This is a genomic window from Oerskovia rustica (assembly GCF_014836555.1).
Classification (GTDB): domain Bacteria; phylum Actinomycetota; class Actinomycetes; order Actinomycetales; family Cellulomonadaceae; genus Oerskovia; species Oerskovia rustica.
This window is the reverse complement of sequence record NZ_JACSQQ010000011.1, coordinates 1-45,854: the sequence shown is the minus strand read 5'-3', so window position 1 is coordinate 45,854 and position 45,854 is coordinate 1. Positions and strand designations below refer to the sequence as shown.

Below are 45,854 nucleotides of genomic sequence, written 5' to 3'. Positions count from 1 at the left end.
GTTGCCGGACGCCGCTCGGGTCCGGCCGCCGCTCGTCAGGCCGGCTCGGGCGCTGCGTCCTTGGACGGCCCGACGCCGTCGCTCGCGTCCCCCGCCTCGGCCGCCTCGTTCGCGGGGCTCGTCGCGAGGACCACGCAGCCCGCGAGCGCGACGAGCGCCGCGACGGCGACGGCCGGGTCCCAGCCCGAGCGGATCGTGTCCCCGAGCACCGCGATGCCCACGGCCCCCGGGACGACGACCTCGACGACCGACAGGATCGCGGCGTTCGTCCCGACCTTGCCGTGCTCGAGCGACCGCAGGTAGGCGAGCGCGCCCACGACCCCGAACACGACGATCGCGATCGCGAGCGGCTGGAAGATCGTGTCCCAGATGTCCCCCGAGGCGTGCGCACCGCGCGCCGCGACGGCCGCGCCCGAGTACCCGAGGGCCCCGATCACGGCGAGAAGCACGGGGCTCCCGGCCTTGTAGAACACCAGCGCGAGGACCGCGAGCCCCACGGCCACCCCGATGAGCACGGGTGCGAACCAGTCCGGCGGGACGGGAGCGGGTTGCTCGCCGCCCGCGATCCCGAGCACCACGAGCGCCGCCACGATCGCCGTCATGGCCGCGACGTCGATCCGCCGCATGGGCACCGACAGGAACACCCTGGCGAGCAGGACCGTCACGACGAGCGAGCTCGCGAGCACGGCCTGGACCACGAACAGCGGCAGGTGGTCGAGCGCGACGAGCGAGAACAGCCACGCGACGAGGTCCACCGTGAACGCGAGGATCACCAGTGGTTGCCGCACCACCGCGAGCCCCTGGGCGCGGCGGGCCGCGACGGCCTGCATGACGGTGCTGACGCCGTAGCCGATCGCGGCGGCGACGGCAGCGAGCAGGCTGAGGAACACGGGACCTCCTGAGGGTGCGCGTCTCGGGACGCGGGGAGCCCCCAGTCTTCCCGGCGCGGGCGTGCGTCGCGCGGCGACCCGTCCGCACGGTCGCCCCGCGTCGTCGGGCCCCGTCTGTGCCGACCGGTCGGACACAGGGGCGGCCCCTGCCGTTCACGGGGGCGAAACGCACCGTGGTTACCGTGACGGCCATGCGCATCGAACCCCTCACCTTCCCCGCGCCCGGTGGCGGCGCGCTCGTCTCCCCGCCCTCCCGCGGCGGGTCCGCGGTCCGGCCCGGCCGGCCGGGAGGATCCGGCAGGCCCGGCCAGGACGGCCGACCTACGCCGGGCCGCCCCGGTCCGAGCGCCCCTGCCGGGCTCTCGCTGCTCGACAGCCTCGCCGCCAGGACTGCCGACCTGTCGCACCTCGCGGACGTGCTGATCGACTGCGTCCAGGGCGGTGCGAGCGTCGGCTGGGTCAAGGCGCCGACCAAGGAGGCCGCGACGGCCTGGTGGTCCGCGTTCCTCGCGGACCCGGAGCACCGCACGTGGGTCGGTCGCGACGACTCGGGGAGGATCGTCGCGACCGCCTCGCTCGCCCTGACCTCGAAGGACAACGGCGTGCACCGCGCCGAGGTCGTCAAGCTCCTGGTCCACCGTCAGGCTCGCGGGCACCGCTTCGCGCCGGGGCTCATGGCGACGATCGAACGTTTCGCACGCACCGAGGGGCTGTCGCTGCTGACGCTCGACACCGAGACGGGCAGCCTGGCCGAGTCCCTGTACCGCCGGTGGGGGTGGACCGAGGTCGGCGCCGTCCCCGGGTTCGCCAGGGTCGCGGGCGGCGCGCTCGTGTCGACGACGATCTTCTACAAGCAGCTCGGCGCACGCTGACGGCGCGCGCTACCCCTCGGCGAGGAGCTCGAGGATCGCCGCGCCGTAGCGCTCCCGCTTGGCCGCGCCGATCCCGCTGACGTCGGACAGGTCGTCGATCGAGACGGGGTTGCGCTGCGCGAGCGCCCGCAGGGTCGCGTCGTGGAAGACGACGTAGGCCGGCACCCCGCTCTCCTTCGCGGTCGCACCCCGCCAGGCGCGCAGCTTCTCCATGCGTGCTGCGGCGTCGGGGGTCAGCTCCGCGTCGGCCGCCGCGGCTGCGGGCTTGCGGGTCCGGGACGTCTTGGTCCGCACGTCCCGGCGCAGCCGGACCTCCTGCTTGCCGCCGAGCACCGGGTCGGCGGCCTCGGTCAGGCTCAGGGTCCCGTAGCCCTCGCTGTCGACGCCGAGCAGGCCTTGCGCGAGGATCTGCCGGACGACCGTGCGCCACTCGGTGGCGCTGAGGTCCGCGCCGACACCGAAGACCGGCAGCTGGTCGTGCCCGAGCGAGGTGATCCGGGGCGTCGGCTTCCCGGTGAGGATGTCGACGACGTGCCCGGCGCCGTAGCGCTGCCCCTGACGTTCCAGGCGCAGGACGGTCGAGAGGACCTTCTGCGCGGCGACGGTCCCGTCCCAGGACTCGGGCGGGGCGAGGCACGTGTCGCAGTTCCCGCACGCGGGCCCGTCCTGGCCGAAGTACGCGAGGAGCTGGACCCTGCGGCACGTGATGGTCTCGCACAGGGCGAGCATCGCGTCGAGGTTCGCGCCCATGCGCCGTTTGTGCGCTGCGTCGCCCTCGGACGTGTCGATCATGCGGCGCTGCTGGACGACGTCCTGGAGCCCGTACGCGAGCCACGCGGTCGACGGCAGCCCGTCGCGCCCTGCGCGGCCCGTCTCCTGGTAGTACCCCTCGACCGACTTGGGCAGGTCGAGGTGCGCGACGAACCGCACGTCGGGCTTGTCGATGCCCATGCCGAACGCGATGGTCGCGACCATGACGATGCCGTCCTCGCGCAGGAAGCGCGACTGGTTCGCTGCGCGCAGGGGTGCGGGCATGCCCGCGTGGTAGGCCAGCGCCGGGATCCCGTGCGCGTTCAGGTGCTCGGCGGTGGTCTCGACCGAGGCGCGCGAGAGGCAGTAGACGATGCCCGCGTCCCCGGTGTGCTCGGCCCGGATCAGGTCGACGAGCTGGGTGCGCGGGGAGTCCTTGGGCGCGATGCGGTAGGTGATGTTGGGGCGGTCGAAGCTCGAGACGAACGTGCGGGCGTCGTGCAGCTCGAGCCGTCGGACGATCTCGTCGGCCGTCTGCCGGGTCGCGGTCGCGGTGAGCGCGATCCTCGGGACGTCCGGCCACGTCTCGGCGAGCACGGTCAGCCGCAGGTAGTCGGGTCGGAAGTCGTGGCCCCAGGCCGAGACGCAGTGGGCCTCGTCGATCGCGAACAGGGACACCTTCCCCGCCTGCAGGAGGCGCACGGTCTCGGGCACCCCGAGGCGCTCGGGGGCCAGGTACAGCAGGTCGAGCTCTCCGGCCAGGAAGGCGTCCTCGACCGCGCGGCGCTCGGGCACCGACTGGGTCGAGTTGAGGAACCCGGCCCGTGCCCCGAGGGCGGACAGCGCGTCCACCTGGTCCTGCATGAGGGCGATCAGGGGCGAGATGACCACACCCGTCCCGGGCCGCAGCAGCGCGGGGATCTGGTAGCACAGCGACTTGCCGCCGCCCGTGGGCATGAGGACGAGCGCGTCCTGCCCGCGGAGCACGGTGTCGATGATCTCCGCCTGGTCGCCCCGGAAGTGGTCGTACCCGAAGACGGTCGTCAGGACGTCGAGCGCGGTGCGGGTCTCGGGCAGGGCGGATGCTGTCACGGGGTGGGTGCTTCCTTCACGATCGGGTCGGCCGGCGTCCGGGGGATCGCGGCCCATCCTTCCTCAGGAGCCTGCTCGCGACCAGCACGAGGTATGCCACGAGCAGGGCCGCGGCGCCCCAGGAGAGCGCCGAGTACGACGAGACCGCGATGACGATCCCGGCGAGCACCCCGCCGACGGCTCCGCCGAGGTTCATCGCGAAGTCGGAGAGCCCCTGGACCTGGGTCCGGTCGGTCGCGGGCGTCGCGTCGATGAGCAGCGCGGAACCGGCCACGAGCCCGCACGACCAGCCCACGCCGAGCAGCACGAGCCCGACGGTCAGTCGTGCCGAGTCGTCGCTCGGCGCCCCGGCGACGATCACGGCCGAGGCGAGCAGGATCGCTCCGCCCACCACGAGCACGCGGGAGTGGCCGACCCTGTCCGCGGCCCACCCGATCACGGGGCTGAGCACGTACATGCCCGCGATGTGCGCGCTGATGACGATCCCGATGATCTGCAGGCTCGCGCCGCCGTGCCCCATGTGCACGGGGGTCATGGACATGAGCCCGACCATCACGAGGTGGCTCACGACGATCGCCGCGAGCGCGAGCTGCGCGGTCGCGGACGCGCGGATCACGGCCCACCCGGCGGCGAGCCCGGCGCGGAAGCCGGGGCGCGGCGGCGCCGGGGTGCGGGTGGTGCCGGGGGCATCCACGAGGCCCGACGGCGCTGCGTCCTCGGGTGCGTGGGCGGGGGTCCGGTTCGTCCCCGCCACCGCGCGCGCCGCGGCCACGTGGAGCGGGTCGGGGCGCAGGAGCAGCCAGACGGAGGCTGCGGCCGCGGCGAACGCGAGGGAGGCGACGAGCAGCGGTGCGGCGGACGTGCCGTGCGCACCGTGCTCCCCGGCCGGGCCGGGCAGGAGGCCGAGCTTCTCGGTCGCCCCGGCAAGGTTCGGCCCGAGGACCGACCCGATGGTCGTCGCCCAGATCACGACCGAGAGGTCGGTGGCCCGGCGTTCGGGGCGGGCGAGGTCGGTCGCGGTGAAGCGCGACGCGAGGCCGGTCGCGGAGCCGGCCCCGAAGAGGAGCATCCCGGCGAGCAGCAGGGGCCAGGTCTGGAGGAAGGTCGCGGTCGCCGCGAGGAGCGCGCCCAGGAACGCGACGACGTACCCGGTGGTGAGGGACCGGCGTCGGCCGTGGCGTTCGGCGAGGCGCGAGAGCGGCAGGGCGACGATCGCGGCGCCGACGACGGCCGTGGTCTGGGCGAGTCCCGCGATCGCGTCGGAGCCCGAGAGCTCGGACGCGATGAGCGAGCTCACCGAGATACCGGTCGCGACCCCGATCCCGCCGAAGACCTGGCTCGCGGCGAGGACCGAGACGGTCCGCCGCTGGACGCGGTCGACGGGCGGGTCGACCGTTCGGTCGGCAGGCTCGGGCAGGGGTTCGGGGGTCACCTCGGCAGCCTAGTGGCGGGCGCCGTCACGGAGCTGTCAGAAGGAGCGCGCCCCGGAGCCCTCGCGGGTTCTGCCCCCTCCGCGTCCAGGACCCGCAGCACGGCCCGCACCGCCTCCCTCCCGGCCCGGTTCGCCCCGATCGTCGACGCGCTCGGCCCGTACCCGACGAGCTGGACGCGCGGGTCGGCGACCACGGTCGGCCCGTACATGACGATCCCACCTCCGGGCCCGCGCAGCCCGAGCGGTCCGAGGTGGTCGAGCGCCGCCCGGAATCCCGTGGCCCACAGGATCACGTCGGCGCCCTGGTGCGTCACGCCGTCGGGACGGGCGCCGGGGTCCCATGCGACGCCGTCGGGCACGACGTGCGAGAACATCGGCAGGCGGTGCAGGACGCCCGAGGCGATGCCCGCCTCGTACGCGGGCGTGAGCGGGAGGCCCGTGACCGACACGACGCTCTCCGGGGCCAGGCCTGCGCGCGTGCGCTCGTCGACGAGGGCCACCGCGTCGCGGCCCCGGTTCTCGTCGAACGGGCCGCCGACCCACACGGGCTCACGGCGCGTGACCCACGTGGTCGAGGCCGCGTGCGGGGCGATCTGGAGCAGGAACTGCGTCGCGGACGCGCCGCCGCCCACGACGACCACGCGCTTGCCCGCGAAGTCCTCGGCGGCACCGAAGTCGTGCGTGTGGAGCTGCGTGCCCGCGAACGTCTCGCGGCCCGGGTACCAGGGCCAGAACGGCTTGGTCCACGTCCCGGTCGCGTTGACGAGCGTCCGCGCACGCCAGGCCACCGGCCCGTCGGGCGTGGTCGCCTCGACGAGGAGCGCACCGGACGGGTCGTCGCGCACCTCGCGCACCGCGACGGGCCGCAGCACCCGCAGGTCGTTGACCTGCTCGTACGCACCGAAGTACCGCCCGACGGCGGTGCTCGCGCTCTCGTGCGGGTCGCCCGCGTCGAGGGCCAGGCCGGGCAGGTCGTGCACCGCGTGCGTCTGGGCCATCGTGAGCGACGGCCAGCGGAACTGCCACGCGCCACCCGGGGCGGGCGCCGCGTCGAGCACCACGAAGGTGCGCAGGGCACCCGAGGACGCTCCGCCGTCGGGCCTGCTCGACGGGAGGCCGTCGCTCCCGAGCGGGACCAAGCCCCGCCGCCGCAGGTGGAACGCGGCCGAGAGCCCGGCCTGTCCGGCGCCCACCACGAGGACGTCGACGTCGAGGGGCTGGGCGGGTCCGGGCGAGGTGCTCACTCCCGTACCAACCCCGCGCGCGCCGGGACCCATCCGGGACCGCCCGTGACGCGCCGCACAGCAGGGCGGGCACGGTGGGGAAACCCCGTGAACGTCCCGTGGACCTTGGCGGCCTCCTGGGTGTCCGCCCGGTGCGACCTGTGCGCGGCGGGCACCCTGGAGGGGTGACCTCGTTCGACGCCCTTGCCGGCGGGCCCATGCCGGGCGCCTCGCTGCTGTCCGCGACCGTGCCGCTCCCCGAGCCCGAGACCGCCGCGACCCTGCCGCCCGCGGTGCTGCGCGAGCTCGCGGGACGCGGCGACTGGATGTCCTCGTGGTGGACGGTCGTCCTGCTCGCGGCCGCCGCGGTCGGGGTCGCGGTCCTCGTCGCGTGGGACCGGCGACGTCGTGCGGCGGCCCGCCGGGCGGACGACGGCGAGAACGACGGCAGGGGCCGCCGGACCGGGGCCTGGCGCGCCTGGGTCGGGACGATCGCGTCGGGGCTCCTCGTGATCCTGTCCGTCACGGTCGCGGTCAACGCGTACGCGGGCTACGTGCCCAACACCGCGGCCCTGCGCACCACGATGGCCGGGTGGGGGCTCGTCGACCCGCCGCCCAGCCACCGGGACGAGCCGTCGGAGCGCGACGGGTCCTCCGCGGCGGGGTCGGTGACCTCGACGCCCGTCACGGCCCCGGACCTGCGCATGGCCGACGGCACGACCTGGGTCTACACGCCGCCCGGCTTCGACCCTGCGGCGCCCACGCGCTACCCCGTCGTCTACCTCTTCCACGGCAGCCCCGGCCAGCCGAGCGACTGGTTCGCCGCGGCCGACAGTGCGAACGTCATGGACACGCTGCTCGAAGCCCACCTCGTCGAGCCCATGATCCTCGTCGCGGTCGACGTCAACGGGCAGGGCCCCTCGGCGCGCGACACCGAGTGCCTCGACTCGACCACGGGCGGCGCCCAGGTCGAGACGTACGTGACGGACGTCGTGATCCCGTGGGTCGACAAGAACTTCCCGACCGTGCCCGACCGCGAGCACCGTGCGATCGGCGGGATGTCCTCGGGCGGCTTCTGCGCGCTCAACCTGGGACTGCGCCACCTCGACACGTTCGGCGCGATCATGGCGCTCGAGCCGTACGGCGACCCGGGAGACGGCGGCCGCAGGATGCTCGCGACGAAGGAGGAGTTCGACGCCAACTCCCCCAGCCGCTACCTCCCGACCATGGACTTCCCCGAGCCCGTCGCGGTGTTCCTCGACGGCGGCACCGAGTCGCCGCACAAGGACCGCGAGGCCAACCGCCGGCTCGCCGCGGTGCTCACCGAGCGCGGCCAGACCGTCGAGCTGCGCGAGGAGAAGGGCCAGGGGCACACGTGGGCCATGGTCCACGTGGGCCTGCCGTACGGGCTGATGTTCCTCTCCGAGCACCTGGCGCAGCCCTGAGCCGGGCGCTCGACGACCCGCCGACAGCTCGGTGACCGCGCACCCGACGTGATGGGATGGAGCCATGCGCTCCCCCCTCGAGATCGGCCCGCTCGACCCGGCCACAGCGGACGAGGTCCGTGCCCTGGCCGCGGCCGCCCAGGAGTCCGACGGCGTCGCCCCCCTCTCCGAGCAGCCCCTCCTGCGCCTGGGCGTCGACGACGAGGACCTCACGCACGTCGTCGCGTACGACGACGAGGGAACGGTCACCGGGTACGCCCAGATCGACCGCGGCGGCGACGTCGCGAGCGCCGAGCTCGTGGTGCACCCGGCCGCGCGCCGCCGTCGGACCGGCCGCATGCTGCTGCGCACCGCGCAGCGCGACGCGACCCTGCCCGCGCGCTCGGGCGAGCCCGGCCAGCACGGCGGCGTCCTGCACGTGTGGGCGCACGGCGACCTCCCCGCGGCGCGGGCGTTCGCGGCCGACGCGGGGCTCGTCGTCGTGCGCGAGCTGTGGAGGATGGGGCTCGACCTGCGGTCCGGGACGTGGGAGCGTCCCGAGGTCCCCGCGGGCCTGCGCCTGCGCACGTTCCGCCCCGGGCCCGACGACGCCGCCTGGCTCCTCGTCAACGCGCGCGCCTTCGCGCACCACCCCGAGCAGGGCCGCCTCGGCCAGGCCGACCTCGACGCACGCGTCGCCGAGGACTGGTTCGACCCCGAGGGCTTCTTCCTCCTCGAGCGCGAGGACGGCTCGCTCGCCGGTTCCTTGTGGACCAAGGTGCCCACCGACCAGACCGGAGACGTACGCGAGGGCGAGATCTACGTCGTCGGCGTCGACCCCGACGCCCAGGGCCAGGGGCTCGGGAAGGTGCTGACCGCCGTCGGGCTCGCGCACCTCGCCGCACGCGGGCTCGACCGCGCGGTCCTCTACGTCGACGGCGACAACGCCGCCGCGACCCGCACCTACCTCGGGGCCGGCTTCGGCAAGGACACGGTCGACGTCCAGTACGGGCCGCCGGCAGTGAACCCCGTCACCCAAAGTTCACCGAGTGATGCCACCATGAAGTCATGACCGACTCCACCGTCCGTCCCGGCGTCCGGACCTCCGCGCGCCCGGACCAGCAGCCGGAGGCCGTGCGCGCGTCCAGCCCGCGAGCCGTCCTCGACCCCGAGCTCGCAGCGCACATCGCCGAGCACATCGCCGAGGAGGAACCGGTCACCGGCACGATCGACGTGGAGGTGCTCGACGCCGAGCCCTTGCCCGCCGACCGCTTCGCCGACCGCGAGCTGAGCTGGCTCTCGTTCAACCAGCGCGTGCTCGAGCTCGCCGAGGACGAGACGCAGCCCTTGCTGGAGCGCGTGCGCTACCTCGCGATCTTCGCGTCGAACCTCGACGAGTTCTTCATGGTCCGCGTCGCAGGACTCAAGCGACGCATCGCGACGGGCCTCGCGGTCACGGCCGCGTCCGGGCTGACGCCGCGCCAGGTCCTCGACGCGATCAGCGAGCGCGCGCACGAGCTCATGGCCCGCCACGCCGCGGTGTTCTCCGACCAGGTGCAGCCCGCGCTCGCGACCGAGGGCATCTCCCTGCTGCGCTGGGAAGAGCTCGACACACGCGAGCAGGAGCGCCTGCACAAGTTCTTCCGCAAGCAGATCTTCCCCGTCCTCACGCCGCTCGCGGTGGACCCGGCGCACCCCTTCCCGTACATCTCGGGGCTCTCGCTCAACCTCGCGGTCGTCGTGGTCAACCCGACGACGGGCAAGGAGCACTTCGCGCGCGTCAAGGTGCCGCCGCTGCTGCCGCGCTTCATCGCGGTCGACTCGCGCGGGCGCCCGTCCGCACCCAGCTCGCAGGCCGCCGACCCGGACAAGGGCCCGACGTCGTTCGTGCCGCTCGAGGACGTCATCTCGCAGCACCTCGACCACCTGTTCCCCGGCATGGAGGTGCGCGAGCACCACACGTTCCGCGTGACGCGCAACGAGGACGTCGAGGTCGAGGAGGACGACGCCGAGAACCTGCTCCAGGCCATGGAGAAGGAGCTCCTGCGCCGCCGGTTCGGCCCGCCCGTGCGCCTCGAGATCGCCGACGGGATCAGTCCTCGCATCCGCCAGCTCCTCGTGCGAGAGCTCGACGTGGCCGACGACGAGGTCTTCAAGCTGACCGCGCCGCTCGACCTCACGGGGCTCAACCTCATCGCGGACCTCGACCGCGCGGACCTGCACTACCCGCGCTTCGTGCCGACGACCCACCGCTTCCTCGCGGAGGTCGAGAGCGCGAGCCCGACCGACGTGTTCGCCGCGATCCGCGACCGCGACATCCTGCTGCACCACCCGTACGACTCGTTCTCGACCTCGGTCCAGACGTTCCTGCAGCAGGCCGCGGCCGACCCGAACGTGCTCGCGATCAAGCAGACGCTGTACCGGACGTCGGGTGACTCCCCCATCGTGGACGCACTGATCGACGCGGCCGAGGCTGGCAAGCAGGTCCTCGCGCTCGTCGAGATCAAGGCCCGCTTCGACGAGCAGGCCAACATCTCCTGGGCCCGCAAGCTCGAGCAGGCGGGCGTGCACGTGGTGTACGGGATCGTGGGGCTCAAGACCCACTGCAAGCTCTCGCTCGTGGTCCGCCAGGAGCCCGAGGGCCTCGTGCGCTACTGCCACGTCGGCACGGGCAACTACAACCCCAAGACCGCACGCCTGTACACGGACCTCGGGCTGCTCACCGCGGACCCCGAGGTCGGCCAGGACCTCACGCGGCTGTTCAACCAGCTGTCCGGCTACGCACCCCAGTCCCGGTTCCACCGGCTCCTCGTCGCGCCCCGCTCGGTGCGCTCGGGGCTCGTCGAGCGGATCGAGCGCGAGGCCGTCGCCGCCCGCGAGGGGCGCGAGGCGTGGGTCAAGTTCAAGGTCAACTCGGTCGTCGACGAGACCATCATCGACGCCCTGTACCGGGCCTCGCAGGCCGGTGTGAAGGTCGACCTCGTGGTCCGCGGGATCTGCGCGATCCGCCCGGGGGTGCCGGGGCTCAGCGAGAACATCCGGGTGCGGTCCATCCTGGGCCGGTTCCTGGAGCACTCGCGCATCTTCGCGTTCGCCAACTCGGGCGGCCCGGCGATCGCCGACGGCCCCGAGTCCGGGCCCGAGGTCTTCATCGGGTCGGCCGACCTCATGCACCGTAACCTCGACCGCCGCGTCGAGACCCTGGTGCGGCTCGTGGACCCCCAGCAGGTCTCGGACCTGATCGACCTCATCGACGTCTCGATGGACGACGGCACGGCCTCGTGGCACCTGCAGAGCGACGGGTCGTGGGAACGGCACGCGACCGGCCCCGACGGTCCGCTCATGGACATCCAGTCGACCCTCATCACCCGACAACGCCGGCGGCTGGGCATGGGTCGATGAGCTCGTCCTCGTTCGCCCCGCTCGTGGACACGCTCGGCCCCACGCACGTCCCCCACGCCCCCGTGATCGAGTCCGCGGGCGGGCTCGTGTGGCGGGTGCGTGACGGTGAGCTCCAGGTCAAGCTGGTGCACCGGCCGCGCTACGACGACTGGTCCTGGCCCAAGGGCAAGCTCGACCCGGGCGAGGCCTTCCAGACGGCCGCCGTGCGCGAGGTCGCCGAGGAGACGGGCAGGCCCGTGGTCCTCGGCGTACCGCTGCCGGGGCTCCAGTACCTCACGCCCGAGGGCCGTGTGAAGCGCGTGCACTACTGGGCTGCACGGCAGGCCAAGCGGGTCCGCGACGCGGGACCGCTCGCCGCGCGGGCGCCCGTGCCCCCGGTGTCGGTCAACGAGATCGACGACGCGGTGTGGCTCGGCGTCGAGGACGCGGCTCGGCGCGTGACCCGCAAGGCGGACCGCGGGCCGCTCACGGCGCTGGCCGAGGAGTTCACCCAGGAACGCCTCGCGACCCGCGTGGTCGTGATCGCCCGCCACGGCAAGGCGGTGACCCGCGCGGCGTGGCACGGCGCCGAGGAGGACCGGCCCCTCACGCCCGCGGGTCACGCACAGTCGGTCGCGCTCGTGCCCGTGCTCGCGGCGTACGGCGTCAATGCCGTGGTCACGAGCCGGTGGAACCGCTGCGAGCAGACCATCTCGCCGTACGCCGAGGCCGCGCGGCTGGACCGGATCTCGATCGACCACCTGTCCGAGGCACAGCACGAGCGGTCGCCCTCGCGCGTCGCCCGCACGGTGCGCGAGCTCCTCGAGTCCGAGCGGTCGACCGTGCTGTGCACGCACCGCCCCGTCCTGCCCACGGTGCTCGACGTCCTGGGCCAGCACTCGCGACGCCCCGTCGCGAACGCCCTGCCGAGCAAGGACCCGTTCCTGGAGCCGGGCGAGATGCTCGTGGCGCACGTCGCGGACACGTCCCGGGGGCCGAGGGTGCTCGCTGCGGAGAAGGTCGCACCGCCGCTGCACTGAGGCGGTGCTGTCAGGACGAGCGTGACCCTGGGTGCACACGGACTCTGGCACCCCTGTGGTCGGCACCAGGTCGTGAGAACAGGCCGAGCGTGGCCTCCGGGCCACGCTCGTCCTGACAAGAACTTGAGAGGGGACCGTCCTCAGAGCAGGATCGGCGACAGGATCCAGTACATGATCGCGGCCACGAGCGCGGCGGCGGGGATCGTCAGGACCCACGCGATGCCGATGTTCTTCGCGACGCCCCAGCGCACGGCCGACAGGCGCTTGGTCGCGCCGACGCCCATGATCGCGGACGTGATGGTGTGCGTCGTGGAGACCGGCGCGTGCAGCGCGAACGCGTTGACGTAGAGCACGATCGCGGACACGGACTCGGCGACGAAGCCGCGCGCCGGGTCGAGCTCGATGATCTTGCGTCCGAGGGTCCGCATGATGCGCCAGCCGCCCGAGTAGGTCCCGGCGGAGATCGCGGCGGCCGCGGCGAGCTTGACCCACAGGGGGATGCCCTCGTCGGGGCTTGCCCAGCCGACCGTGAGGAGCGCCATGAAGATGACACCCATGGTCTTCTGCGCGTCCTGCAGGCCGTGGCCCAGGGCCATGGCCGCTGCGGACACGGTCTGCGCGAGGCGGAAACGGCGCGTGGTCTTGGAGGGGGCCGCGCGGCGGAACGCCCACAGCAGGCCCACCATGACGATGAACGCCAGGCCGAAGCCGACGAGCGGGGAGAAGATCATCGGCAGGACGACCTTGTCGACGATCGAGGCGCCGTAGATCGCGAGCCCGCCGGCGAGCCCGGCACCCACGAGGCCACCGATCAGCGCGTGCGTCGAGGACGACGGGAGCCCGAACCACCACGTGATGAGGTTCCACACGATCGCGCCGACCAGGGCGCACAGCACCACGACGAGTGCCGTGTGCGGTGGTACGTCCTCGAGGTCGACGATCGAGGTCGCGATGGTCTCGGCGACCTCGGTCCCGAGGAGCGCGCCGGCGAAGTTCATGACCGCTGCCATGATGAGCGCGGCACGCGGCGTGAGGGCCCTCGTCGAGACGGATGTGGCGATCGCGTTGGCCGCGTCGTGGAATCCGTTCGTGTAGTCGAAGCTCAGCGCGAGCGCGACGACGAGGACGACCAGAGCGAATTCCACGGGGCTCAGGACTCCTTGAGCGCGATGGTCTCGACCATGTTCGCGACCTTCTCGAACGCGTCGGCGGCCTGCTCGAGGATCTCGATGACCTCCTTGAGCTTGATGAGGAGGATCGGGTCGGAGACGTTGTCGAAGAGCTCGGCGAGGAGCTTGCGGTGGATCTTGTCGGCCTGGTTCTCGAGGCGGTTGACCTCGACCCAGTACTCGGCGAGGTCGTTGAGCGAGCGCAGGCGCGGCATGGCCTCGGCCGTCAGCTCGGCGGCGCGCTGCAGGACCTGGACCTGCTCGCCGACGCGGGCGGGCAGCTCCTCGATCTTGTACAGGACGATGAGGTCCGCGGCCTCTTCCATGTAGTCCATGCAGTCGTCGAGCGCGGAGGCCAGCCCGTAGATGTCGTCGCGGTCGAACGGCGTGACGAAGGTCTGGTTGAGGCGTCGCATGATCGTGTGCGTCGCGTCGTCGGCCAGGTGCTCGGTCTCCGCGAGCTTCTTGGCGAGCTCCTTGCGGGTCGGGCGGTCTGCGCCGAGCAGCTCGGCCAGGAGGTTCGCCCCGGTGACCAGGTGCTGAGCGGAGTCGGCGAGGAGGTCGAAGAACGAGGTATCGCGCGGGGTGAGGCGCAAGCGCACGGGAGGCTCCGAAAGGGCTGGACGCTGGTGGGTTTTCACAGGCAGATGACGACCGCACGGAGCGATCGTCACCCGGATGTCACAGGTGTTCTGTTGGAAGGTGACGCTGTGGTGAGTGGCGCCAGAGGGCGCGTTAACGCATCTCTAACGCTCGTCAAATGTAGCCGAACTGTCGCCTGAACGTTCAATCGCTCTCGGCGACCGGCGGGAGCGTCCGAGGGGCCCTGGGTGGGCACGCCGGACGGCGCTCACGTCGTGGTGGGGGCGACGCCGGGCCGGGAGCGCCTGTCGGCGCGAAGGCCGCTCGAAGCGGCTGATGTTGGAGCCCGGGGCTACCGCGACCCGACGTCGTGAACCATCGTACGCCCGCGTCCCGGAGGCTTCGAACCCGCAGGTCAGAGGGCACGTCGAGCCGTCGGGAGAGCCCTCGCGGTGCTTCAGCGCACAGGGAACGCGCACCGGCCCGACGGCGCCGCGTCAGTCGAGCTTGTCGGCCCGCCACAGCGCGGCGGAGTGCTCGAGCTCCTCGGCCGTGCGCAGCAGCGACGAGGCGCCGCGCGTCATGCGCAGCGCGGAGTCGGGGTCGCCGGCCTCGCGCGCGTCGGCGTCGAACGCGGCGCCCGTGGCGAGGATGCGGCAGAACGCGGCGGCTCGTTCGAGGGCCACGGCGAGGTCGCCGGCGAAGACGCCTGAGAGCACGGCGTCGGCGAGCTCGCGCACGTCCTCGGGACCGGGCGGGCTGACGACGCCGGCGACGACCTCCTGGACGGGGGCAGCGTCGACGCCGAGGCGGTACCGCAGCGCCACGGTCTGCGGGTCGCGGCGCACCCACTCGCGCAGGACGTACAGGCGCCAGAGCGCGCCGGGCAGGGTCGCGGGGGCCGAGTCGGCCCAGAGGCCGGACACGACGTCGAGGCCTTCGGTCTCGACGAGGCGGATGAGGCGGTCGACGACCTCGGGGTCCTCGGCGGCGCGGGCGCCGTGCACGATCGCGGCGGCGGTCGTGTGGGCGATCTGGTCGCGCAGCGCGGGGTCGAGGTCGCCGGGGAGCTCGTCGGCCTCGCGCGGGTCGAGCATCGCGGGGCGGCGCGGGCGGTGACTGGGGGCCGGTTGTTCGCTCACCTCTCGATCGTACGCAGGGAGCCGGACGCCGGGACGCCCGTGAGGCGCTCGCCCACCACGACCGGTACAGATGTCCCAAGAACGTGCTCGCTGCAACTATTGCCCTCAGCAACCATCTGGGTTTATGGTTGCTTGCAGCAACTAAGGAGATCTCTCGCGTGCCCCTCTCCCCCAGCCCGTCCCTCGACGCCCCCGTCACCCCGTCCGCCGTCCCCACGGCATCCCCCTCGGAGTCCACGAGCACCCCCCACGAGCAGATCCTCGACCTCCCCGTCAAGGAGCTCACCGTCGCCCTCGAGGAGCTCAACCGCGCCCAGCGCGAGGTCTCGGCCCGCCTGGCGCGCGAGCTCGACTTCCCCCGGGCGTCGCTCGGCGCGCTGCGCCTCCTGCAGCGCTGCGGCCCCCTCCAGGTCACCGAGCTCGCGCACCACCTCAAGGTCGACCTGTCGGTCGCGAGCCGACAGGTCACGCACCTCGTCGACGCGGGACTGGTCGAGCGGACGGCGTGCGACGACGACCGGCGCGCCCGCAGCGTGACCCTCACGCCCGAGGGCCGGGAGAAGGTCGACGAGACCTTCCGCCTCCTCATGAGCCGCACGGCCGAGACGTTCGCGGGCTGGACCGCCGAGGACCTGCGCGCATCGATCGACCAGCTCGGGCGTCTCACCGAGGCGCTCTCGCGCGCCTGACCGCAGCGCTCCCGCGCCCCCGCACCACACCCAGGGCGACCCGGCCACCCTGCCCGGCCTCGCCGTCGGGCACTGCCACGACCTTTCGACGACAAAGCACGACCTATGAATGTGAGTCCCGTATGAGCGCTACCACCACCATGACCCGCAGAGAGGTGCTGGAGTCACTGTCCGGCATCCTCCTCGGGATGTTCGTCTCGATCCTCGCGACCTCCGTGGTCTCGAGCTCGCTGCCCAAGATCATCAACGACCTGAACGGGTCGCAGTCGTCGTTCACCTGGGTCGTCACCGCGACCCTGCTGACGACCACCATCTCGACGCCCATCTGGGGCAAGCTCGCCGACCTGACGAACCGCAAGGTCCTCATCCAGCTCGCGCTGGTCGTCTCGGTCGTGGCGTCGGCCCTCGCCGGCCTGTCGCAGAACGTCGGCACCCTCATCGCGTTCCGTGCCCTCCAGGGCATCGGCGCCGGTGGGCTCATGGCGCTCGCCATGGTCCTCATCTCCGACATCATCTCCCCGCGAGAGCGCGGCAAGTACATGGGCCTCATGGGCGCGATCATGGCCGTGAGCCAGATCGGTGGCCCCCTCCTCGGCGGCGTCCTGACCGACACCGTGAGCTGGCGGCTCAACTTCTTCGTGGGCCTGCCGTTCGCGATCGCCGCGATCGTCGTGCTCCAGCGGACGCTGCACCTGCCGCCCATCCCCCGCCGCGTCGTGAAGATCGACTACTGGGGTGCGCTGCTCATCAGCGTCGGCGTCTCGACCCTGCTGCTGTGGGTCACGTTCGCGGGCAACAACTTCGAGTGGGTCTCGTGGCAGAGCGCCGTCATGGTGATCGGGTCGCTGCTCGCCCTGGTCGCGGCGGTTCTCGTCGAGAAGAGCGCGGTCGAGCCCATCATCCCGCTGCACCTGTTCAAGAACCGCACGTTCGTCCTCGCGGTCCTCGCGAGCGTCGCGGTCGGCGTCGCGATGTTCGGCACCGCGGTCTTCCTCAGCCAGTACATGCAGGTCGCGCGCGGCAAGACGGCGACCGAGTCGGGGCTGCTGACCATCCCGATGATCGTCGGGACGTTCGTCGCGTCGACCCTGATCGGGCAGCTCATCACGCGCACCGGTCGCTACAAGGCCTTCATGGTCACGGGCGGCGTGCTGCTCGTCGGGTCGCTGTTCGCCCTCTCGACGATCGACTACCACACGAGCTTCGTCCTCATCAGCGTCTACCTGTTCTTCCTCGGCGCGAGCATGGGCATGCTCATGCAGAACCTCGTGCTCGCGGTCCAGAACACCCTCGACGTGTCCGAGATGGGCGCCGGCACCTCGACCGTCGCGTTCTTCCGCACGCTCGGCGGCGCGATCGGCGTCTCCGTCCTGGGCGCGGTCCTCGCGAGCAAGGTCACGAGCTCCATCCAGGAGGGCCTGGCCAAGATGGGCGTGCCGAGCGACGGGACCGGCGGCACCGTGCCGGACGTCTCGACCCTCCCCGCCCCGATGCGCGACCTCGTCGAGCGCTCGTACGGCGAGGGCATCGCGGAGATCTTCCTCGTGGCAGTGCCCCTCGCGGTCATCGGCCTGATCTGCGTGCTGTTCCTCAAGGAGGTGCCGCTCGGCACCAAGTCCGGCCTCGACGAGCGCCTCGAGCGCGAGCTCGCCGCCGGCCTGCCCGACCTGACCGACGAGATCGAGCAGGAGCACGAGGGCGACTTCGCGGCCGCCGAGGGCTCCGTCCTCGCGGGGGCGGGCGCACCGGGCGCCTCGTCGTCGCAGGGCACCGAGCGGGCCGCCGACGGCCCCGCTCGCGGGGGCAGCACCTCGCGCTGACCTCCTCTCGCAGGACCTCACCCGGGGCCGTCGTGGATGCATGTTCCACGGCGGCCCCGCCGCACGCCATGATGGGGCGTGTGATCCCGCCCTCGCCGACCGACCAGCCGGAGCCGACTGTGTCCTCTACGCCCACCACGCCCGCCGCCGACGACTCGCCGCTCTACGCGCTCGAACGCGAGCTGCGCGTCCTGACGCGCCGGGCGGGCTCGTCCGCGAACGCGATGGCGAAGCGCATCCACCCCGACCTCGACGCGAGCGCGTACCCGCTCCTCGCCCACATCTGGGCCAACCCGGGCGTGCGCGGGTCGGACCTCGCCCAGCAGTTCGGGGTGGGGCGCGCGACCATCTCGCGGCAGCTCGCACGGCTCGAGTCGGTCGGGATGGTGGACCGCGAGGTCGACCCCGACGACTCCCGCGGCCAGATCATCACCCTCACCGAAGCCGGGGAGACGCTGCTGCGGACCACGCACGAGCGTCGCGTCGACTCCATCTCCCAGGCGCTGAGCGACTGGTCGCCCGACGACGTCGCGGCCCTCGCCGCCCTGCTCCACCGGTACTCGGAGGACGTCGTGCGCTGGCAGGCGTCGCGCTGACATGACGTCGGGGGACGCACCGGCGGGGCGGCCGGGTCGCGCGCTGTCGCCCTGGCCTGCCCGACGGCGCAGCCGCCCTCGCGTCCTGGCCGTCCTCGCGGCCGTGGTCGCCCTGGGCCTCGTGGTGACGACGCAGGTCCCCGACCCTGTCGGTGACGTGGTCGGGGACCTGCTGTACGCCGTCGCGGTCTACGCGGCGCTCGTGCTCGTGGCTCCTCGGCTGCGGCCGTGGGTCGCGGGAGCCGTGGTGCTCGCGTGGTGCTGGCTCGTGGAGATCCTGCAGGCGACGCCCGTCGTGGCGGCCGTGCTGGACGTGGTGCCCGCGGCCGCCTGGGTGCTGGGGAGCACGTTCAACGCGCGCGACCTGGTGCTCTACCTGTTGGGTGCGCTGCTCGCGGTCGGGCGCGCCGTGCGCGTCGCCGTCAGACCCTCGGGGGTGGCAGAGCGCGCGGGACCCCGGGGTCACGCTCGCTCTGACAGGGGTCCTGCTGCTCAGGCGCCGGCGTCCTCGAACGTCAGGCTGAGGCTGTTCATGCAGAACCGGTCGCCCGTCGGGGTCTGCGGCGCGTCGTCGAACACGTGACCCAGGTGCGAGCCGCAGTTGGCGCACCGCACCTCGGTGCGGACCATGCCGTGGCTGCGGTCCTGGATCAGCTCGACCGCGTCCGACTTCTTGGGCGCGTAGAAGCTAGGCCACCCGCAGTGCGAGTCGAACTTGGTGTCCGAGCGGAACAGCTCGTGGCCGCAGGCCCGGCACCGGTAGACGCCCTCGCGCTTCTCGTCGAGGAGCTCGCCCGTCCAGGGGCGCTCGGTGCCGGCCTGCCGGAGCACCGCGTACTCGTCAGGAGCCAGCTCCTCTCGCCACTGGGCGTCGGGCTTGGCCACCGGGTACACCTTCTGCGAGAACAGGCTTCCGGTCGTGTCGTGGGTCTCGTTGGTCATGCTCCACCTCCGACTGCGACAACCGTGACGGATGTCCGGGTGTTCCCGTCAACCCGTCGCCGAGGGTGACGGACTTGCCTGCCGAGGGTGACGCTGACGGTCGCCGACGGTGACGGGGCTCGACGGTGCGCTTCGGCCGGGACGCAGGGGACCCCGGTGGTGATCCGAAGATCTCCACCGGGGTCCTGAGTCGTGTCGTCACCCTCGGCGGGCTGGTCCGTCACCCTCGGCGACAGAACGCGTCACCCTCGGCGGGCGAGCGAGCGACGAGCAACCGGCCGTCAGTACGACGACGACGAGTACACCGTCGCCGAGCCGCCGCCGCGCTGCGCACGACCACGGCCGCCACGACGACGAGCCTGCGCACCAGCGCCGCCCTCACCGCCCTGCGCCGACTGGCCGCGGCCGCCCTGGGCGCGCTGCGCCGTCGGGCCTGCGGACTTGGCCGGGACCGACGTGCGGGCCGCACGGGACCCACCGTTGCGCGACGGCGTGCCGCGCTTGGCCTGCGTCTGCGGCGGCGTGATGTCCGCGGGACGGACGTACTCGGCGACCTGGCCGACGAGCGCCGTGATGGCCGCGTCACCGGGGGCGACGGGCTGCGGCTGTGCCGTGATCTTCGCCTTGCGGGTCAGGTCCTTCACGTCGTTGCGCTGCTCGGGGAGCATGACGGTCACGACGACGCCCTCGGAGCCGGCGCGAGCCGTACGGCCCGAGCGGTGCAGGTACGCCTTGTGCTCGGCCGGCGGGTCCACGTGGACGACCAGCTCGATCTCGTCGACGTGGATGCCACGCGCGGCGATGTCGGTCGCGACGAGCACGCGGACGGACCCGTTCGAGAACGCCTCGAGGTTGCGCTCACGCGCGCCCTGGCCGAGGTTGCCGTGCAGGTCGACCGAGGGGATGCCCTGTGCCGTGAGCTGCTTCGCGAGCTTCTTCGCCTGGTGCTTGGTGCGCGTGAACAGGACGCGACGGCCCGTGCCCGACGCGAGCTGCTGCACGACGTCCTTCTTCGCGTCCGCGTCACGGACCGCGAAGATGTGGTGCGTCATGTTGGAGACGGGCGACTCGGCGGAGTCCACCGAGTGGCTCACCGGGTTGCTCAGGTAGCGCTTGACGAGCTGGTCCACGCCGTTGTCGAGCGTCGCGGAGAACAGCAGGCGCTGGCCGCGCGTCGGGGTCTTGTCCATGATGCGCTTGACGCCGGGCAGGAAGCCCAGGTCGGCCATGTGGTCGGCCTCGTCGAGGACCGTGATCTCGATGCCGTCGAGCGACAGGACGCGCTGGTTGAGCAGGTCCTCGAGGCGGCCCGGGCACGCGATGACGATGTCGACACCCGCGTTCAGCGCGCTGACCTGACGGCTCTGCGCGACGCCACCGAAGATGGTCGTCGTGTTCAGGCCCAGGGCCTTCGCGAGCGGCTCCATCGTGGCGTTGATCTGGTTGGCGAGCTCACGCGTCGGGCACAGGACCAGGGCGCGGGGGCGGCGGGCGGCGCGGCGCGTGTCCGACTGGGACAGGCGCGTGACGACCGGCAGCGAGAACGCGAGGGTCTTGCCCGAGCCCGTGCGGCCACGGCCCAGGACGTCGCGGCCCTTGAGCGTGTCCGGCAGCGAGGCCACCTGGATGGGGAACGGCGACTCGATGCCCTGGCTGGAGAGCTCGCGGACCACCGTGGTGGGGATCGCGAAGTCGTTGAAGGTCAGGCCCTCGGGCACGACGGTCGGGACCGACGAACGCACCGGGGCGGGACGCTGCTCGCGCTGCTCACGGGGAGCGCGCTGCTCGCGGTTGCCACCGGCGGGGCGGCCCTGGCCGGCGCCGCGGCCGTCGCGCGAGTCGCGCTCACGGACCGGGCGACCGTCGCGGGTCACCTTGGCGGGACGCGAGTCGCGGTTGTCACGCTCGTCGCGGGAGTCGCGGGCCGGACGGGCCCGGTCGTCACGAGCCGGGCGGTTGGTGTCGCGGGACTGCTGTCCCTGCGACGAGCTGGTGCGGGGGGCTGCGGCGTTCGGGCGCACGGCAGCACGAATGGGGTTGTTCAAGGGTTTGCCTCTCGGGCGTAGGGTCGGGGTTCGCCGCAAGAAATCCAGGGAACTCCACGACGCTGGGCGCGCAGAGATGCGCAGCCACGGTCACCACTCTCTCATGACTGGGGCGCACGTGCGTCGATGGTGATCGACGTCTCCACATCCCTCACCGATCCCTCACCTCCCGGTGGCTCACCCAGGGGCTCGCCCGGACCTCTCACCTCCCGCACGTGCGGGCGTGGTGGAATGTCGCCCGTGGACTTCATGAGCTCCGTGGGCGACGTCATCGGTCAGATCTGGTCGGCGGCCACGACCCCCGTGCCCGCACCGGCCTCGGCGGTCGTGCTGTCGATGTCGCTCGTCGCGCTGATCGTCGTGGTGTTCACGCCCGTGTGGCGGGTCGCTCGGCACGTCGTGACGATCGCGCACGAGGGCGCGCACGCCATCGCGGCGCTGCTCACCGGGAGGCGCCTGACGGGTATCCGCCTGCACTCCGACACGTCGGGCCTCACGGTCTCCTACGGCAAGCCGCGCGGCTTCGGCATGGTCCTCACGGCCTTCATGGGCTACGTCGGCCCGGGCCTCGTGGGGCTCGGGGCGGCCGCCCTGCTGCGGGCGGGCTACGCCGTCGGGCTCCTGTGGCTCCTGGTGCTGCTGCTGACCCTGATGCTGCTGCAGATCCGCAACTGGTTCGGCCTGTGGTCGGTGCTGGTGAGCGGTGTGGCGCTCGTCGTCGTGTCGTGGGCCGCGACGCCGCCCGTCCAGAGCGCGGTCGCGTACGCCGTGACGTGGTTCCTGCTGCTGGGCGCGATCCGGCCCGTCCTGGAGCTGCAGATCTCCCGCAGCCGCGGCAAGGCCCGCCAGTCCGACGCCGACATGCTCGCGCGGCTCACCGGCATCCCCGGGCTCGTGTGGGTCGGGGTGTTCCTGCTCGTGACCGTCGGCGCGGCCGTCCTGGGCGGGTACTGGATCGTGTCGCCGGCGGCTGCGTGAGCCTGATGGCCCACCGCAGCGGGTGACGGCCCCCAGGGCGAGCCTCACCCACCCTGCCTAGCATCGGGGCATGGCTCTCTCCCCCGCGTTCTCGGCGGTCTCGCTCGCCGCTCTGCTCGGCTCCTCCGGCGTCGTGCACCTGGCGCGCCCGCAGGTCTTCGAGCCCCTGATCCCCGACGCTCTCGGGGACCCGCGCCCGTGGGTCACGTGGAGCGGCGTGGCGGAGCTGGCGTGCGCGACGGCGCTGCTCGTCCCCGCGACGCGTCGCGCCGGCGGCCTCGCGAGCGCCGCACTGCTGGTCGCCGTCTTCCCCGGGAACGTGAAGATGGCGCTCGACTCGCACCCCGGAGCCCGGTCGTGGGCCCGCAAGCCCGTCGTGGCCTGGGGACGCCTACCGGTCCAGGTGCCGCTCGTGGCGTGGGCGCTGGGGGTCGCGCGGCACGGCTGAGCGCCCCTCGCCGTCGACGTCGTCAGAGCGCACGACGACGGACCGCCCGCTGTGCGCGGACGGCCCGTCGGGGTGATCGGGTGCGTAGCCCTGGCCGGGCCGGGAACCTTCCGAGGAGGAGGGGGTCGGCTCCCGGGACGGGCGGGCCGCGCAGCCGGTCGAGACGTGGTGCGGGCTGTCAGGCCCCGCAGGTGGTGCGGGCCGGTCAGGCCTGCGGCGTGAGGACGAACCCAGGTCCCTCGGTCGCGCGAGGGTCGGTGTCCAGCGTGAGGTTCGCGAGCGCGATCGAGGTGGTCGGCTCGACGAAGACTCGCGCGTCGCCGCTCTCGACGACCGTGTCGTCGGGCTGCGGGCTCGGGACGAGGGCCAGCTCGAAGTCGCCGGACTGCGGCGCCGACTCGGCGATCCTGAGGCCGCCACCGTCGGGCACTCCGGCCCGCGTGGTGAGGTCCTGGACTGCATCGCGGGCGTTGTCGGTCAGGGTGAGCATGGAAGCTCCTCTCGGTTGCCTGGGGACGCACGGGCAGTCTTGCGACGAACCCTCGGCGTGCGCCTTTCGGTTGCCTCCAACCAAACAAGGATCGGGCCCGATCGCAAGGTCGGGGGCCGATTCACGGCGTGTCTCTCACCCAGTGGGATCGAGCGCGACAGGCGCCCGCGGGGCACGTAGGGTGCGCGCCCCGCGCGGACGCGCCGCCGGGACTCACCAGGCCCGACGGCGCCGCGCACCACCCGTGGGCACCTCGCCGCGGGCGGGGGCTCGGCGCGTAGACTCTGCGCGGGCCTTGGTGCCGCCTCGGACGAGGCGCGCGCACGGTGCCCGGGCCTCTAGCTCAATGGCAGAGCTGCGGACTTTTAATCCGTAGGTTGTGGGTTCGAGTCCCACGGGGCCCACCGTCCTGAGTCACCGCACCGGCCGCTTCCCTTCGAAGAACCGGTCGAGGTCTGCCCGACGCAGCGCACCTGCGACCCCGCCGGCGGTGAGCTCTGCGACGAGCCGCCGTGACAGGTCGCGCAGGGGTTCGTTGTTGATGCTCGAGTGGTGGCACATGAGGTCGAACGCCTCGTCGGCGGGCAGACCGTAGATCGCCATGACGGCGCCCTTGGCCTGCTCGATCGTGGAGCGGCTCGCGGACGACGCCCGGATCGCGGCCGTGGCCTCGCGCTGGGCGAGCTCGCGCTGGGTCGTCGTGAGGTCGATGAAGTAGCCCGAGACGTGCGTGGTCTCGCCGGTGCGGCGGTCGAGCCGTCCGCGTCCGACGACGCCGAGCGTCCGCGTCCGTCCCTGTGCGTCGACGATGCGGTGGACGGAGCTGAAGGGTTCGCCCGTGGCGACGGCGGCGAGCAGGACGTCCTCGACGCGTTCGCGGTCCTCGGGGTGCTTGTGCGCGAGCATGAGCGCGGTCGTGGGCATGATCTCGCCGGGCCGGAAGCCGTGCATGGCGTACAGCTCGTCGGACCACCACCAGCTCTGGTCGGACAGGTCGAGGATGAACTGGCCGACGATCTGTGGCGCACCGCGCAGCAGGGCCTCGGCGAGCTCGGGGTCGAATCGGCGAGACGGGTTGTACGAAGTGGTCAAGTAGGCCCCCAGGGCATGGGAAAGGAGCGGGCCTACTTCCAGACTCCTCGGTGATACTAGCCCGGATCCGTTGCCTCACCTGCGAGGACGGCCCGACGGCGCACTGCCCGTCGAGCGGGCACGATCCGTGCGCAGCGAACCGGTCCGGGAACGACGAAGCCCCTGCCGGCCGGGGCCGAGCAGGGGCTTCGTGAACGTTAGGTGGTGGCGCGATGCAGGGGGTACTTCGCGCCACCGAGGAAGACATTACCCCCTACGAGCGGGTGGTGACGAACCGCGTTCGGATGGCGGGCGATCGGACGCACTCCTTCCGATCTCGACCCTCGCGCTCGACGTCGGGACTCCCCTCGTCATCGGCGATCTGGGCCGCGACGAGCCCGTGGCTCGGGTTCTGGCCAGGCTCCGGCCGGGACCGTGCGCGTTTGACGACTGACTCGCACGTCCCATGCATAGAGGGGGTGACGTCCCACTCAGTGAGCACCGTCGGCATTCCCAGGATCGACACCTAGGGTTTGCTCTACGCCCGCCCCCTGTGTGGCATAAAACACCACGTACCAGGAGGTTCTTCGAATTGCGGGCAGCGGCCTCCTATGTGCAGAGTGGGACAATGGTATGGGTTACGGTGGGGCTGGTTCTCGTGGTGCTCGGCGTATCGCTCGCCGTGCGCGCCGCGTGGGCCGTGCGTGCCGGTGAGCAGCGCGGGCACTCCAGCTCCGGCGGTCACGGCATGGGCATCGCGCTCGGCGCCGGCATCGCCTTCTGGGGAGCTGTGATCACCACGATCGCGCTCATCGTCAACAACAGCTGACCTCCGAATGAGCTGACCACCTCCTGCTCCGGCCTGTCAGGATCGAACGCATGAAGCGATCCTTCGACGACCTCGTCTCCGAAGCAGCCTCCGTCTCCGTCGACGGCTGGGACTTCTCCTGGCTCGACGGCCGCTCGACCGAGCAACGTCCGTCCTGGGGCTACGCCCGCTCGATGGGCGAGCGCATGGCCACCGCGAGCGCCGCCCTCGACCTCCAGACGGGCGGCGGCGAGGTCCTCGCCTCGGTCCCTCGGTTCCCGCGACTGACCGTCGCGACCGAGGGCTGGCCCCCGAACGTCACCCAGGCCACTCGGCTCCTGCACCCGCTCGGCGTCGCGGTCGTCGCCGACGCGGACGAGCCGCCCCTGCCGTTCGCGGACGAGGCCTTCGACCTCGTCGTGAGCCGCCACCCCGTGAAGTCGTGGTGGTCCGAGATCGCGCGCGTCCTCGCCCCGGGCGGTACGTACTTCGCGCAGCACGTCGGCCCGTACAGCGTGTTCGAGCTCGTCGAGCACTTCCTGGGCCCGCAGCCCGAGGAGGTCCGCAACGGCCGCCACCCCGACGACGACCGTGCCGCGGCGGAGGCGGCCGGGCTCGAGGTCGTCGACCTGCGGTTCGAGGAGCTGCGCACCGAGTTCTTCGACGTCGGCGCGGTGATCTACTTCCTGCGGAAGGTCGTGTGGATGGTCCCGGGGTTCACCGTCGAGGAGTACCGCCCGCAGCTCGCCGCGCTGCACGAGCAGATCGAGGCCGAGGGGCCTTTCGTCGCGACGACGACGCGCTTCCTGGTCGACGCGCGCAAGCCGCGCTGACCGCCCGGACGGGAGCGCCGCCGTCGGGCCGGGTGGAGAGGTGTCGCCCTTGACACCCCGGCCGAGCCACCGGCGTCAGCGCCGGCGTGGTCGAGCGGGTTCAGCTGCCAAGCCCCGCGTTCCCCCGCGTCAGGTCTCCGAGGGCCGCGAGCGCCCGACGCTTGCGGTCCGCGGGGTCGATCGTCCGTTCGTCCCCGGGGTTGGCGCGGCGCACGGGCTTGCCTGCGCGGTCGCCGGACTCGACGGTGCGGGGCATGCCGGGTGCGCCGGCCGCCCGCGTGGACCGGGAGCGCCGGTGCGGGGTGCTCGGGGCGAGGAAGTAGGGGCGTTGGGTGCTCATGGGCTCTCCTCGGGTCGTCACCGCCCCGCTGCCGGGGCCGTGGTGTCGATCCTGAAGCACTGTCGTTTCGTCCGTGTTGCGAGCGCAGGACATCGAGGTGTCGTCCGCACGACGCTCCGGCCGACCATCGGCCAGTAGCCTCCTCGCATGACGACGCACGAGCGCGAGATCACGTCCTCGGTCGACCTGTGCCTGCCGGACGGCCGGCTGAACCCGGACGCGGTCGGGTGGACGCGCACCCCGCTGCACCGCGCGAACCTGCGCGGGTGGGGGCGGACCAAGCGCTGGGAGTACTGGGGCGTGACGACGCCGACCCACGTGGTCGGGATCGTCGCGTCCTCGATCGACTACGCGGGCGTCCACGGTCTGTACGTCCTGGACCGGGCGACGGGCGAGGAGACGGTGACCGACGTCGTCGTGCCTCTTGCGCGGGGTGTGCTCATGCCGGGGCGCAGCGGCGTCGGCCGCGTCGGGGCGCGCGCGAAGGACCTCGCGATCGTGATCGAGCAGCGCCCCGAGTCCACCCGCATCAGGGCGGCGTCGCGCGACGTGAGCCTCGACCTGACCGTCCCGCTCCCGCCCGGGCACGAGTCGCTGGGGGTCGTCGTCCCGTGGAGCGACCGGCTGTTCCAGTACACGGTCAAGGACGTCGCCCGCCCGGTCCACGGCGCGCTCACGGTGCGCGGCACACGGCACGACGTCAGCGCCGACGACTCGTTCGCGGTGCTCGACCACGGTCGCGGCCGATGGCCCTACGCCATGACGTGGAACTGGGCCGCGGGCAGCGGGCACGGCCGCGGCATCCAGCTCGGCGGCGGGTGGACGGACGGCACGGGCGCCACGGAGAACGCGCTCCTGGTGGACGGGCGGATCCACAAGATCGGCGCGACGCTCGACTGGACGTACGACCGCGCGGACTGGCTCGCCCCGTGGCACGTCTCGGGCGACGGGGTCGAGGCGGTGTTCACGCCCTTCCACGAGCGGGTGGCACGCACCGAGCTGCTCGTCGTGGGCAGCGAGACGCACCAGTGCTTCGGCACGTGGTCGGGCCATGCGCGCACGGACGAGGGCGCGTGGGTGGACCTGGACGGGCTGGTCGGCTGGGCCGAGGAGGCACGGCAGCGCTGGTAGCCGCACGGGGTCTCCGCAGGCCCGACGGCACCGCTCACCTCGGACGTGGACAGCACCTTCGCGACGCTCGCCTCGGTGCCAGACTGCCGCCATGGCGACCGTCCACGACGAGATCACTCCCCGGCTCTCCCGCTTCGTGCTGTCCCAGCCCGTGTTCTTCGTGGGCACGGCCCCGCTCGCGGGTGACGGGCACGTCAACGTCTCACCCAAGGGCATGGGGGGCACCTTCGTGGTGCTCGACCCGCACCGGGTCGCGTACCTCGACTACACGGGCTCGGGGGCCGAGGTCGCGGCGCACCTGCAGGAGAACGGGCGCATCGTGGTCATGTTCTGCGCCTTCGAGGGACCGCCGAACATCGTGCGCTTCCACGGCCGGGGCCGGTACGTCCTCGCCCGCACGCCCGAGTTCGACGACCTGCGCCCGCTGTTCGCCAAGGAGCGCGAGTCGGGGCAGCGCGGCATCGTCGTGGTCGAGGTGGACCGGGTCTCGGACTCGTGCGGGTTCTCGGTGCCGCTCATGGACTTCGTGGCGGACCGTGACGTCCTGGACCGGGCGCACGACCGGCGAGAGCCCGAGTACTTCGACGCGTACTGGCAGAAGAAGAACGCGACGAGCATCGACGGGCTGCCCGGCGTGGACATCGCGCCGCTGGCCTGACCTACGTCGCGTCGAGGTACGCCCGCCCACGCGGCGAGATGCGGTAGCCCACGGGCAGGCTCTCGGTGAGACCGAGCTCCTTGAGCCGCCGGACCCGGATCTTGAAGTAGTCGCGCTCGACGCCGATCGAGGTCGCGAGCTCGCGAGCCACGACCTCGGGTCGGGCGACGATCAGGTCGAGGTAGTCCCTCGTCCACGGCTCGGGCGCCGCCCGGTCCATGCGGGCGAGCTTCTCCCGGAGCGCCTCGACCTCCTCGGCGGACAGGTCGGCCTCCTGGCGCAGCGCGACGCGCGGGTCCTCCCCCACGTGCCGCAGCCCGATCCGGTACAGGTCCCCCTCGCCCTTGGCGGCGGCCCAGGCGAGCGCCGCGTCGGCCGAGCGGAACCCTGCGGCGCGCGCGTCGTCGTCGGGCAGGACGGGGACCCCGTCCACCTCCGCCACCCGGTCGATCGACGTGACCTCCACGACCCCGATCCGCGTCCTCATCCGGCCGCCCGCGCGCACGCGCGGCGCGAGCCAGCGCCGGTACGCGAGGGACACCGTGCCGTCCTCGAGCCCGCTGAGCGTCTGCCGGGTGAGCAGCATGCCTCCAGGGTACGAAGACGGGCCGCGGCGCGCAGGGGCGCGCCAGGCCTGCCGGCCGCCGCACGCGGCCTCAGGGAGCGGCGCGGACCGCGGCGACCGGACGCGCCCCGCGAGGGATCACGACCCGCGCGCTCACTCCCCCGCCGGGAAGGGGCGTCAGGCTCAGGCTCCCGCCGTGCAGCTCGACGATGCGGGAGACGATCGCGAGCCCCAGACCGTTGCTGCTGCGGTCGGTCACCACGTCGTCGCGGGTCCTCGCGACGGAGCCGATCTGGCGGGCGAACGGCTCCAGGGCGATCCTGAGCTCGTCGTCGGTCAGGACGCGGCCGCTGTTCTCGACGGTCAGGACGACGAGCCCCGCGTCGACCAGCGCGATGCGGGCCCACCCGCCCTGGGGCAGGTTGTGCCTGATCGCGTTGCGCAGCAGGTTGTCGACCACACGGGCGAGGAGGACCTCGTCGCCCGGCACGACCGCGGGCGCGACGTCCACCTCGACGCGGACGCCGCGCTCGGTGGCCTCGCGCGCGACGTCGTCGACGGCGTCCTCGACGACGACGTCGAGGTCGAACGGCGCTCGGACGATCGGCGACCTGTCGAGGGCCGCGAGCTGCAGGAGGGCCGCGACGAGGTCCGTGGCGCGTCGGTTGGTCACGTCGAGGCGTTCGAGCAGGCGCGGGAGGTCGACGGCGTCGGGGTCCTCGCGCGCGACGTCGAGCATGGTCTGGGTGACCGCGAGCGGTGTCCGCAGCTCGTGCGACGCGTTGGCCGCGAACCGCTGCTGCGCGGCGAACGCGCGCTCCAGCCGTTCGAGCATGGTGTCGAACGTGTCGGCCAGGTCCGTGAACTCGTCCCGTCCGCGCCTGGTGCCCCGGGCCGAGATGCGGTGCGACAGGTCGCCCGACGCCGCAGCCTGCGCGGCGGTGTTGAGGTCCGTGAGCGGACGCAGCACCCGCCCGGCCACGAGCCACCCACCCACGGTCCCGACGACGGCGAGCGCGCCCATCGCCACGACGCAGGCCTGGATCAGCGAGTCCAGGATCTGGCCCCGCGACGCGATGAAGAGATGGGCGTCCGACGGGTTCGCCGCCGTGAGCGGGTAGTTCGGGACGAAGCGCATGACGGCGTACACGATGACGGACATCGCGAACCCCGCGGCGAGCAGGAAGGCCACATAGCTCAGCGTCAGGCGGAGCCGGGCGGTCTGGCGCAGGAACCTCACGACGCCTCGCCGCTCGGCGCGCCGACGCGGTACCCCACGCCTGGCACCGTGTGCACGACCCAGGGGTCGCCCAGGCGCTTGCGGAGCGTCGAGACCGTGACGCGCACGGCGTTGGTGAACGGGTCGGCGTTCGCGTCCCACGCGCGTTCGAGCAGGTCCTCGGCGCTCACCACGCCGCCGTCGGCGGCCAGCAGGACCTCCAGGACGGCGAACTGCTTGCGGCTCAGGCGCACGTGCTCGCCGTCCCGGTAGACCTCCCGGCGGAACGGGTCGAGCCGCACACCGGCGGCCTCCAGCACGGGCGGGAGCGGGGCCGGGCGGCGCCCCAGGGCCCGCACGCGCAGGATCAGCTCGGGCAGCAGGAAGGGTTTGGTCAGGTAGTCGTCGGCGCCGATCCCGAAGCCTCGGGTCTTGTCGTCGAGCGTGCCCGCCGCGGTGAGCATGAGGACCCGGGTCGGCAGGCCTCGGGCCACGATCGACCGGCAGACGTCGTCGCCGTGCACCCCGGGCAGGTCCCGGTCGAGCACCACGACGTCGTACGCGGTGTGGCCGAGCATCTCGAGAGCCACCTCCCCGTCGAGCGCGACGTCGGCGGCGACGGCCTCGCGCCGCAGCCCGGTCTGCACGGCCTCGGCCAGGAACGGTTCGTCCTCGACGACCAGCACCCGCATCGATCCTCCACCCGCTCGTCGGCCCGGCCCCTCCGACGGCGGGCCCGCCCCGCCAGTCTAGGAAGTGGGGTGTGTCGAAAACGTCTGCGAAAAGTGAGACGCCGGGACAACATGCCGACGGGTGCAGTGGTGGTCATGGACACACGTACCCCACCGCCCTCGTTCGCCCCGGTGCCCACCCCCGCACCGCCGCAGGACGGCGCGCCCCGACCTCCCCGCCCGAGCGCCCGCCGGCGCCGCACCGCCGTCCTCGCCACGGCCGTCACGGTCCTCGCCGTGGTGGCGGCGCTCACGTGGGCCTTCCTGCCCGACGCCGACCGCGGCCTGCGCACGCTCGTCGCCGACACGCTCGGCACCGAGGACGCGGGTACCGGGGCCGGCGCAGCGGGCGCCGAGCCCGGGGCCGGCGTCGCGCCGGACCTCCCCGCCCAGGACGACCCGCGCCAGGAGGACGACACGATCGACCCGTTCGACGACCAGCACCCCGCGATCGCCGGGCTCGACGAGGACCTGCGTACAGCGCTCCAGTCCGCGGCACGCGACGCGCAGGCGGCGGGCGTCGACTTCTGGGTCACGTCCGGGTGGCGCAGCACCAACTACCAGCAGAGCCTCCTCGACCGTGCGGTCGACCGGTACGGCTCGCTCGCCGAGGCCCGGAAGTTCGTCAGCACGCCCGAGACGTCCGAGCACGTGCAGGGACGGGCGGTCGACATCGGGCCGACCGACGGCGCGGACTGGACGATCCGCAAGGGCGCGCGGTACGGGCTGTGCCAGACGTACGCCAACGAGATGTGGCACTTCGAGCTGGCCACCACGCCGGGCGGCACCTGCCCGCAGCCCCTCCCGGATGCCGCGGGCTGAACCGTCGTCAGCCCAGCCGCAGCTCGACGTTGACCGCGCGCACCAGGTCGGCCGGGAGCTTGGCGACCTCCCGGTCGTAGGTCAGCAGCCCGTTGGTCTCGTCCTCGACGTCCGAGACCTGGGTGTAGACCGTCGCGGCCAGGCCGCGCGCGATGGCGGGCACGACCTGCTCGCGGTGCAGCGCCTCGAACGCGGCGCCGAGCGCGCCTGCGTCGGCGTACGTCGCGTACCCGAAGTCCTTCTCCCCGGCGACGTGCCCCTCGACCCGCAGGCTGTAGCCGCCGTACTCCGAGAGCACGAGCGCCCGCCGGTCACGCCGTGGCGGTACGCGGAACGGCTTGAGGTACACGTGCAGGCTCCGCAGGTTCCCCGCGCCCTGGTCGTGCCAGCCGCTCGCGTGGTCCACCGACCGCGTCGGGTCGAGGGCCTTGACGCGGGCCGCGACCTTGGCCGCGTCGAACTGCCCCCAGGCCTCGTTGAACGGCACCCAGACCGCGAGGCTCACGACGTCGCGCAGGTGCTCGACGGTCGCGTCGACCTCGCGGAGGAACTCCTCGCGGCCCTCGGCGTCGCCCCGGCCGAACAGGGCGTGGAACCGGTCGCTCAGGCGCAGCGGCAGGAGCACGGGCGCCTTGACGACCGCGGGCCGGTACGGGCCGCCCCCGTTGACCATGTCCTGCCACACGAGCATCCCGAGCCGGTCGCAGTGGTGGTACCAGCGCAGGGGCTCGATCTTGATGTGCTTGCGCAGCATGGTGAACCCGAGGTCCTTCATGGTCGCGATGTCGTGGACCATGGCCTCGTCCGACGGCGCGGTGAGCAGCCCGTCGGACCAGTACCCCTGGTCCAGGACCCCGGCGTGGAAGTACGGTTCGCCGTTGAGCAGCAGGCGCGGCACCCCCTGCGCGTCGGGGCCGACGCCGAACGACCGGAGCCCTGCGTAGCTGCGCACCTCGTCGTCGCCGAGGGTCACCGTCACGTCGTACAGGTGCGGGTCCGCGGGCGTCCACAGGTGCGGGTCGGGCACGGGGACGCGGGCGACCACGCCCACGGGCGCGTCGACCTGCGCGACGAGGGTGGCGCCGTCGTGCACCTGGATGCGCGCCACGGGCGTGTCCTGCCCGACGCCGCCGCCCGCCCCGGCGGGCGTCTCGCCCGCGTGGACGGTCACGTCGAGGCGGCCGCCCGGGAGGTCCGGCACGAGCGTGAGCCGTGCGACGTGCAGGGCGGGCACGGCCTCGACCCACACGGTCTGCCAGATACCCGACTGCGCCGTGTACCAGATGCCGCCCCGCGCGAGGTTCTGCTTGCCGCGCGCGTGGAAGCTGGTGTCGCTGACGTCGGTGACCTCGACGAGGAGCTCGTGCGCCGCGCCCGGCGCACCGGCGAGGGCGTCCGTGACGTCGCACGCGAACGGCAGGTAGCCGCCGGTGTGACGCCCCACCTCGACGCCGTCGACCAGGACGCGGCACGACTGGTCGACCGCACCGAAGTGCAGCAGGACGCGGCCGTCGTCGGGCACGAACCCGTCCGGGAGCGACAGGTCGCGGCGGTACCAGAGCGCCTCGTCGGGCTGGAGCTGGCGTCCCACCCCGGACAGCGGCGACTCGGGTGAGAAGGGCACGACGATCTCGCCGTCGAACTCGTCGGGCACGGTGCCGCCCAGCGAGCCCGCCGGACCGGGACCCTGCGCCGTGACGGCGTACTCCCACACCCCGTTGAGGTTGAGGTAGCTGTCGCGGGCGAGCTGCGGGCGCGGGTACTCGGGCAGCGGCGCGTCGCGGTCGAGCGTGGCGGTCCAGCGCGTGGGTAGGGTCGCGCTCATGCAGAGGACTCCAAGCGACGGGGGTGCGAGAGACGGGAGGGATCAGGAGTATCACGCCTGGGGCCGCGCCGCCGGGTCAACGGCCGAGGAAGCGCTGGGCCATCGCCTGCAGCTCGCCCTGCTCCGCCCTCCAGTCCTCGGAGAGGATGCGGAACACGAGCGGCCCGACGAGCTCGGCGACCAGCGCGCCGACGTCGTCGCTCTCGTCCAGGGCGCCGCGTTCCTGTGCGTCACGGATGACCGCACGCGCGGCGTCGCCCAGCACGTCGGTGCCGCGCAGCAGCTCCGCGACCTGCCGGTCGTGCTGCGCCTCGCCCAGCAGGGCACGGTAGGCGAGCCCGGCGTCCGAGCCCGTCAGGAAGGCGGAGAGCGCAGCGAGGAAGCTGGTGACCTGGGTCTCGGCGTCGGGACCGGGCGGCACCGAGAGCTCGCGAGCGGCGTCGGCCGCGCTCGCCTCGAGGAGGATCTCGGCCTTCGACGACCACCAGCGGTAGACGGTCTGGCGGCCGACCTTCGCCCGCTCGGCGATGCCCTTCATCGTCATCGCGGCATAGCCGTCCTCGACGAGCATGTCGTCGACGGCGCGGAGCACGGCCAGGCGTGCGTCCTCGCTGCGTGGGCGGCCGAGCGGTCGCGTGGGGTCAACCATGCACCGACGCTACCAGTTTCGATGCTCGCTGTACCGAAACTTCGACGACAGCAGTCCGACCCACCATAACGAGACCCGGTGTATCGAAACCTGCTAGCCTTTCGAGACACATTGACTCGATACCAAGGAGTGCCGTCCATGTCACCCACCACGGCAGAGCCCGCGCGCGGACCGTCCCGGCGCGCGATCACCGCGACGGCGTTCGCCTTCCTCGTCACGATGATGGGAACCACGCTTCCCACCCCGCTCTACTCGATCTACTCGGCCGAGCTCGCGTTCTCCCCCCTGACCGTGACCGTGCTCTTCGCGGTGTACGCGGTCGGCGTCGTCGGTGCCCTGTCGCTCTTCGGGCGACTCTCCGACGACGTCGGTCGGCGCCCCGTGCTCCTGGTCGCCGCAGGCCTCGCGCTCCTCAGCGCGGCCCTCTTCCTCCTGCCACCATCGCTCCCGCTGCTCGTCGTCGCACGCGTGGTCTCGGGCCTCGGCGCAGGGCTCATGAGCGGCACGGGAACCGCTGCGGTCATCGACCTGTTCCCGGCGGAGAAGAAGGCTGCGGCCGGGACGCTCGCGGTCGCCGCGAACACCGGCGGGCTCGCACTGGGCACGCTCCTCGCGGGCGTCCTCGCCTCCGCCGCCCCCTCGCCCCTGACGACTCCGTACGCCGTCCATCTCGTGCTGTGCGTCGTGGCGCTCGTCGGCCTCCTGGCCTGGGCACCCGCCCCTGCCCACCTCGGTCGCCTGCGCGTCCGACCGCACCGCCTCCGCGTCCCCGCCTCGATCCGGGGTGCGTTCGCCCGCGCGGTGCTCGCGGCCGGGACCGGGTTCGCCGTCACCGGCGTGCTCACCGCCGTCACGGCGCTGTTCCTGGCCAGGGAGCTGCATCTCGAGAGCCACGCACTCGCCGGATCCGTCGTGTTCCTCGCCTTCGCCGGCATGGCGGTCGGCCAGCTCGTCGCCCGACGGATGCGGCCGCGCGTCGCGCTTCCCGTGGGGTGTGCGGGGCTCGTCCTGGCGTCCGCAGCCCTCGCGACGGCGCTCGCCGGTGCGACGCTGGTCCCGTTGATCGTCGCCGCGACCGTGCTGGGCGTCTCCGGTGGGCTGTGCCTGAACGCGGGGATCGCCACGACCGTCGAGCAGGTCCCTCCCACCCAGCGCGGCGAGGTCTCCTCGTCCTTCTTCGCGGGCCTCTACCTGATGCTCGCCGTGCCGGCGATCGGCGTCGGGCTGCTCACGAGCGTCGTCGGTCTCCGCGAGGCGGGCCTCGTCTTCGCGGCCGTCGTGGCAGCCCTCGCCGCCGCCGTCGGGACGGTCGAGGTCGTCAGCGCGCGCAGGGCCGACTGACCCCTACGCGCCGAGCACGGGTCGGCGCGCGACCGTCAGCACGTGCGTGTCGGGCCAGTCGACCGGCTCACCCGTCGCTGCGTCCGTCAGCGTCGCCACGGGCGCGAACGAGTGCTCGACGAGCCACTCGTTGCGCCACGCACCGCTCTCGGGCCCCAGCTCGAAGCCCGCACCCGCCAGCAGGTCGGCCCACGCGTCGCCGTCCAGGTCGCAGAACCGCTCGTGGCACTCGGACAGCCAGTTGTCGGCGTAGTCCTTGGTCGTGAGGAACTCCATGGCGTCGCGCAGCGTGAGCCGGAACGTCGCAGCCGCGACCTCCTCGACCGCGAACGACGCACCGGACAGGCGCGGGAAGTCGACGGCGAACTGGCGCATCCTGGAAGCCGTCGACAACGCCCGGACGTGCGCGGCGACGTCGGGCCGCGTCCACTCGTCGAGGTCCGTCACGACGCCCGGGCTCGCGCCGTCGTCGTCCCGGAGGGTCAGGTGCACCACGCGGTCGCCGTCCGCGGGGCCGCACACGTCGCTGTTGATCCAGACCCCGCCCGGGCGGGTGTGGACGAACGTGCGGTGAGCGAACCGTCCGACGTCGAGGACGCCCTCGCCGTACGAGGAGATCTCGTGCGTGAGCGCGATCGTGACGGTCGTGTCGACGCTGCGCTCGGGCATGACCTCACCGCGCAGGATGTTGGCCTGCACGAACCACACGTTGGGGTTCGCGAACACGCCCTGCGTCTTCTTGTGCTCGGCCTCGGCCACGAGGTGGCGCGCGACGTCGACGCCGAAGAGGTCCGACTCGTGCAGGCGTGGCTCGGCCGCGACGAGCTCGAGCAGCCCTCCTGTCGCGCAGCCGATGTCGACGATCCGCCCGGGGAGCACGTACGGGCGCACCTGCTCCCACTTGCGGCGCGAGGCGTCCTCGAACGCCGCGGCGTACGTCCGGTAGTCGCGCGTCGCAGTGAGGTCGCCGTCGCCCGAGACGACCGGGTCGGCGAAGACCTGGACGATCTGCGCCTCGAGCCCGTAGCGCCGGAAGAAGCCCGGCACGACGGGGTGCGCGACGTCGGTCCACGTCGGGTCCCCCGCAGCCAGGCGCCCGACGGCGTCCCACGGGCGGGCGGGCCCCTCGCCCTGGGCGTCGGTCGCGTCGAGCTCGACGCCCACGACCCGGAACCCGAGCTCCTGGTAGGCCGCGATGACCTCCGGGGTCGAGCAGGCCACGACCGTGTCGTGCGGGTCGAGCGTCACGGCGTGACCGGTCGCCGTCTCGACGGTGGTCGCGACGAGGTGCGCGAACCGCGGGTGCGGCGCCACGTCCGGGACCGGGACCACGAGGCTCGGCAGGTGCTCGACTGCCGTCACGTGCTCGATGAGCGCCTCGCGCCGGTGCCCCGGGACCGGGTTGCGGCGCGTGCCCGCATGGTTCGCGGACGTCACGGCCCACACCACCACTGCGTCCGGGGAGCAGCGCACGGGCACGCCGTCGAGGTCGCTCACCAGCCCGGCGCGCAGCGCCCGCAGGTAGTCGACCTGGAAACGGGTCACGAGGTGGTGGCGTCCCGGGAAGAGGACATGACGGACGAGGGGGGTCGAAGGCACCCGCGTACCTTCGCGCGCCGACGGGGTCCGTCGCAAGCGGAGGCGCTCCCCTCGTCACCGTCGGCGTTCCGTGCCATCGTGGAAGAGGCGCCGACGACGCCACCCCCTGTGGATCTGCCGTGGACAAGGAGCACCCGATGGTCTCGACGACGAACGCATTCAGCAGCTTCTCGGTGAACGACCTGGACGCCGCGCGGGCGTTCTACGCCGACGTCGTGGGCATCGAGGTCGACCAGACGCCCATGGGTCTTGACCTGCGCCTCGGGTCGGGCGGCCACGTGTTCGTCTACCCCAAGAAGAACCACGTCGCAGCGTCGTTCACGGTCCTCAACTTCGGGGTCGACGACGTCGAGGCCGCCGTCGACGAGCTCGCCGCGAAGGGTGTCGAGTTCGAGCGCTACGTGGGGTTCGACCAGGACGACAAGGGCATCGCCCGCGGCCCCGAGGGCCCGGCGATCGCCTGGTTCAAGGACCCGGCGCGCAACGTCCTCGCGATCCTGAGCAACCCGTGAGCACCGCGGTCTCGTCGCACGAGCACCTCCTGGCGGCGCACGGCGACGCGATCGGGGCGTTCGACCACCTGGTCCGGCGGGTCCAGGACGACCAGTGGGACCTGCCCACGCCCGACGACGAGTGGACCGTCCACGACCTCGTCAACCACCTGGTCTCCGAGCAGCTCTGGGCGCCCGAGCTCCTCGCGGGCCGGACGGTCGCCGACGTCGGCACGGTCTTCGACGGCGACGTCCTGGGCGACGACCCGGTCGACGCGTGGATCGACGCGTCGACCCAGTCGCGCGAGGCGTTCCTCGCACCAGGCGCCCTGGACCGGGTGGTGCACCTGTCGTACGGCGACGCCCCGGCGACCGAGTACGCGCACCAGATGACGTTCGACCTCACGGTCCACGCGTGGGACCTCGCGCAGGGCATCGGCGTCGACGCGGACCTGGGCCCGCAGCTCGTGTCGTTCGTCCTGGGCTACGCCCGGCGCCGCAAGGGCATGTTCGCGGCGAGCCGCCTGTTCGCGGGTCCGCTCCCCGTGCCCGACGACGCGTCCGACCTCACGAGGCTGCTCGGACTGGCGGGGCGTCAGGCCTGAGCGCGGCGGGCTTCGCAGGGACGACGACGGCGTCCGGCCCGGGTGGGCGGGGCGCCGTCGAGGTGCGTGGCTGCCTCAGGCTTCGGTGGCTGCCTCGGTCTGGCGGCGGGCGATGCGGATCATGTCCTCGCGGGGCACGACCTTGATGCGCTCGCGCCCGTGCGGCTCCCCGAGGGTGCGCTCGTGGGCGTCCAGGACCTCCCAGTCGGCCCACTGGACCACGTCCACCCCGCGCTCGGTCAGGAACTCGACGATGCTCTCCGGCTTGGGGTGGGCGGCCGTGCGGGAGTCGGCGAGGTCCTCGACGAGGTGGCGGACGGTCTCGGACGCGTCGGACTTGGTGTGCCCGATCAACCCGACCGGGCCACGCTTGATCCACCCCGTCGCGTACACACCCGGGATCTGCGCACCGTCGATGTCGATCACCCGACCCTCACGGTTGGGGATCACACCCTTGAGATCGTCGAACGGGATCTCGGGCAACGGCGACCCGAAGTACCCCACCGCCCGGTAGACCGCCTGCACCGGCCACTCGAAGAACTCCCCCGTCCCGCTGACGGTCCCGTCCCCGTTCAACCGGGTCCGCTCGGTGCGCAACCCCTCGACCCTGCCATCCCCCAGCACCGCGACCGGCGCGTGCAAGAAGTGCAGGTGCAACCGCCGCGACGCCGTGAACTCCGACGGGTCCTTCAACGTCCAGTCCGTCAGGGTCTTGACGACCTGCTTCGTCTGGTTCGACGAGTTGATCGCCGCCATCGACCCCTCGTCGAACTCGAAGTCCTCCGGATACACGATCACGTCCACGTCCGGCACATGCCCCAGCTCACGCAGCTCGAGCGGGGAGAACTTCGCCTGCGCCGGACCACGGCGCGCGAACACGTGCACGTCCGTGACCGGCGACTCCTTGAGCCCCCGGTACACGTTCTCCGGGATCTCCGTCGGAAGAAGATCATCAGCATGCTTGGCCAGCACCCGCGCCACGTCCAACGCCACGTTCCCCGCCCCCAGCACCGCGACCTGCTGCGCCTCCAACGGCCACGTGCGCGCCACGTCAGGGTGACCGTCGTACCAGGACACGAAGTCCGCCGCACCGAACGAACCCGGCAGATCGATCCCCTCGACCGCCAACGCCGCATCCCGGATCGACCCCGTCGAGAAGATCACCGCGTCATAGAACTGCCGCAGATCATCCAGCTTGAGATCCACCCCGTACTCCACGTTCGCCAACAACCGCACATCACCACGCGCCAACACCTTGTGCAACGCCACGATGATCTGCTTGATCCGCGGATGATCCGGAGCCACCCCGTACCGCACCAACCCGAACGGCGCAGGAAGACGCTCGAACAGGTCGATACCGACCTCGACACCCGTCTTCGACAGAATGTCCGCCGCATAGATACCAGCAGGACCAGCGCCAACAATGGCGACACGCAAAGGACGAGAGCTGCTCACGGGAAAGAACGCCTTCCGGTCGAGGAGGGGAGGGGCGGTCCACGCCGGGGTCGGCAGCCGCACGCTTCGACGGTACGTCCTCAACCAGGGTTGAGGTCAAGGTGCACGGTGGAGGCGGTGAGGAGGACCCTGGGGACGGCCGTGCGTGACCGTCAACTGATCATCGACGTGTCCGTGAGTTATCAGTTACCGCGTAAGTGATAACTTATCGAGGTGGTGAGTTATCAGATGCGCTGGCCCTCGCTGGCCGCCGAACAACTTGAGTGGCTCTCCGTACGCGAGAGCACGACGGGCAGGAGACCTGCGCGCCGCTACACAGCCTCAATCGTCCCACCGATCGCCGAGCTGCCCGTAGTGCTCCCCGCCCCTCTTTCCGCCGAGGTCGAGGACGCATCCCGTGAGATCACGCGCTTCGACACTGAGATGGGCAGCGAGCTCGCCCCCGTCACGGCAGTCCTCTTGCGCAGCGAGTCCGCCGCGTCGTCCAAGATCGAACGACTGACTGCGTCCGCCCGCCAGATCGCCATGGCCGAGCTCGGAGCGGCAAGATTTGGATCCAACGCGCCCGTCATCGTTGCCAACACGCGCGCGATGCGCGCAGCACTCGCGTTGGCCCACCAGCCCGACCAGGACACGGTCCTGCACATGCACCACGCCCTCATGGAGCATGACGACCCAGAACAGGCAGGGCGTTGGCGGACTGAGCAGGTGTGGATCGGCGGAGTAGACCACTCGCCGGCGGGAGCCGACTTCGTCCCTCCGCACCACGAGCGGGTGCCGGGGGCAATCGACGACCTCATCGCATTCATCAAGCGTGACGATGTCCCTCCGTTGGCACACGCCGCGATAGCCCATGCGCAGTTCGAGACGATCCATCCTTTCACCGATGGCAACGGGCGCACCGGGCGCGCTCTTGTCCAAGCGATGATGCACAGCTCCGGTCTGACACGGAATGTCACGATGCCACTGTCCGCGGGCCTCCTCGCGGACGTCGGCTCGTACTACGCCGCACTCGATACCTACCGGCAAGGGCACCCGGAGGACCTCATCAGTCAGTTCGTCCACGCCAGCGCTCGCGCGGTCGACAACGGACGCCGCCTCGTACAGGAAGTTCGCTCGATCCGTGCCGAGTGGGACTCTCGAATCACGGCGCGCCGGGGTGCGCGTACCTACGAGGTCGCCGACCTCCTCACCCGCCAGCCGATCATCAACGCACAGGTCCTGAAAGAGGTGCTTGGGATCGGGCCGACGAATGTCCGGCGTCACATGGACCCGCTCACCCAAGCCGGGATCGTCACTGAGACACGGGTCCACCGCAAGGGCGTCGTGTGGTCAGCCCTGCAGATCCTTGGCGCACTCGACGACTTCGCCGAGCGGGCCGGCAAGCGCCGCCCCGGTTACGGAAAGGCAGCACCGCTGCCGTCTGCCCCTGAGGACTCTGGAAGCCCGGACGGGTCCGCGAACCGTCAGGGCTCGTAGCCCTCGACGAAGCCTCGGATCTCCCGTCGCAGGTCGTCCTCGGTCATCGGCTCTCCCCTCGAGCTACCGATCGAGAACCCATATCCCTCGATCGGCCCGTTCCGCCAGGAGAAGTCGTAGCTCCCGGGTTCGTGGGGCCTGTCGGTGACCGTGAACTCCTGACCGTCGACCGTCAGGTGCCACACCTGAGGTGACCTCCGAGGTGCAGCGCTGACACGGCTCTGCAGCCGCTCGATCCGCGGCCTCAGGAGCGCGTCCATCACCGCCGGGTCCTCCCATGTCTGGACGCTGACGAGCAGCCGGTGCGGGCCGAGGTCCCGGTGCCACGCGCCGCCCACGGGAACGAGCTCGATGTCGTAGACCACCAGGACGTCCGGGTCGCCGATCGGCTCCGGGACGTAGCCGTCGGGGAGATCGGCCTCCGAGAAGAAGAAGTTCGGTCGCACCATCTGCTCGGCCCACGCCCGCGCCTCGTCGACGACGGTGTCGAACACCGTCGCCAGCCGCTCCGACGCAGGCCTGACGTCGCGCCCGGTGGGCACCTCGATCAACCGGTCCCACCACTCGCGCCACCCGTCCGCGAGCGCCGCGGCCTCGTCGCCCGACAACGCCTCGACCGTGATGCGGGGGACGAGCGCCGGGACGTCGTCGGCCACGGGCAGCGCCAGACGGTCGCGGAGGAACAGGGCCACCGTGAAGCCGGTGCCGCGCCCCACGTTGATGTTCCGCAGGTCCTGTTGTTCGTGCGTCATCGCTCACCTCGTCGTCGGGCCCGGCAGGAGCCGGACCGCCCATGCTAGGCCCTCTCCGCCGCCGCCCTGGAGATGGCTTTCCGGCGTCCCCGATGACCTCGCGTCGAGGCGCCGATGAACGCCTCGGGAACGTTCGGGGAACGGAGCCGCTGAGGCCACTTCTCGGACACTTCGCCCTCCTAGGGTGACGGCGTCCACCCGCTCGTGACTGGAGCCCCACCCCATGACCTCCGTGTCAGCCCCCGTGCGCCCTGCGCCACCTGCACGCCGTCGGACGATCCCCGGACGGGCCTCGGCTGCCCGGTCCCGCTTCTCCCGCCCCACCCCGCGGGCCCTGCGCACCTGGCTCGCGTTCCTGCTCCTCGCGGGGCCCAACGTGGTCCTGCTGCTCGTGTTCGTCTACCGCCCGCTGCTGCAGAGCTTCTACTACTCGACCCTGCAGTGGAACATGGGCTCCCCCACGGCCCGCTCGGTCGGTCTCGGCAACTACGTCGAGTGGTTCCAGGACCCGACGACGGCCGACGTCATGGTCACGACGGGCGTCTTCACGGTCGCGACCGTGGGAGGCTCGCTGGTCCTTGGCCTGGGCCTGGCCCTGCTGCTCAACCGCCGCCTCAAGGGCCGCGGGTTCGCGCGGACCGTCGCGTTCGCGCCCTACGTCCTGTCGGGCGTCGCGGTCGGCATGCTGTGGCTGTTCATCTTCGACCCGCGCTACGGCCTGCTCTCGGCCGGCCTGCGCGCGATCGGGCTCGAGTCCCCCGACTGGTACACCACCTCGCCCTGGGCGCTCGTCATGATCATCGTCGTCTACCTGTGGAAGAACGTCGGGTACGTCGCCCTGATCTTCCTGGCCGGTCTCCAGGCCGTCCCGCAGGAGCTCAAGCAGGCAGCCGCCCTCGACGGCGCGTCCTCGGCCCGCACGTTCCGTTCGATCGTCCTGCCGCTGCTCGCGCCCACGACCTTCTTCCTCACGGTCACGACGCTGCTGAGCTCGCTCCAGTCGTTCGACATCATCCAGGCCATGACGAAGGGCGGGCCGCTCGGCTCGACCACGACCCTGATGTACCAGATCTACGAGGAGGGCTTCGTGACCGGTCGCGCCGGCTACGCGTCGGCCGTCGCGACGATCCTCTTCCTCCTGCTGCTGGTCGTCACGGTCGTCCAGCTGCGCTTCGTCGAGAAGAAGGTGCACTACGCATGAGCGTCCAGAACCCGGTCCGGGACGTCCCCACCACCGCACCTCGCACGACCTCGGGCGCGCCCCGCGCTCAGCACCCCGGGTCCCCCGTGGACGCACCACCGGCCCCCGGCGGTGCCGGCCACGGCCCGAGCGGCGCCCGCACGCCGGAGCGCACGCGCCGTCGTCGGCCCCTGCACCTGGGCTCGTACGCGACCCTCCTGGTCGCGACCGTCGTCATGGCGCTGCCGCTCGTGTGGATGGTGCTCGCGAGCTTCAAGCGCCCCGACGAGCTGTACTCGATCCCGCTCCAGTGGCTCCCGCAGAACCTCGACCTCGCGAACTACGTCCAGACGACGCAGAGCATCCCCGTCGGGCAGCTGTTCCTCAACAGCGTGGGCCTGACGGTCGTCGGCTCGACGCTCAAGCTGCTGCTCGGCCTGTGCTGCGCGTACGCGCTCGTCTTCCTCGACTTCCCGTTCAAGCGCGCGGTGTTCGTCCTGGTCCTGTTCACGCTGCTCATCCCGCAGCAGATCACGATCATCCCCAACTACACGCTCGTCGCCCAGCTCGGGTGGCTCAACACCTACCAGGGCATCCTCGTGCCGGGACTGGCGAGCGCGTTCGGGACCTTCCTGTTCCGTCAGCACTTCCTGTCGCTGCCGATCTCGATCCTCGAGGCCGCCGAGCTCGACGGCGCCGGCCACTGGCGCAAGCTGTGGCGGTTCGTCGTGCCGCTGTCCTACCCCACGATCGCGGCCGTCGCGCTCGTGTCCGTCGTCGCCGAGTGGAACGACTACCTGTGGCCGTTCCTCGTGACCGACGACGCCGAGAAGATGACGCTCCCCGTGGGCCTCACGCTCCTGCAGAGCGTCGACGGCATGAACAACTGGGGCGTCCTCATGGCCGCGACCGTGCTCGTGACCCTCCCGATCCTCATCGTCTTCCTGTTCCTCCAGCGCCGGCTCGTCGCCGGGCTCACCGCCGGAGCCGTGACCGGCTGACCTGCCGGTCCTCCCCTGTCCCCCCGGCACCTGCCGGGTCGCTGTTCCCCACCCCAAGGAGCATCACGTGAACCAGCCCCTGCCCGCCCAGTGGACCCCGTCGCGACGCGACGTGCTGCGCCTCGGCGGCCTCGGCGCCCTCGCCCTCACCCTCGCCGCGTGCGCGGGACCGACCGTCGGCGGCGGCACGTCCGCCCCGTCCGCCTCCGCGGGCACCGACTGGTCCACGATCAAGCCCGCCTCGCAGATCACGTGGTGGAGCAACCACCCCGGCGCCTCCAAGGCCATCGAGGAGGAGCTCATCCGCCGCTTCAACGCGAAGCACCCCGACATCGCGGTCAAGCTCGTGACCGCGGGCGCCGGGTACGACGAGGTCGCGCAGCGCTTCCAGGCCGCGTCGTCGTCGAACAACCTGCCCGACCTCGTCATCGCGAGCGACGTGTGGTGGTTCCGCTACTACGTCAACGGCCAGGTCATGCCGCTCGACGACGTGTTCGCGCACCTCGACGTCGACGTCGCCGACTACAACCCGACGCTGTACGGCGACTACGCGTACGACGCCAAGCACTGGGCGGTGCCGTACGCGCGCTCGACGCCGCTCTTCTACTACAACAAGGACCTCTGGGCGAAGGCCGGCCTGCCGGACCGCGGCCCCGCGACGTGGGCCGAGCTCGCCGAGTGGGCCCCCGCCCTGCGCGCCCAGGTCCCGGCCGACGGCGCCCCCCTCGGGCTCGCGACCGGCACGTCGTGGGCCGCCTGGTGGTTCGAGAACATGCTGTGGGGCCAGGGCGGTCAGTACAGCGACGAGTTCACGGTCACGCTCGACACCCCGCAGGCGCTCGCCGCGGGCGACTTCCTGCACGACCTGTTCCACGGGTCCAAGGTCGCAGGCGTCGGGACCGACGCCGGGGCCGACTTCGCCGCCGGCATCTTCGCGTCGACCATCGGGTCCACGGGCAGCCTCACGGGTCTGCTCGACGCGGCCACGTTCGAGGTCGGCACGGCCTACCTGCCCGACGGCCCGAGCGGCTCGGGGACGCCCACCGGCGGCACGGGCCTCGCCATCCCGGCCTCGCGCACGCCCGAGCAGCAGCTCGCCGCCGCGATGTTCCTCGCCTTCCTCACCGACGCGGACAACACCGCATACTTCTCCCAGAACACCGGGTACATGCCGGTGCGCACGTCCGCGGTCGAGGGAGAGACCATGAGCAGCATCTACGCGGCCACGCCGCAGTTCCGCACGGCGGTCGACCAGCTCGCCGAGAAGTCACGCTCGCAGGACTGGGTCCGGGTCTTCGTGCCGGGCGGCGACCAGATCCTCACGGACGGGATCGAGCAGATCGTGCTCAAGGGCACGCCCGCCGCCGAGGCGTTCGCGTCGATCACGCCGCGTCTCGAGAAGGCGTACCAGGAGAACGTGGAGCCCTACCTGTGACGGGCCAGATCCAGGTCGTCGCGCACCGCGGGAACTCGTCCGTCGCCCCGCAGAACACGCTCGCCGCGTTCGAGGCCGCGTGGCGCGCGGGGGCCGACAGCATCGAGCTCGACGTGCAGCTCACCGCGGACGGCGAGGTCGTCGTGATCCACGACGACACCCTCGACGCCACGACCGACGCGACCGGTCGCGTCGACGCGCTCCCGCTCGCGGGCGTCCGCGCCGTGGACGCGGGCTCGTGGTTCGCCCCGGCCTACGCCGGGCAGCGCGTCCCGACGTTCACGGAGCTCCTGGACTTCCTCGTGACCCACCCGGGCATCGATCTCCTGCTGGAGATCAAGGGCGACTGGGGTCCCGACGACGTCCGCAAGGTCACCGAGCCCGTCCTGCGCGCCGGGCTCGCCGACCGCGTGATCGGGCAGAGCTTCTGGCCCTCGACGGTCGCAGCCCTGCAGAAGGTGGCCCCGGACCTGCGCCGCGGACTGCTGATCGGCGAGCTCTCCGACGGCCTGCTCGCGACGTGCGCCGACCTGGGCGTCATGACGTGCAACCCGGCGGGTCACCTGCTCGTCGAGCGGCCCGGCCTGGTCGACGAGCTGCACGCCGCAGGGCTCCAGGTCATGGTGTGGACCTTGAACGAGCCCGCGCAGTGGACCCTGGCCCTGGTGGCCGGCGTCGACGCGGTCATCACCGACCGTCCCGACCGGCTGCGGGGGTGGCTCGCCGCGCGGTGAGACCGGCACCCGGGTGCGCCCGGACACGCGCGACGTGACGCGCCGCAGCACGTCGACGCGGGCAGAGGCCCCTGGATCTGTCTCTTATACACATCTCCGAGCCCACGAGACTACGCTGCATCTGG

The 45,854-nt window shown here is 72.2% G+C and carries 44 protein-coding genes and 1 tRNA gene; 25 read left to right on the top strand and 20 right to left on the bottom strand.

All coding sequences use genetic code 11. The features are described from left to right. Nucleotides 1–35: 35 nt before the first annotated feature. On the bottom strand, nucleotides 36–890 hold the full coding sequence (locus H9652_RS08240; RefSeq protein WP_191795825.1) for a hypothetical protein: 855 nt from the start codon (nucleotides 888–890) through the stop codon (nucleotides 36–38). Nucleotides 891–1,081: 191 nt separating this feature from the next. Between H9652_RS08240 and H9652_RS08235 the strand changes: the two genes are divergently transcribed. Beyond that, nucleotides 1,082–1,762: a GNAT family N-acetyltransferase gene (locus H9652_RS08235; protein WP_191795824.1), complete on the top strand. Its 681-nt coding sequence runs from the start codon at nucleotides 1,082–1,084 to the stop codon at nucleotides 1,760–1,762. A 9-nt stretch (nucleotides 1,763–1,771) separates the two neighbouring features. Here the strand turns inward: H9652_RS08235 and recQ are convergent, their stop codons facing one another. The 3 genes from recQ to H9652_RS08220 are packed head-to-tail and all read right to left on the bottom strand — an operon-like array spanning nucleotide 1,772 to nucleotide 6,280. Next, nucleotides 1,772–3,661: a DNA helicase RecQ gene (recQ, locus tag H9652_RS08230; RefSeq protein WP_191795823.1), complete on the bottom strand. Its 1,890-nt coding sequence runs from the start codon at nucleotides 3,659–3,661 to the stop codon at nucleotides 1,772–1,774. Next, a complete protein-coding gene (locus H9652_RS08225; protein ID WP_318244048.1) occupies nucleotides 3,621–5,036 on the bottom strand; it encodes an MFS transporter in 1,416 nt (471 codons plus the stop codon). The genes recQ and H9652_RS08225 overlap by 41 nt, the downstream gene beginning before the upstream one ends. After that, a complete protein-coding gene (locus H9652_RS08220; RefSeq protein ID WP_318244047.1) occupies nucleotides 5,033–6,280 on the bottom strand; it encodes an NAD(P)-binding domain-containing protein in 1,248 nt (415 codons plus the stop codon). The genes H9652_RS08225 and H9652_RS08220 overlap by 4 nt, the downstream gene beginning before the upstream one ends. A gap of 164 nt (nucleotides 6,281–6,444) precedes the next feature. Between H9652_RS08220 and H9652_RS20260 the strand changes: the two genes are divergently transcribed. The 4 genes from H9652_RS20260 to H9652_RS08200 all read left to right on the top strand — a co-directional run bounded on the left by H9652_RS20260 (nucleotide 6,445) and on the right by H9652_RS08200 (nucleotide 12,104). Next, nucleotides 6,445–7,704 (top strand): alpha/beta hydrolase, encoded by a 1,260-nt coding sequence (locus H9652_RS20260; RefSeq protein WP_191795821.1) that lies wholly within the window; start codon nucleotides 6,445–6,447, stop codon nucleotides 7,702–7,704. A gap of 64 nt (nucleotides 7,705–7,768) precedes the next feature. Then, complete coding sequence (gene mshD / locus H9652_RS08210) at nucleotides 7,769–8,755, top strand: mycothiol synthase (RefSeq protein WP_191795820.1); 987 nt, start codon at nucleotides 7,769–7,771, stop codon at nucleotides 8,753–8,755. After that, nucleotides 8,752–11,085: an RNA degradosome polyphosphate kinase gene (locus tag H9652_RS08205; protein ID WP_191795819.1), complete on the top strand. Its 2,334-nt coding sequence runs from the start codon at nucleotides 8,752–8,754 to the stop codon at nucleotides 11,083–11,085. Before mshD ends, H9652_RS08205 begins: the two co-directional genes overlap by 4 nt. Next, a complete protein-coding gene (locus tag H9652_RS08200) occupies nucleotides 11,082–12,104 on the top strand; it encodes an NUDIX hydrolase (protein WP_191795818.1) in 1,023 nt (340 codons plus the stop codon). Before H9652_RS08205 ends, H9652_RS08200 begins: the two co-directional genes overlap by 4 nt. A 140-nt stretch (nucleotides 12,105–12,244) precedes the next feature. On the opposite strand, the gene H9652_RS08195 is transcribed toward H9652_RS08200, so the two are convergent. The 3 genes from H9652_RS08195 to H9652_RS08185 form a co-directional block, all read right to left on the bottom strand. Continuing rightward, nucleotides 12,245–13,249 (bottom strand): inorganic phosphate transporter, encoded by a 1,005-nt coding sequence (locus tag H9652_RS08195; protein ID WP_138826192.1) that lies wholly within the window; start codon nucleotides 13,247–13,249, stop codon nucleotides 12,245–12,247. 5 nt (nucleotides 13,250–13,254) lie between these two features. Then, entirely contained in the window at nucleotides 13,255–13,875 is a 621-nt protein-coding gene (locus H9652_RS08190) for a DUF47 domain-containing protein (RefSeq protein ID WP_030151734.1), read from the bottom strand. Between the two features lie 477 nt (nucleotides 13,876–14,352). Further along, nucleotides 14,353–14,952: a hypothetical protein gene (locus H9652_RS08185; RefSeq protein WP_138827537.1), complete on the bottom strand. Its 600-nt coding sequence runs from the start codon at nucleotides 14,950–14,952 to the stop codon at nucleotides 14,353–14,355. Nucleotides 14,953–15,155: 203 nt separating this feature from the next. On the opposite strand from H9652_RS08185, the gene H9652_RS08180 reads away from it, so the two are divergent. From H9652_RS08180 to H9652_RS08165, 4 genes are all read left to right on the top strand, one after another. Further along, nucleotides 15,156–15,686, top strand: a complete 531-nt coding sequence (locus tag H9652_RS08180; RefSeq protein WP_191795817.1) for a MarR family winged helix-turn-helix transcriptional regulator — start codon at nucleotides 15,156–15,158, stop codon at nucleotides 15,684–15,686. A gap of 122 nt (nucleotides 15,687–15,808) precedes the next feature. After that, nucleotides 15,809–17,506: an MDR family MFS transporter gene (locus tag H9652_RS08175; RefSeq protein WP_225227934.1), complete on the top strand. Its 1,698-nt coding sequence runs from the start codon at nucleotides 15,809–15,811 to the stop codon at nucleotides 17,504–17,506. A gap of 119 nt (nucleotides 17,507–17,625) precedes the next feature. After that, nucleotides 17,626–18,102, top strand: coding sequence for a MarR family winged helix-turn-helix transcriptional regulator (locus H9652_RS08170; protein WP_318244046.1), 477 nt, complete (start codon nucleotides 17,626–17,628; stop codon nucleotides 18,100–18,102). A 1-nt stretch (nucleotide 18,103) separates the two neighbouring features. Continuing rightward, entirely contained in the window at nucleotides 18,104–18,685 is a 582-nt protein-coding gene (locus H9652_RS08165; protein ID WP_191795816.1) for a ribosomal maturation YjgA family protein, read from the top strand. On the opposite strand, the gene msrB is transcribed toward H9652_RS08165, so the two are convergent. Next, nucleotides 18,595–19,044 (bottom strand): peptide-methionine (R)-S-oxide reductase MsrB, encoded by a 450-nt coding sequence (gene msrB, locus H9652_RS08160; protein WP_191795815.1) that lies wholly within the window; start codon nucleotides 19,042–19,044, stop codon nucleotides 18,595–18,597. The two genes, H9652_RS08165 and msrB, sit on opposite strands and share 91 nt — an antisense overlap. A 281-nt stretch (nucleotides 19,045–19,325) precedes the next feature. Then, the gene (locus H9652_RS08155; RefSeq protein WP_404822006.1) at nucleotides 19,326–20,786 is read right to left on the bottom strand and encodes a DEAD/DEAH box helicase; all 1,461 of its coding nucleotides are present in this window, start codon (nucleotides 20,784–20,786) and stop codon (nucleotides 19,326–19,328) included. 534 nt (nucleotides 20,787–21,320) lie between these two features. Here H9652_RS08155 and H9652_RS08150 point away from each other — a divergent pair. Both H9652_RS08150 and H9652_RS08145 read left to right on the top strand, forming a co-directional pair. Further along, the gene (locus tag H9652_RS08150; protein ID WP_191792122.1) at nucleotides 21,321–22,067 is read left to right on the top strand and encodes a M50 family metallopeptidase; all 747 of its coding nucleotides are present in this window, start codon (nucleotides 21,321–21,323) and stop codon (nucleotides 22,065–22,067) included. A gap of 70 nt (nucleotides 22,068–22,137) precedes the next feature. After that, nucleotides 22,138–22,515, top strand: coding sequence for a DoxX family protein (locus H9652_RS08145; protein WP_191795814.1), 378 nt, complete (start codon nucleotides 22,138–22,140; stop codon nucleotides 22,513–22,515). Between the two features lie 205 nt (nucleotides 22,516–22,720). Here the strand turns inward: H9652_RS08145 and H9652_RS08140 are convergent, their stop codons facing one another. Then, nucleotides 22,721–23,005, bottom strand: coding sequence for an iron-sulfur cluster biosynthesis family protein (locus H9652_RS08140; protein WP_191792120.1), 285 nt, complete (start codon nucleotides 23,003–23,005; stop codon nucleotides 22,721–22,723). A gap of 332 nt (nucleotides 23,006–23,337) precedes the next feature. Between H9652_RS08140 and H9652_RS08135 the strand changes: the two genes are divergently transcribed. Next, a tRNA-Lys gene (locus H9652_RS08135) sits at nucleotides 23,338–23,409 on the top strand. Nucleotides 23,410–23,419: 10 nt separating this feature from the next. On the opposite strand, the gene H9652_RS08130 is transcribed toward H9652_RS08135, so the two are convergent. After that, nucleotides 23,420–24,097, bottom strand: coding sequence for a PAS and ANTAR domain-containing protein (locus tag H9652_RS08130; RefSeq protein ID WP_191795813.1), 678 nt, complete (start codon nucleotides 24,095–24,097; stop codon nucleotides 23,420–23,422). 607 nt (nucleotides 24,098–24,704) lie between these two features. Here H9652_RS08130 and H9652_RS08125 point away from each other — a divergent pair. Together H9652_RS08125 and H9652_RS08120 are read left to right on the top strand one after the other, a co-directional pair. Further along, complete coding sequence (locus tag H9652_RS08125) at nucleotides 24,705–24,905, top strand: hypothetical protein (protein ID WP_191795812.1); 201 nt, start codon at nucleotides 24,705–24,707, stop codon at nucleotides 24,903–24,905. Between the two features lie 50 nt (nucleotides 24,906–24,955). Further along, nucleotides 24,956–25,717: a class I SAM-dependent methyltransferase gene (locus tag H9652_RS08120; RefSeq protein WP_191795811.1), complete on the top strand. Its 762-nt coding sequence runs from the start codon at nucleotides 24,956–24,958 to the stop codon at nucleotides 25,715–25,717. 100 nt (nucleotides 25,718–25,817) lie between these two features. Here H9652_RS08120 and H9652_RS08115 read toward each other — a convergent pair whose 3' ends face one another. Next, complete coding sequence (locus H9652_RS08115; RefSeq protein ID WP_191795810.1) at nucleotides 25,818–26,057, bottom strand: hypothetical protein; 240 nt, start codon at nucleotides 26,055–26,057, stop codon at nucleotides 25,818–25,820. Nucleotides 26,058–26,204: 147 nt separating this feature from the next. Between H9652_RS08115 and H9652_RS08110 the strand changes: the two genes are divergently transcribed. Next, the gene (locus tag H9652_RS08110; protein WP_191795809.1) at nucleotides 26,205–27,188 is read left to right on the top strand and encodes a DUF2804 domain-containing protein; all 984 of its coding nucleotides are present in this window, start codon (nucleotides 26,205–26,207) and stop codon (nucleotides 27,186–27,188) included. Nucleotides 27,189–27,279: 91 nt separating this feature from the next. After that, nucleotides 27,280–27,846, top strand: coding sequence for a pyridoxamine 5'-phosphate oxidase family protein (locus H9652_RS08105; protein WP_191795808.1), 567 nt, complete (start codon nucleotides 27,280–27,282; stop codon nucleotides 27,844–27,846). A 1-nt stretch (nucleotide 27,847) separates the two neighbouring features. On the opposite strand, the gene H9652_RS08100 is transcribed toward H9652_RS08105, so the two are convergent. The 3 genes from H9652_RS08100 to H9652_RS08090 all read right to left on the bottom strand — a co-directional run bounded on the left by H9652_RS08100 (nucleotide 27,848) and on the right by H9652_RS08090 (nucleotide 30,322). After that, a complete protein-coding gene (locus H9652_RS08100) occupies nucleotides 27,848–28,432 on the bottom strand; it encodes a hypothetical protein (RefSeq protein ID WP_191795807.1) in 585 nt (194 codons plus the stop codon). 70 nt (nucleotides 28,433–28,502) lie between these two features. After that, nucleotides 28,503–29,651, bottom strand: coding sequence for a sensor histidine kinase (locus H9652_RS08095; protein ID WP_318244045.1), 1,149 nt, complete (start codon nucleotides 29,649–29,651; stop codon nucleotides 28,503–28,505). After that, a complete protein-coding gene (locus H9652_RS08090; RefSeq protein WP_191795806.1) occupies nucleotides 29,648–30,322 on the bottom strand; it encodes a response regulator transcription factor in 675 nt (224 codons plus the stop codon). Before H9652_RS08090 ends, H9652_RS08095 begins: the two co-directional genes overlap by 4 nt. Before the next feature lie 135 nt (nucleotides 30,323–30,457). Between H9652_RS08090 and H9652_RS08085 the strand changes: the two genes are divergently transcribed. Further along, entirely contained in the window at nucleotides 30,458–31,183 is a 726-nt protein-coding gene (locus H9652_RS08085) for a M15 family metallopeptidase (RefSeq protein ID WP_191795805.1), read from the top strand. A 7-nt stretch (nucleotides 31,184–31,190) separates the two neighbouring features. Here the strand turns inward: H9652_RS08085 and H9652_RS08080 are convergent, their stop codons facing one another. Both H9652_RS08080 and H9652_RS08075 read right to left on the bottom strand, forming a co-directional pair. After that, nucleotides 31,191–33,008: a glycoside hydrolase family 2 protein gene (locus H9652_RS08080; RefSeq protein ID WP_191795804.1), complete on the bottom strand. Its 1,818-nt coding sequence runs from the start codon at nucleotides 33,006–33,008 to the stop codon at nucleotides 31,191–31,193. A gap of 76 nt (nucleotides 33,009–33,084) precedes the next feature. Beyond that, nucleotides 33,085–33,657 carry a TetR/AcrR family transcriptional regulator gene (locus H9652_RS08075; RefSeq protein WP_191795803.1) on the bottom strand — a complete coding sequence of 191 codons (573 nt, stop codon included), beginning with the start codon at nucleotides 33,655–33,657 and terminating at the stop codon, nucleotides 33,085–33,087. Nucleotides 33,658–33,795: 138 nt separating this feature from the next. Between H9652_RS08075 and H9652_RS08070 the strand changes: the two genes are divergently transcribed. Next, on the top strand, nucleotides 33,796–34,998 hold the full coding sequence (locus H9652_RS08070; RefSeq protein ID WP_191795802.1) for an MFS transporter: 1,203 nt from the start codon (nucleotides 33,796–33,798) through the stop codon (nucleotides 34,996–34,998). Nucleotides 34,999–35,001: 3 nt separating this feature from the next. On the opposite strand, the gene H9652_RS08065 is transcribed toward H9652_RS08070, so the two are convergent. Then, entirely contained in the window at nucleotides 35,002–36,597 is a 1,596-nt protein-coding gene (locus H9652_RS08065) for a methyltransferase domain-containing protein (RefSeq protein ID WP_191795801.1), read from the bottom strand. A 137-nt stretch (nucleotides 36,598–36,734) separates the two neighbouring features. Here H9652_RS08065 and H9652_RS08060 point away from each other — a divergent pair, with 137 nt between their 5' ends. After that, entirely contained in the window at nucleotides 36,735–37,109 is a 375-nt protein-coding gene (locus H9652_RS08060) for a VOC family protein (RefSeq protein WP_138826235.1), read from the top strand. Beyond that, a complete protein-coding gene (locus H9652_RS08055; protein WP_191795800.1) occupies nucleotides 37,106–37,693 on the top strand; it encodes a TIGR03086 family metal-binding protein in 588 nt (195 codons plus the stop codon). The genes H9652_RS08060 and H9652_RS08055 overlap by 4 nt, the downstream gene beginning before the upstream one ends. 75 nt (nucleotides 37,694–37,768) lie before the next feature. Here H9652_RS08055 and H9652_RS08050 read toward each other — a convergent pair whose 3' ends face one another. Further along, a complete protein-coding gene (locus tag H9652_RS08050) occupies nucleotides 37,769–39,148 on the bottom strand; it encodes an FAD-dependent oxidoreductase (RefSeq protein ID WP_191795884.1) in 1,380 nt (459 codons plus the stop codon). Between the two features lie 213 nt (nucleotides 39,149–39,361). Between H9652_RS08050 and H9652_RS08045 the strand changes: the two genes are divergently transcribed. Further along, entirely contained in the window at nucleotides 39,362–40,627 is a 1,266-nt protein-coding gene (locus H9652_RS08045) for a Fic family protein (protein WP_318244044.1), read from the top strand. Here the strand turns inward: H9652_RS08045 and H9652_RS08040 are convergent. Further along, complete coding sequence (locus H9652_RS08040; RefSeq protein ID WP_191795799.1) at nucleotides 40,615–41,379, bottom strand: hypothetical protein; 765 nt, start codon at nucleotides 41,377–41,379, stop codon at nucleotides 40,615–40,617. The genes H9652_RS08045 and H9652_RS08040 overlap by 13 nt on opposite strands. A gap of 223 nt (nucleotides 41,380–41,602) precedes the next feature. Here H9652_RS08040 and H9652_RS08035 point away from each other — a divergent pair, with 223 nt between their 5' ends. The 4 genes from H9652_RS08035 to H9652_RS08020 all read left to right on the top strand — a co-directional run bounded on the left by H9652_RS08035 (nucleotide 41,603) and on the right by H9652_RS08020 (nucleotide 45,729). Continuing rightward, complete coding sequence (locus H9652_RS08035; RefSeq protein WP_191795798.1) at nucleotides 41,603–42,580, top strand: carbohydrate ABC transporter permease; 978 nt, start codon at nucleotides 41,603–41,605, stop codon at nucleotides 42,578–42,580. Next, complete coding sequence (locus H9652_RS08030) at nucleotides 42,577–43,560, top strand: carbohydrate ABC transporter permease (RefSeq protein WP_191795797.1); 984 nt, start codon at nucleotides 42,577–42,579, stop codon at nucleotides 43,558–43,560. The genes H9652_RS08035 and H9652_RS08030 overlap by 4 nt, the downstream gene beginning before the upstream one ends. A gap of 67 nt (nucleotides 43,561–43,627) precedes the next feature. Continuing rightward, nucleotides 43,628–44,995: an ABC transporter substrate-binding protein gene (locus H9652_RS08025; protein ID WP_318244043.1), complete on the top strand. Its 1,368-nt coding sequence runs from the start codon at nucleotides 43,628–43,630 to the stop codon at nucleotides 44,993–44,995. Continuing rightward, entirely contained in the window at nucleotides 44,992–45,729 is a 738-nt protein-coding gene (locus H9652_RS08020; RefSeq protein ID WP_191795796.1) for a glycerophosphodiester phosphodiesterase, read from the top strand. The genes H9652_RS08025 and H9652_RS08020 overlap by 4 nt, the downstream gene beginning before the upstream one ends. Nucleotides 45,730–45,854: the final 125 nt, after the last annotated feature.

What these genes read in the sequence shown, in the direction of transcription:
- H9652_RS08235 (WP_191795824.1), top strand. Translation starts at nt 1,082, where the DNA reads ATGCGCATCGAACCCCTCACCTTCCCCGCGCCCGGTGGCGGCGCGCTC.
- recQ (WP_191795823.1), bottom strand. Translation starts at nt 3,661, where the DNA reads ATGGGCCGCGATCCCCCGGACGCCGGCCGACCCGATCGTGAAGGAAGC.
- mshD (WP_191795820.1), top strand. Translation starts at nt 7,769, where the DNA reads ATGCGCTCCCCCCTCGAGATCGGCCCGCTCGACCCGGCCACAGCGGAC.
- H9652_RS08205 (WP_191795819.1), top strand. Translation starts at nt 8,752, where the DNA reads ATGACCGACTCCACCGTCCGTCCCGGCGTCCGGACCTCCGCGCGCCCG.
- H9652_RS08200 (WP_191795818.1), top strand. Translation starts at nt 11,082, where the DNA reads ATGAGCTCGTCCTCGTTCGCCCCGCTCGTGGACACGCTCGGCCCCACG.
- H9652_RS08185 (WP_138827537.1), bottom strand. Translation starts at nt 14,952, where the DNA reads ATGCTCGACCCGCGCGAGGCCGACGAGCTCCCCGGCGACCTCGACCCC.
- H9652_RS08175 (WP_225227934.1), top strand. Translation starts at nt 15,809, where the DNA reads ATGAGCGCTACCACCACCATGACCCGCAGAGAGGTGCTGGAGTCACTG.
- H9652_RS08165 (WP_191795816.1), top strand. Translation starts at nt 18,104, where the DNA reads ATGACGTCGGGGGACGCACCGGCGGGGCGGCCGGGTCGCGCGCTGTCG.
- msrB (WP_191795815.1), bottom strand. Translation starts at nt 19,044, where the DNA reads ATGACCAACGAGACCCACGACACGACCGGAAGCCTGTTCTCGCAGAAG.
- H9652_RS08150 (WP_191792122.1), top strand. Translation starts at nt 21,321, where the DNA reads ATGTCGCCCGTGGACTTCATGAGCTCCGTGGGCGACGTCATCGGTCAG.
- H9652_RS08145 (WP_191795814.1), top strand. Translation starts at nt 22,138, where the DNA reads ATGGCTCTCTCCCCCGCGTTCTCGGCGGTCTCGCTCGCCGCTCTGCTC.
- H9652_RS08140 (WP_191792120.1), bottom strand. Translation starts at nt 23,005, where the DNA reads ATGCTCACCCTGACCGACAACGCCCGCGATGCAGTCCAGGACCTCACC.
- H9652_RS08125 (WP_191795812.1), top strand. Translation starts at nt 24,705, where the DNA reads ATGGTATGGGTTACGGTGGGGCTGGTTCTCGTGGTGCTCGGCGTATCG.
- H9652_RS08120 (WP_191795811.1), top strand. Translation starts at nt 24,956, where the DNA reads ATGAAGCGATCCTTCGACGACCTCGTCTCCGAAGCAGCCTCCGTCTCC.
- H9652_RS08115 (WP_191795810.1), bottom strand. Translation starts at nt 26,057, where the DNA reads ATGAGCACCCAACGCCCCTACTTCCTCGCCCCGAGCACCCCGCACCGG.
- H9652_RS08110 (WP_191795809.1), top strand. Translation starts at nt 26,205, where the DNA reads ATGACGACGCACGAGCGCGAGATCACGTCCTCGGTCGACCTGTGCCTG.
- H9652_RS08105 (WP_191795808.1), top strand. Translation starts at nt 27,280, where the DNA reads ATGGCGACCGTCCACGACGAGATCACTCCCCGGCTCTCCCGCTTCGTG.
- H9652_RS08100 (WP_191795807.1), bottom strand. Translation starts at nt 28,432, where the DNA reads ATGCTGCTCACCCGGCAGACGCTCAGCGGGCTCGAGGACGGCACGGTG.
- H9652_RS08090 (WP_191795806.1), bottom strand. Translation starts at nt 30,322, where the DNA reads ATGCGGGTGCTGGTCGTCGAGGACGAACCGTTCCTGGCCGAGGCCGTG.
- H9652_RS08085 (WP_191795805.1), top strand. Translation starts at nt 30,458, where the DNA reads ATGGACACACGTACCCCACCGCCCTCGTTCGCCCCGGTGCCCACCCCC.
- H9652_RS08080 (WP_191795804.1), bottom strand. Translation starts at nt 33,008, where the DNA reads ATGAGCGCGACCCTACCCACGCGCTGGACCGCCACGCTCGACCGCGAC.
- H9652_RS08075 (WP_191795803.1), bottom strand. Translation starts at nt 33,657, where the DNA reads ATGGTTGACCCCACGCGACCGCTCGGCCGCCCACGCAGCGAGGACGCA.
- H9652_RS08070 (WP_191795802.1), top strand. Translation starts at nt 33,796, where the DNA reads ATGTCACCCACCACGGCAGAGCCCGCGCGCGGACCGTCCCGGCGCGCG.
- H9652_RS08060 (WP_138826235.1), top strand. Translation starts at nt 36,735, where the DNA reads ATGGTCTCGACGACGAACGCATTCAGCAGCTTCTCGGTGAACGACCTG.
- H9652_RS08040 (WP_191795799.1), bottom strand. Translation starts at nt 41,379, where the DNA reads ATGACGCACGAACAACAGGACCTGCGGAACATCAACGTGGGGCGCGGC.
- H9652_RS08035 (WP_191795798.1), top strand. Translation starts at nt 41,603, where the DNA reads ATGACCTCCGTGTCAGCCCCCGTGCGCCCTGCGCCACCTGCACGCCGT.
- H9652_RS08030 (WP_191795797.1), top strand. Translation starts at nt 42,577, where the DNA reads ATGAGCGTCCAGAACCCGGTCCGGGACGTCCCCACCACCGCACCTCGC.